We start from the raw sequence: 55,795 nt of genomic DNA, 5'->3' as shown, positions 1-55,795 counted from the left end.
GGCGTTCTTGCCATCCATCACGGCGACGCACGAATTCGTGGTGCCGAGGTCGATCCCAATGACCTTTCCCATGGTCCTGATATCCTTCTTTTTGCGGCAGGTTGGCTGGGCCCAAGAGGCACCCGAACCGAAACCCCCTAAGATCAAACATCCGCGATATTGCGATGATTGAGGCTCATATAGGAGGGGGGGAGGGGCCCGCAAGGACCGAAGCTACGTTTCTGCCGCTAAAACATTGGGTTTTGGAAGGTGATATCCGGGCTCAACCGCCCTTGCGGGTGAGGAAATATTAACAGGTCCGGGCCTCGGCAAGCCCCTGCACCCGCGGGCCCGGGTCGCCCTGTTACCGCAAGCCCAAACCCGGTAAAAGGCGGACCGGCCGGGCAGCCGCGAGCGCTGCTTCGCGCGACAAAGCGGCCCGGTGGCCAACCATCGAACGGCCTCAATGTGAACCAATCAGAGTGCTCATGAAGCTGATCCGCCCCCTCGCCGCGCTCGCCCTCCTCGCCGCTTCCGCGCTTCCGGCCTGCGCCGCCGACGCCGTGTTTCCGCCCGGCTTGCGTCTCGGCATGGTGCCGCTGATCGGCCTCAGCACGGCCAAGACCTTTCCGGGCTTCGAGAGCGAGGACGGCAGCGTCAAGGTGCTGGTCACCGAGCTGCCGCCGGCGGCCTATGGCGAGGTCGTGAGCGCCTTCAATTCCAATCCCGGCGGGACGGGCGGCGTCAAGCAGGACAAGGTCGAGACCCCCGCGGGTCTAGCCTATTTCACCACCGAAAGCGGCAAGGCCGGCGATACGCCGGTGAAGCGCTATTCGATGATCGTGCCCGGCGCCGGCTTCTCCGGCTATGTCGCGGTGCAGATCCCGGAGAATGCGACCAAGATCTACACGGACGAGGCGGTGCGACAGATGTTCGCGAGCGCCACCACGCGCAGGCAGGTGTCGGCCGAAGAGCAGCTCGCACTGCTGCCGTTCAAGATCACCGATCTCGCCGACTTCAAGGACGTCCGGACGCTGGCACCGGGCTCCAGCATCATCCTGGCCGACGGTGACGAGAGCGCCGGCTACGAGTCAAAGCCGTTCATCATCCTCGGCCTGATCGGCGCCACCCCGCAAGCCGCAGACGACCGCGCCCGCTTCGCCCAGGAGGCAGCGCGCCAGATTCCCGGCGTGCGCGAGTCGCGCATCACCATGTCCGAGCCGATCCGCATCAACGGCCAGCAGGGTTTCGAGACCCGGATCGACGGCGTCAGCGGCAAGGACAAGACCCCTGTTACCGTGGTGCAGTGGATCCGTTTCTCCACCGGCGGCACCTCGCTGCGCATCATCGCCAGCGCCCCGCGCGACCAGTGGCAAGCCGCCTTCACCCGCTTCCGCGCCGTGCGCGACGGGATTCAGCCGAAGGGGTGAGGCTCGGGGCTTCAGCACATTCAGTGCCATCCCCGCCTAGTGCGCAATTGCGCACGGGGGCGGGGATCCATACCGCGTGACCTCACGGTTGCAGTCGGATAACAGTACCAACGAAGAGTTTTCGCCACACGTCTCCCTGTGGTTATGGATCCCGGGCTCGCGCTTTGCGCGCCCCGGGATGACGATGATGTTGGGGCGATCAGCCCAACCGCTCATCAAAGCCGGCTGCATTTTCGGGCTTCTGTTCGTACACGAACGGAACTAGGCTTCCTCCCGTTGGATCATCCTGGAGGGAGGCATACATGCTGGTTCGGCGACAAGTCTTGGCAATGCTTGGAACGACGGCGCTGGCGACGCTGGCGCCAACCGCGCTGCTCGCGGCCGCATCGATCAAGCCGGACGATGCATCCGCGCTGCTCGTGATCGACGTGCAGAACTGCTTCCTGCCCGGCGGTAGCCTCGCGGTGAAGGAAGGCGAGCAGGTGGTGCCGGTCATCAACAAGATCTCGAAGGCATTTGCGAACGTGGTGCTGACGCAGGACTGGCACACGCCGGGCCACGTTTCGTTTGCGTCGGTTCATGCCGGCAAGAAGCCGTTCGAAACGGTCGATCTTCCCTACGGCAAGCAGGTGCTGTGGCCGGACCATTGCGTGCAGGGCACCGACGGCGCGGCGCTGTCGAAGGACCTCTCGATCCCGCACGCCGAGCTCATCATCCGCAAGGGTTTTCACAAGGACGTCGACAGCTACTCGGCCTTCCTCGAAGCTGACGGCAAGACCTCGACGGGGCTCGCCGGCTACCTGAAGGGCCGGAAGATCAAGCGCGTCTTCGTCGCTGGCCTCGCGACAGACTTCTGCGTCGCCTGGACCGCGCTCGACGCACGCAAGGCGGGCTTCGAGGTCTATGTGGTGGAAGACGCCTGCCGCGGCATCGACACGCAGGGCTCGCTGGCAAAGGCCTGGGCCGATATGGCCAAGGCCGGCGTGAAGCGGATTCAGTCTGCGGATATCGCGGTGAGCGCGTAAGCAGCGCGCAACACTGGAAGACCCTCATCCTGAGGAGCGCGCTTCTTCGCGCGCGTCTCGAAGGATGAAGGCCGAGCTGCCAGAGCCGGGCCTGCATGGTTCGAGACGCCGCGCAAGGGCGCGGCTCCTCACCATGAGGGCCTGAGACTCAGTTCGCCGCGCCGCTCTGCTCGTTGTTGTTGTTCGCCGCAGACGCAGCCTTTGCGCCGCCCTTGGCGACGCCGACCAGCGCCGGGCGCAGCACGCGATCGCCGATGGTGTAGCCGGCCTGCATGATCTGCACCACGGTGCCCGACGGCACCGACGCATCGGGCACTTCGTACATCGCCTGGTGGAAGTTCGGGTCGAACTTCTGGCCCAAGGGATCGAGCTTCTTCACGCCGTGCTTTTCCAGCGCGTTGAGCAGCGAGCGTTCGGTGAGCTCGACGCCCTCGATCAGCGCGATCAGGCCGGGATCGGCCGCGGCACGCGCTTCGGCCGGAACGGCATCGAGCGCACGCTGAAGATTGTCGGCGATATCGAGCACGTCGCGGGCGAAGCCGGTGATGCCGTAGAGGCGGGCGTCGGCGACCTCCTTGCTGGTGCGCTTGCGCAAGTTCTCCATCTCGGCCAGCGTCCGCAGCATGCGGTCGCGCGCCTCGGCGGCTTCCTTCTGCAACGTCTCGACCGCGCCGGGCTCGGGATCGTCGGGCATGATGTAGGGTTTCGACACCACGGGCTCGCCGGTCGCTGCAGTCGTGTCTTCGGGTTGCCGGTCTTGCTCGGTCATCGGCTCTGGTCTCGAACTCGTTTCAGGGATGTTGGCCCGGATATCGTGCTTAAGCCCACGAAAATCAAGCGCCCGTGATCGGCGGAAAGGCCGGTCAGCCCCCCAACAGGCGGCTGACGATGCGGGCGGCGTAGTCCACGGTCGGGATCACGCGGGCATAATTCAGCCGCGTCGGGCCGATCACACCGAGAACGCCGACGATGTGGCCGGCGGCATCCCGATAGGGCGAGATGATGGTGGAGGAGCCCGACAGGGAAAACAGCTTGTTCTCCGAGCCGATGAAGATCCGCACACCCTCGGCGGTCTCGGCCCGGCCGAGCAGGTCGATCACGCCGCGCTTGGTCTCGAGATCGTCGAACAACAGCCGCACGCGCTCCAGATCCTCCAGCGCATGCAGGTCTTCGAGCAGATTGGCATGGCCGCGGACGATGAGCTGGCGGTCCTCATTCTCGCCGCCGGACCAGCTGGCGATGCCGGCCGAGATCACTTTCTGTGTCAGCTGATCGAGCTCGGCTCGGGCCTCGCCGAGTGCAGTCTCGAGCTCGAGCCGCGCCTCGGCCAGGGTGCGGCCGCGGATCCGCGCATTGAGGAAATTGCCGGCCTCGGTCAGCGCCGAGGAGGGAACTCCGGGCGGCAGCGTCAGCACGCGGTTTTCGACCTGGCCGTCCTCGCCGACCAGGATGACCAGCGCTTTTTCCGGTTCCAGGCGGACGAATTCGATGTGCTTCAGCCGGGCATTGGATTTTGGCGTCAGCACGACGGCGGCGGCCCGGGTCAGGCCGGAGAGGCGCATCAAGGCCTGGTCCAGCGCCGCCTCGACCGATTGCGCCTCGCCGACGGAGGAGAGCTGGCTCTGGATCGACTGCCGCTCGGCCTCATTGAGGTCGCCGACCTGCATCAGGGCGTCGACGAAGAAGCGCAGGCCCAGTTCCGTCGGCAGCCGGCCGGCGGAGGTGTGCGGGGCATAGATCAGGCCGAGCTGTTCCAAATCGGCCATGACGTTGCGGACCGAGGCCGGCGACAGCGGCATGGCGATCAGGCGGGAAATGTTGCGCGAGCCGACCGGCTCACCGGTCGCGAGATAGCTTTCGACAATTTGACGAAAGATGTCGCGGGAACGCTCGTTGAGCTGGGCAAGGCCTGCGCGCGGCGCGATCAGATGGATCGGATCGTGATGGGCCACAGACGGTAACTCCTCTCAGATACTTATAATTTGTCCATCCGGGCCGCTTCTGACAAGCGCGGCGTTTGCAGGCCGACGGCCAGGAGGTGAATAAGCCCTTGCCGCCCACCCCCGCCCCACCTACAAGCACCGCGAACAGCCTTTTCCCGTGAGTTTTGGAGATTTCCCATGCGGCCAAGCCGCCGTGCGCCCGACGAATTGCGCCCCGTGACGCTGGAGCGCGGCGTGGTCAAATATGCGGAAGGCTCGTGCCTGGTGAAATTCGGCGACACCCATGTGCTGGTCACCGCCACGCTGGAGGAGCGCCTGCCGCCGTGGCTGAAGGGCCAGGGCCGCGGCTGGGTCACCGCCGAATACGGCATGCTGCCGCGCGCGACCTCCGAACGCACCCGCCGCGAGGCCTCCGCCGGCAAGCAGAGCGGCCGAACGGTCGAGATCCAGCGGCTGATCGGCCGCTCGCTTCGCACCATCGTCGATCTCGAAGCGCTCGGCGAGCGCCAGATCACGGTCGATTGCGACGTGCTCCAGGCCGACGGCGGCACCCGCACGGCCTCGATCACCGGCGCCTGGGTCGCGCTTGCCGATTGCCTCAACTGGATGAAGGCGCGCAACATGGTGAAGACCAACGTGCTGCGTGACAACGTCGCCGCGATCTCCTGCGGCATCTACAACGGCACGCCGGTGCTCGATCTCGACTATGCCGAGGATTCGGAAGCCGAGACCGACGCGAATTTCGTCATGACCGGCGACGGCCGCATCATCGAGGTGCAGGGCACCGCGGAACGCGAGCCGTTTACGCAGGACGAGTTCCTGAAGCTGATCGCCCTGGCGCAGAAGGGCATCGCGCGCCTGGTGGACTTGCAGAAACTGGCCGTGGCGTAGTCAATAGGCCCATGCACCGCCGAATCACGGACAAGCTCGTCATCGCCACCCACAATCCCGGCAAGCTCGCCGAGATGAGGGAGCTGCTCGCGCCGTACGGGATCGAGGCGGTGTCGGCCGGCGAGCTCGGCTTGGACGAGCCCGAGGAAACCGGCAACGATTTCCGCAGCAACGCCGCGATCAAGGCGATCGCCGCGGCGCAGGCGACCAAGCTTCCCTCCTTCGCCGACGATTCCGGCATCGTCGTCGACGCGCTCGATGGCGCGCCGGGAATCTACAGCGCGCGCTGGGCCGGTCCATCCAAGGATTTCAACGCGGCGATGACGCAGATCGAGCGCCTGCTGCAGGAGCGCGGCGCCACCACGCCGGACAAGCGCAGGGCCCACTTCGTCTCCGCGCTTTGCGTGGCCTGGCCCGACGATCATCGCGAGGAAGTCGAGGCGCGCGTCGACGGCACGCTGATCTGGCCACCGCGCGGCACGGCCGGCTTCGGCTACGACCCGATGTTCCTGCCGGACGGGCACACGCGAACCTTCGGCGAGATGGAAAGCATCGAAAAACACGGCCTGCCGCCGCTTGGCCTAGGCCTGTCGCATCGCGCCCGCGCCTTCGTGAAACTGGCGGAGATCTGCCTTGAGCCGCGCTAGAGCGTTTTCGAGCGAAGTGGATACCGGTTCGCGCCAGGAAAACGCGTCAAAACAAGAATCCGAAGCCTTCGGCGTCTACGTGCACTGGCCGTTCTGCCTGTCGAAGTGTCCCTATTGCGACTTCAACAGCCACGTCCGCCACGCCGCGATCGACGAGGCGAGGTTTGCGTCCGCCTTCGCGCGCGAGATCGCAACGACTGCCGAGCGCGCGCCCGGCCGCGAGGTCACCTCGATCTTCCTCGGCGGCGGCACGCCCTCGCTGATGCAGCCCGCCACGGTTGGCGCGGTGTTAGATGCGATCGGCAAGCACTGGACCGTCGCAGGCGACGTCGAGGTGACGCTGGAAGCGAATCCGACCAGCGTCGAAGCCACGCGCTTTGCCGGCTATCGCAGCGCCGGCGTCAACCGCGTCTCGCTCGGCGTGCAGGCACTCGACGACGCCTCGCTGAAGGCGCTCGGCCGCATGCACAGCGCACGCGAGGCGCTCGATGCCGTCGCCATCGCGCGCCGCGCGTTCGACCGCTATTCGTTCGACCTGATCTACGCCCGGCCCGACCAGACGCCGGCGATGTGGGCCGACGAGCTCAGGCACGCGATCGATGAAGCGGCCGAGCATCTGTCGCTCTATCAATTGACGATCGAGGAAGGCACGCCGTTCTTCGGCCTGCACCAGGCCGGCAAGCTGAAGACGCCGGACGAAGCGGTCGCACGCGCGCTCTACGACGTCACGCAGGAGACCTGCGACAAGCTCGGCCTGCCCGCCTACGAGATCTCCAATCACGCCCGGCGCGGCGCCGAGTGCCGGCACAATCTGGTGTATTGGCGCGGCGAGGAATATGCCGGCATCGGCCCCGGCGCACATGGCCGCCTCGACATTGACGGGATCAGGCACGCCACCGCCACCGAGAAGCGTCCGGAGGCCTGGCTGATGCGGGTCGAGACCAACGGCGACGGCGTCGTCAGCGACGAGCTCCTCAACAGCGAGGAGCGCGCCGACGAATTCCTGCTGATGGGTTTGCGTCTCGCCGAAGGCATCGATCCCGAGCGCTACAGGGCCCTCGCCGGCCGCCCGCTCGACCCCCGCCGCATCGCGCTCTTGCGCGAGGAAGGCGCGATCACCGTGGATGGCACGGGACGCCTGCGCGTGACCAGCAGCGGATTTCCGGTGCTGGATGCGGTGGTCGCGGATCTGGCGGCGTAACGAACTCTCGTAGGGTGGGTTAGCGAAGCGTAACCCACCATGCTCCCATTCGCCGGACGAAGTTGGTGGGTTACGCTTCGCTAACCCACCCTACCCGTCGTCCTACTACGCCCCAAAGCTCTTCGGCGATCCCGCCACCGCAGCACCGCCGCCTTGCGTCACCTTCATCACGGCAAGCCCACGTTCATTCGTGCCATCCGCGCGGAAGCGGAACAGGCCGTCGATGCCGGCAAAGCCGGAGGGATTGGTGAGCACGTCGGAGGAGAAGCGCTGGCCGCCTTGGGTGCGCGCCAGCGCGGCGACGAGCGCGACCGCATCATAGGCGAGCGTTGCGGTGCGGATCGGCTCCGCGCCGTATTTGGTGCGGTAGCGACCGGAGAAGGCGCGGAAGCCGGCCGGGTCGGGCGCGGCGTAAAGGCCGCCCTGGAGCGCGGCGCTGGCATAGACGCGCGGATTGTCCCACAGGCCGGTACCGAGCAGCTGGATGTTGCGCAGGTTCGCGCCCGCGGCCGTCATCGCATCCGCCACTGACACGACCGCATCGCCGTCATCGGCAATGAACAGCGCGTCCGCGCTGCCGAGCTGCTGCGCCACGGTGCGCGCGGGGGTGGCACGATCGGCGCCATATTTCTCGAACGTGACGATGCGCCCGCCCCGCCGCGGCACCGCCGCCTTCACCGCGGCCTCGACGACATTGCCATAGGCGTTGTCGGGCACCAGCACGGCGAAGGAGCGCTTTCCGATGCCGGCGGAATATTCGACGATGCGGTTGACGTCGGACTCCGGCAGGAACGACAACAGATAGACGCCGCGGCCGGCGATGCTGGAATCCGTCGAGAACGCGATCACCGGGATGCCGCGCGTGCGCGCGACCTGCGCCACCGCCGGCACCGATTGCGCAAACAGCGGCCCGAGGATGATCTCGGCGCCCTCGTCGACCGCCTGCTGCGCGCCGGCTTGCGCGCCTTGCGGGCTGCCATTGTCGTCCTTGATCAGGAGCTGGATGTTCGGGTTCTGGAACTCGGCCAGCGCCATCTCGGAGGCATTGCGCATCGATTGCGCGGCGAGCCCGGCGTTACCGGCAGCGGAGAGCGGCAGGATCAGACCGACCTTCACGCCGCCGGTGCCGGCGGTCGTCGCCTGCTGCTGCGGGCCTGCCGGCTGGGCCGGCGGTGCGGAGCTCGAGAACGGGTTGGAGAACTGGCTGAGACTTTGCTGCACGCCGGCGCAGGCCGACAGCACGGGCGCGCCGAGCAACAGGCCGAGCGCAGTCCGCCGGGTCGCCCCTGGCGATCGGGACCCCGGAACGGGAGACTTTGGATGACGCGGGCCGACCATGGCAGCTTCTCTTCTGACCGGCCGTGCGCCAGCCGATCACGACATTGCTTTCCGCGACACAGGCCGCGGATTCAGACAGTGTGTCGGCAAATAGTTAACCAAAACAAAAGGATAACAACCGCTTAACGCGGCCGCCGTCCCGTCCCGGCAGCTCTTTGCCGTCACTCATTCACTCATCAAGGCGGCGTTTCCGTCGCGAATATGGCGCGAGGGCCCTCACTCCCTCCCGACGTTGATCTTCGACCGATCACATTCCCGTCCGTTCCTCGCCCCTCACCTCGGCACGATCTTTTTCGGCGAGCCGGTTCCCAGCCCCACCGATCGTGCCTAAGTTGACTTCATTATGCGCGCAAAGCCGGCCCCGATAAATACGCCTGAAGCTCAAGACGCCGCCTCGCGCGGTTTCTCCATCGATGCCCATCGGCTCGCGGCGCCGAAGGCGGCGCCAGGCCTCCATCTGGTCGCGACCCCGATCGGAAATCTCGGCGACATCACCGTGCGGGCGCTGCAGACGCTTGCCGGCGTCGACGTCATCGCCTGCGAGGACACCCGCATCACGCGCCGCCTGACCGAGCGCTATGCGATCACGGCACAGCTCAAGCCCTATCACGAGCACAATGCGGAGGCCGCGCGTCCAAAAATCCTCGAAGCCCTCGGACAGGGCGGCTCGGTCGCGCTGGTGTCGGACGCCGGCACGCCGCTGATCTCCGACCCCGGCTTCAAGCTGGTGCGCGAGGTCTGCGCCGCCGGCCATGCGGTGTATGCGCTGCCCGGCCCGTCCTCGGTACTGGCGGCGTTGTCGGTCGCAGCCCTGCCGACCGACCGGTTCTTCTTCGAAGGCTTTTTGCCGGCGAAATCCGCGGCGCGAAAGTCGCGCCTCGCCGAGCTCGCGCGGATCGACGCGACGCTGGTGATGTTCGAATCCGGCAACCGCGTGCAGGATACGCTCGCCGATCTCGCCGAGATCATGGGGGCGCGCGAGGCCGCGATCTGCCGCGAGCTGACCAAGCTGCACGAGGAGATTTCGCGCGCACCATTGAGCGAACTGGCGCGCGAGGCCGATACGCTGGAGACGCGCGGCGAATTCGTGCTGGTGATCGCGCCGCCCGCGGCCGACGCCGAGGTTCTGACATTGGACGCACTCGACGGTCTGTTGCGCGAGCAGCTTGCCGCGCACAGCGTCAAGGATGCCGTGGCGCATGCGGTCGCACTCTCGGGCCGGCCGCGCCGCGAGGTCTATGCCCGCGCGCTCGAGCTCGCAAAGGATTCGCGGGGCGGCGATGGCGAAGACTGAGACTCCTGCGGAGCCAAAGGTCGCCTCGCCGGAGCGCGTCGCGGCGTTCCAGACGGGGATTTCCGCGGAGAGCCGCGCCGCCGCCTACCTGATGGCCAAGGGCTACCGCATTCTCGCCAAACGTTACCGCACGCCGCATGGCGAGATCGACATCGTGGCGCGGCGCCGCAACCTGATCGCCTTCGTCGAGGTCAAGGCACGCGCCACGCTGGACGACGCCGCCTTTGCCGTGACGCCGCGCCAGCAGCAGCGCATCATCGACGCCGCCCAAGGCTGGCTCGCAGCGCATCCCGAGCATGCCGAATTCGAATTGCGATTCGACGCCATGCTGATTGCGCCGCGCTCGCTTCCGCGCCATGTGTTGGCGGCATTCGACGCCTCGACCTGAAAGGCAGCCCATGAAACTGAACGTCGCCGTCCAGATGGACCCCATCGCCCGCATCAACATCAAGGGCGATTCCACCTTCGCGCTGCTCTTGGAGGCGCAGAAGCGCGGCCATGGCCTGTCCTATTACACGCCCGACAAGCTCTCGATGGTCGGCGAGGAGCTGGTCGCGCCGGTTCAGCTCCTGACCGTGCGCGACGAGCCCGGCGACCATTTCACCCTCGGCGAGCCCAAGCGCGAAGCGCTGAACGGGTTCGACGTGGTGCTGCTCCGCCAGGATCCGCCGTTCGACCTCGCCTACATCACCTCGACGCATTTCCTGGAGCGCATCCATCCGAAGACGCTGGTCGTCAACGATCCCGCCTCGGTGCGCAACGCGCCGGAAAAACTGTTCGTGATGAATTTTCCGCAGCTGATGCCGCCGACGTTGATCTCGCGCGACCTCGATGAGATCAACGCGTTCCGCGACAAGCACGGCGCCGTCGTCATGAAGCCGCTGCACGGCCATGGCGGCGCGGCGGTGTTCCGCGTGATGCCGCAGGACATGAATTTCGGCTCGCTGTTCGACATGTTCTCGGTGACGTTCAGGGAGCCCTGGGTGATCCAGCAATTCATCCCCGAGGTGAAGCACGGCGACAAGCGCATCATCCTGGTCGACGGCGAGTTCGCCGGCGCGGTGAACCGTGTGCCGGCGGCCGACGACCTCCGCTCCAACATGGTGCGCGGCGGCGCGGCGCAGGAGACCGAGCTCACGCCGCGCGAGCGCGAGATCTGCGCCACCGTCGGCCCGGCGCTGCGCGAGCGCGGCCTGTTGTTCGTCGGCATCGACGTCATCAACGGCAATCTCACAGAGATCAACGTGACCTCACCGACCGGCATCCGCGCCATCGCACGGCTCGGCGGCCCTGATGTCGCGGCGAAGATCTGGGACGCGATCGAAGCGAAGCGGAAGAAGTAGAGCTCTGCGCGTAGCCCGGATAGAGCGTTAGCGAAATCCGGGACGCCCACCACTCGCACCGGCCCCGGATTACGCTTGCGCTCCATCCAGGCTACGGACGATGCTCGCGGCCACCTCGCGCGCTAACGACGTATTCACCATGACGCCCCCGCGCCTCGCGCAAGCGCGTGCTCCGACATGCGTGAAACTACGGGGCCGTTGGCCGGCTCAATAACGCCGCGTTCACCATCTGCCGAAAACCAGCATCGCGGCCAGCGATCACGTTCGGCCTCGCAACACCCCTTATACTTTTGCTGCCTACTCATCGACGCGGGGGAACACGCCAGGTGCGGTTCGAGTGCCCCGCGTAAGAGTAGAAGCGTATGAATACCGCACGCATTGTCGTTCTCGTCATCGCTCTCGGCGCCGGCGGCGTCGCTGCATATCTGGCGAGCGGCTACCAGAATCCGCCCGCGGCCACCCTTCCCGTCGCCGAGAAGCTGCCGACGGTCGAGGTCCTCATCGCCAAGAACGACATCCAGCTCGGCCAGGCCGTGAAGCCCGAGGACCTGCAATGGCAGGCCTGGCCCGCGGCGACCGCCAGCAGCGCCTTCATCCGCCGCGACAGCAGGCCGGAGGCCCGGACCCAGATCGCAGGCTCGATCGCGCGCGTGCCGCTGATGCAGGGCGAGCCGATCCGCGAGCAGAAGCTGGTCAAGGCCGAAGGCTCCGGCTTCATGGCCGCGATCCTGCCGTCCGGGATGCGCGCCGTCTCCACCGAGATTTCAGCCGAAACCGGCGCCGGCGGCTTCATCCTGCCGAATGACCGCGTCGACATCGTCCTGACCCGCCGGCTGAAGAATCCGGACGGCGGCAACAGCAACGGTCCGACCGGCGGCAACGACCTCATCCTGTCGGAGGTCATTCTCACCAACATCCGCGTGCTCGCGATCGACCAGGCCCCGAAGGAAAAGGAGGGCCAGAACGCGGTCGTCGGCAAGACGGTCACGCTCGAGCTCCGGCCCGACCAGATCGCCACGCTTTCAGCCGCACGGCAGGGCGGCACTCTGACACTCGCACTGCGCAGCATCGTCGATGCCAACGCAGTCGACGGCACGCCCGAGGACCAGGCGATCAAGCGCCCGGGCGGCGTGAACGTGATCCGTTACGGCGTCCAGGCACGGCAACTGACGTCGCAGAAGTGATGGGGACAGCATGAACTACGGGGGTGATCGGACGGGCCTGCGCATTCGGGGGAAGCGCGCGCGCTCGGTCCTGACGGGGACGATCTTGATGCTGGGGCTGCTCGCGGCTCACGGCGTCGTCAGTGCCGCGGAGGCGCCGGTCGGCGACCAGGCGCCGATGCAGGCGTCGGATCTCAGCGTATCGTCGGTCGGGACGAGCGCACCGGCGCGGTCGCGCTTTCTGTCGCTCGGCATCGGCAAGTCCGTCGTCATCGACCTGCCGCGCGAGGTCAAGGACGTGCTGGTGGCCGATCCCAAGATCGCCAATGCGGTGATCCGCTCGGCCCAGCGCGCCTATATCATCGGCGGCCAGGTCGGCCAGACCAACGTCGTGTTCTTCGCCGCCGACGGCCAGCAGGTCGCCTCCTATGACATCGCGGTGAAGCGCGACCTCAACGGCATGCGTGCGGCGCTGCGGCAGTCCCTGCCCGGCGTCCAGATCGAAGGCGTCGGCGACAGCGTGATGCTGACCGGCTCGGTGTCGAGCCCGGTCGAGGCCCAGCAGGCCGGCGACGTCGCCGCAAAGCTCGTCGGCGGTTCGGACAAGGTCGTCAACAACATCGTTGTGCGCGGCCGCGATCAGGTCATGCTCAAGGTCGTGGTCGGCGAAGTCCGCCGCGACATCGTCAAGCAGCTCGGTGTCGATCTCAGCGCCAGCCTGAACGCCGGCACCGCCGTGGTGAATTTCAACAATTCCAACCCGTTCTCGGTCTCCGGCGGGCCGATCGTCGGCAGCAATGGGCTCGGCGTCACCGGGCTCGCCAAGGGCGTCGCCACCGTCAACGCGACGATGCGGGCGATGGAGAGCGCCGGTGTCATGCGCACGCTGGCCGAGCCGAGCCTGACCGCGATCTCGGGCGAATCCGCCACTTTCGTCGCCGGCGGTGAATTTCCGATTCCCGGAGGCTATGCCTGCGATCCGGTCACACACGTCTGCACCACCCAGGTCACCTACAAGAAGTTCGGCATCTCCCTGAATTTCACCCCGGTCGTGCTCAGCGAAGGCCGCATCAGCCTGCGCGTGATGACCGAGGTCTCGGAGCTGTCGAACACCAACTCGATCACGTTGACGCAGGCCGTGTCCGGGAACTCGACCAACTCGATCACCATTCCTTCGGTGCAGACCCGCCGCGCCGAAACGACGCTGGAAATTCCGTCGGGCGGCTCGATGGCGATGGCCGGCCTGATCCAGCAGCAGACCAAGCAGGCGATCAACGGACTGCCTGGTGTCGACCAAGTGCCGATCATCGGCGCGCTGTTCCGCAGCCAGGACTTCGTCAACAACGAGACCGAGCTGATGGTGATCGTGACGCCCTATGTGGTGCGCGCGGTCGCCCAGAAGGAATTGTCGCGGCCCGACGACGGCTTCGCGCCGGCCTCGGACGCGCAGAGGGCGCTGCTCGGCCGGGTCAACCGCCTCTACGGCGTCGCGAGCCGCGTCGATCCGGTCGCCGGCACGCCCGGTGATTTCGGCTTCATCATCGACTGAGACGAACGGTTTGGGGACCGGGCAAGACACGGGGCAAGAGGGGATCAGGCGATGACGAAGACGAGAGCCGATCGACGTCGCAGCGTAAGCATCGCGCTGGCACTGACGGGGTTGTCCGTCATGCTGGGCGCCTGCAACGCCACCGAGATCGTCACCCAGACGGTGCCGACCGATTATCGCCAGCGCCACCCGATTGCGGTGCAGGAAGGCAAGAAGTCGATCGTGATCTTCGTCGGCAAGAGCAGAGGCGGCCTCTCGGCGGCGCAGCATGCGGACGTCGCGGGCATCGCACGGGACTGGGTGCGCGAAGGCACCGGCTCCGTCGTCGTCGACGTGCCCGTCGACACCGCCAATTCGCGCGCGGCGTCCGCGACCTATCACGAGATCCGCTCGGTGCTCACGTCCGGCGGCGTGCCGACGCGCGCCATCGTCCAGCGTCCCTATCGTCCTGATGATCCCGGGCTGCTGCCCACCATCCGCCTCAGCTATTCGAAGATCACCGCGGTCGCCGGCCCCTGCGGGCTGTGGCCGGAAGACGTCGGGCCCAACATCCTCGATCCCGGCTACAACGAGAATCGGCCCTATTTCAATCTGGGCTGCGCCAGCCAGCGCAATCTCGCGGCGATGATCGACAACCCGGCCGATCTCGAGCAGCCTCGCGCCGAGACGCCCGCCTATACCGCACGGCGCGACATCGCGTTCGAGCGCTATCGCAAGGGCACGACGACGACCACCACCTATCCCGAATCCGACAAGGCCAAACTCAGCGACACCGGCAGATGACAGCCATCCACGACGAAGACGCGGACGATCCGCAGCATCCCGAGGAACATATCGCGCCGGTTCCTCGCATTTCGGTGCAAGCCTTTTGCGAGACCGAGCAGACGCTCAACGCGGTGACGGCGGCTGGCCAGGATCGCCGGCTCGCCAAGGCCCACCTCAGCGCCAAGGACGGCGGCCTTGCCGCGGCGATCGAAGCCTATGAATCGATGCCGACGCCGAACGTGATCGTCATCGAGTCCGACGGCACGCGCGACATCCTCGAGGGACTGGACGATCTCGCCGGCGTCTGCGATCCCGGCACCCGCGTGGTCGTGATCGGCAGCCCCAGCGACACCGCGCCCTATCGCGAGCTGGTGCGCCGCGGCGTCAACGACTACGTGGTCGGACCGGTCGAGACGCTCGACGTGGTCCGCTCGATCTGCAGCCTGTTCTCGGCCTCCGAGGCCATCATCACCGGCCGCGTCATCGCGGTGGTCGGCGCCAAGGGCGGCGTCGGCGCGTCCACGGTCGCGCATAATCTGGCCTGGACCATCGCCCGCGACCTCTCGCTCGATTCCGTCGTGATCGATCTCGACCTCGCCTTCGGCACCGCGGGCCTCGACTACAACCAGGATCCGGTGCAGGGCATCGCCAATGCGGTGCTGTCGCAGGACCGGCCGGACACGGCGCTGATGGAACGCCTGCTCGCCAAATGCACCGATCGCCTCAGCCTGTTGGCGGCGCCCGCCACGCTCGACCGCGTCTACGATTTCGGAGCCGAAGCCTTTGACGCGGTGTTCGACACGCTGCGCATGACGACGCCCTGCATCGTGCTCGACGTTCCCCATCAATGGTCCGGCTGGACCCGCCGCGCGCTGGTGAACGCCGACGACATCGTGATCGTGACCGAGCCCGATCTCGCCAACCTGCGCAACACCAAGAACATGCTGAGCGTGCTGAAGGCGGCGCGACCGAACGACCGGCCGCCGCTGTATTGCATCAATCAAGTCGGCATGCCCAAGCGCGCGGAGATCGAGGTCAAGGCCTTCGCCAAGACCATGGAGAGCCAGCCGATCGCGGTGATCCCATTCGATTCGAAACTGTTCTCGACCGCGGCCAATAATGGCCAGATGATCGCGGAGGTCTCCAGGAGCCACCGCACCACCGTTCTGTTCCAGAACATGGCGAACCGCCTCGCCGGCCGCGGCGAGGTGAAGAAGCCGAAGCGCTCGCTGCTCGAGCCGCTGCTGAAGAAGCTGAAGGGCAAGTCGGGACGGAGCTCGGCCCCGCATCGCAAGGCGTCGTAGGCGTCACAGCAGAAGGGGCGGACTACCTGTCCGCCCGCTGCTGCTTCTTCGCCAGCAGCTGCTTGAGCGCCGCGACCTTGGCCGCGGCCTGGTCCGGCGGCAAATCTGCCTTCACGAGGATTTCGGCCTCGGCCTCGCGACCCTGCAATCCCAGCACGAGCGCCAGATTGGCGCGGACCCGCGCATAGTTCTGATTGCGCTGATAGGCGCGGCCGAGCACCTGTTCGGCCTTCGACAGGTTGTTTTGCAACATATAGGACAGGCCGAGATTGGACAGCACGGTCGGCTCGTTCGGCACGATCTTCAACGCCGCGGCGTAATATTGCTGCGCTTCCTCGTTGCGGCCGAGCTGATCGAGCACTGCGCCCTGCGCCGACAGGATGCGCCAATCGGGATCCTCAGGGCTATGCGCCCGGCCGAGGACGTCGAAGGCCTGCTGGAAATTGCCGTTGTCGGCGAGCGCACGTCCATAGCCGGCGAGCAGCGACTTGTTGCCGGGATGGGCGAGCACGGCCTGCTCGAGCACCGCGACCGCCTGCGCACGCTGGCCGCTGTCGCGCAGCGCCTTGCCGTATTCGATGGCAATTGCGGGATCGCCGGGCTTGGCGCGATAGCGCTCGCGAAGTGCGTCCATCTCCGGCCTGGCGTCGGCCCTGGTGTCAGACTTGGCGCCGTCCTTGGCGGCGGACTCCTTCTTGCCGCCGAGCGCGCCGGTGACGTCCTCGATGCCGGTGGTCTGACAGCCGCCGAGGGCAAGGATCAGGACGGCAGAACACAGATATCTCGCCGGGGGAAAAGCGAGGGACGAACGCTTGGACATACTCTGATCACTCGGCAACTGATCAGAGATGCTTACCGATTAACGCTAAAGTCCCGTTAAGGAGGCAGGCCCGTCGAAGTTCAGTCGACGAATTCGGCACCGAATTCGCAGCCGATGCGCCAGCGCAGGCGGCATTGGCGGGAATAATCGGGCGCGAAGATGATGGTGAATTGCGGCGGCACTTCCAAAAATTCCGCCACCACTTTCACGCCGCCATCCGAAATGTCCGTGATCGTGCAATCCCGCGGCAGCGAGCCCGCGCCAAAATGGATTTTGGCGAGACGGCTGCACACCCGACGTTCGCTTCTCCGGCGATTTGCAAGCATTTGAACTCTTCACCCGTTAGACCACGGCCCATCCCGCAGGCCTAGCAGTAGCGGACATTCGTTGGAATGTGCTGAGGAGAGCCGACCGCATTCGAGACGTAGTTTCCGCGGCGCGTTTACGCCCGGTTAGGATTTGACCGCGGGCCAGAGGATTGTTCCCGTATTGTTCTTGCGGAGACGGCCGCGCTCTGCTACCCCTAATTGCAGGACAGGGCAGGCTGGTTCGGCATGGTTCAGCGGGTTTCCACCGTCGCCTTTGAGGGGATCGAGGCCCGCGCGGTCGACGTGCAGGTGCAGGTCGCGCCTGGCCTGCCGGCCTTCGCCATCGTCGGCCTGCCGGACAAGGCGGTGTCGGAGGCGCGCGAGCGGGTGCGCTCGGCGCTGATCGCCTCGGGGCTGGCGCTGCCGGCACGGCGGATCATCGTCAATCTGGCCCCGGCCGACCTGCCCAAGGAGGGCAGCCATTACGACCTCCCGATCGCGCTCGGGCTGATGGCGGCGATCGGTGCGATCCCGCCGGATGCGCTGACCGGATTCACCGTGCTCGGCGAGCTCGGCCTCGACGGCTCGATCGCACCCGTGGCCGGCGTCCTCCCCGCCGCGATCGGCGCCAATATGCGCGAGGAAGGGCTGATCTGCCCGGCGTCCTGCGGCTCCGAAGCGGCGTGGGCGAGCCCGGACATTCAGATCATTGCGGCGAGTTCGCTGATCCAGATCGCCAACCATTTCAAAGGCACGCAGGTGCTGTCGCGGCCGACGCCGAAGGTGCACGAGCCCGCCGCCTCGACGCTCGACCTGCGCGACATCAAGGGCCAGGAAAGCGCCAAGCGCGCGCTGGAGATCGCGGCCGCCGGCGGACATCATCTGCTCATGATCGGCGCGCCGGGCGCGGGCAAATCGATGCTGGCGGCGCGCCTGCCCTCGATCCTGCCGCCGCTGTCGCCAAGCGAGCTGCTCGAGGTCTCGATGATCGCCTCCGTCGCCGGCGAGATCGAAGGCGGCGCGCTGACGGCACGGCGCCCGTTCCGCTCGCCGCATCATTCCGCCAGCATGGCCGCCCTCACCGGCGGCGGCGCGCGCGCCAAGCCCGGCGAGATCTCGCTGGCGCATCAAGGCGTGCTGTTCCTCGACGAATTGCCCGAGTTCGATCCGCGCGTGCTGGATTCGCTGCGCCAGCCGCTGGAAAACGGAGAGGTCGCGGTGTCGCGCGCCAATCACCGCGTCACCTACCCTGCCCGCTTCATGCTGGTCGCGGCGATGAATCCCTGCCGCTGCGGCAATGCGTTCGAGCCCGGCTATGCCTGCAAGCGCGGCCGCATCGACCGCTGCTCCGCCGATTACCAGGCGCGCATCTCCGGTCCCCTGATGGACCGCATCGATCTGCGCATCGAAGTGCCGGCGGTGACCGCCGCCGACCTGATCCTGCCGCCGCCGGCGGAAGGATCGGCCGAGGTCGCTGCCCGCGTGGCGGCGGCGCGCGACATCCAGCTGGCGCGCTATGCGAACGCAGGCCTGCCCCATGTCCGCACCAATGCCGAGGCCCCCGCCTCCGTGCTGGAGGAGATCGCAAAGCCCGATGCACAGGGTCAGAAGCTGCTGCGCGACGCCGCCGAGACGATGCGCCTGTCGGCGCGCGGCTATCACCGCGTGCTGCGCGTGGCGCGCACGCTGGCCGACCTCGATCATGCCGACAAGATCGGCCGGCTGCACCTTGCCGAAGCGCTGTCCTACCGCGCACTCGCGGAGGATGTGCGCCAATTGGCGTAAGCGCCCTCGCATCAACCCGGCGGTAACGACTTTCCTTTACGCTCTGCAAACCATAAGGCCCGACGCGTTTCGGTTGTGAGTTTCCCTGGGCCCGGCGAGTAGAGCGTCATGTTGCGTTTCAAGTTCCTGGCCTCGGCTGTTCCCCTGCTCGCGGCTGCGGTCTTCGCCCGCGCCGAGATCGGTTCGGTGTCGCACCCCTGCATCGCGCTGGGCGACACATCGGTCGAGCTCACCTCGCTGTTCTGGACCGCCGGCGTGCATGTCGCCTTCACCGACGATCCCGCGCGGGCCACGGTGCGGGTGCAGATCACCGACGATGCCGACGCGGCGGATTTTGCCGTGGTCGACGACGGCCTCGGCTCCGAGCCGGACTCCTGCCAGGCTAGTCCCTCGACGCGCCTCGTCTCGATCGCAGCGCAGCCGGTCGACGGCGGCCAGGTGGTCTATCTCTCCAGCGAAGGACCGGCGGATTACCGCATCTTTGTGCGCTCGAAGACGTTCTCGCCGCGCGAGGCGGCAGCGCTGATCGTCGGCGCGCGCGGCGGCCATGGCCGCTTCCAGGCGGCTTCGCTTTAAATTTTCTGAGCATGATCTCCGCGCAAACGCGTTCCGCGTTTGTCGCGAGGGAAAACCGCTACACACTTTTCGCTAACGCGGCCCTTCGGGTCCGGATCATGCTCTGACCCGTTAACACCTCGTCAACCCTGTTCGGAGGCATCGCCACAGCCGCAAGCTGTTCGCAAGGTCGGCGGGCCATCGTCGCATGCGGCGGCGGGGTTTCAGGCAAGGGTCGGTTGCCAAGGGTCGGTTGTGATGGGTCGGACGTTCCGGATCAAGGTGCGCATGCGTCGCTTCAGGCGGCAGCATCCGAGGCTCGCCTTCGCGATCCGTTCCTTCATGATCTTCTCGGCGACGTTCGGCGGCGCCTATGGTTTCGTCTCCGGCAGCCGGTCCGAGAATTCCGGCTACGATCCCCACACCTTTGCGATCGGCGCCAGCTTCCTGTTCGCGCTCGCCTGTCTCGGCCTTGCAACGCTGAGCATGCGCCTGCGCTTCGTCAATAAGCGGCTGCGGACGCTCGCCGCCCACAACGAAGCGTTGATCGACCGCAATTGGGAGCTGAAGGAGGCGGAAGAGCGCGCCCGCAGCCTGTTCGAGCAGCAGGGCGACCTCATCGTGCTGCGCGCTACCGATGGCCGCATCACCTTCGCCAACGAGGCCTATTGCACGCTCGCAGGACAAGCGCGCAGCGCGCTGGTCGGCACGCGCTTCGATTTCGACGTGCTGGAGCAGGGCGACAGCGCCCGCGAGAGCAACGGCACGCGCATCCACGACCAGAAGATCGCAACGCCCCTCGGTGCGCGCTGGATCGCCTGGCGCGAGGGCTATGTCCGCCTCGATGCCGGCCAGCCCGCCGAATTGCAGAGCGTCGGACGTGACGTCACCGACCGCACCGAGACCGAGCGTGCATTGTCCGATGCGCGCGACCAGGCCGACGCCGCCAACCGCGCCAAGTCGCGCTTCCTGGCGATGGCCTCGCACGAAATCCGCACGCCTCTGAACGGCATCATCGGCATGGGCGGCCTGTTGCTCGACACAAATCTGACGCCGGAGCAGGTGACTTATGCCAGGGCGGTGAAGACCTCGGGCGAAGCCTTGATGGCGCTGATCGAGGAGCTGCTCGACTATTCCAAGATCGAGGCCGGCAAGCTCGACCTCGATCAACGTCCCTTCGCGCTCTCGACCCTGGTCGAGGAGATCACCGAGCTGCTCGCGCCGCGCGCGCAGGCCAAGTCGCTCGAGATCGCCGCCTATGTCGACGAGCGCCTGCCGCTGGAAGTGGTCGGCGACGCCGCGCGGCTGCGCCAGGTGCTGCTGAACCTCGCCGGCAACGCCATCAAGTTCACGAGCAGCGGCGGTGTGGCGCTGATCGTCGAGCCCGGCATCTGGCCGAACGAGATCAGCTTCCTGGTCCGCGACACCGGCATCGGCATCGCAGCCGAAGCCCAGCAGCGCATCTTCCGCGAATTCGAGCAGGCCGACGAGCGCGTCGCCCGCACCTATGGCGGCACCGGACTTGGCCTTGCCATCAGCGAGCGCATCGTCAAGCGCATGGGCGGCCGGATCACGCTCACGAGCGAGCCGGGCAAGGGCTCGACCTTCGAGGTCGCAGCGCCGCTTCCGCCCTCGCAAGGCGGCGCGGGACAGACCGCATTTCCGAGCCCCGACCTCACCGGCAAGTCGATGCTGCTCGTCGCCGACGGCATCGAAGCTTCGCTCATCGCGCGGCGCCTCGAGCGCTGGGGCGGCCAGACCTGCCTGGTTGCGGATGCGGCGGTCGCCGAAGCGCTGCTGCCGGAACGTTTCTGGCACGCGGTGCTGATCGATCGTGCGCTCGGTCCTGCCGTGGCCGACCACCTCGGTGAAGCCGCCCGCGCGCATGCCTTGCAGCGCCTCGTGCTGCTGACGTCGAGCTCGCGGCACGAGAAGCTGTCGCCGGCCTTCACCGGCTTTCTGGTGAAGCCGCTGCGCGCAGCCTCGCTCGCCGCGCGTCTAGCTCTGACCCCGGAGGTCGCCTCGCCGGATCTCGCGCCGGAGCCGCCGGCGGCAACCGCCGGCCCCGCGCCGGCGAAAGGCCTGTCGATCCTCGTCGCCGAAGACAACGAGATCAACGCCTTGCTGATGCGCTCGCTGCTGGCCAAGCTCGGCCACCGCGTCGTCATCGCCGTCCATGGCGAGGCCGCGCTGGAATCCTGGCTCGCGGCCTCATCCGCCGGCACTCCCTACGATCTCGTGCTGATGGACATCCAGATGCCGCAGCTCGACGGCATCGAGGCGACAAAGCGCATCCGCGCGCACGAGGCCGCTCTTGGCGCTCAGCACACGCCGATCCTGGCGCTCACCGCCAACACGCTGGTGGAGGATCGTTATGCCTGCTTCGAGGCGGGCATGAACGGATTTCTGATCAAGCCGCTCGACCGCGAGAAGCTCGAGGAGGCGCTCGCGGGCCTCGCCGCGTCCCGGCACCTGACAGTTCCGGATCTCACGGGAACCTGATCTCGTCCGGCGATCGTAATTGAAATCGCGCGCGTTGCGCGTCACGATCCTCAAGGGGGCATTTTGCAACTGAGGATTTTGCGCATGAACGTGCTTTGCCGCCTCGCCCTCATTGTCCTCCTCGCCGGAAGCGTTCAGCACGCTGCCGCCGATACACCGGATGTCATCTCGTCGCTCAAGCAGGGCGGTTACGTCCTGATCTTCCGGCACACCGCGACCGACGACAGCCAGAAGGACGTCTATCCCTTCAAGTTCGACGACATGAGTGCCCAACGTCAGCTCAGCGAGAAGGGCAGGGAGGCGGCGCGCCAGATCGGGATGGCGATCAGGGACCTCGCGATCCCGATCGGCGATATCTACACCAGCCGGCTGAACCGCGCGGTCGAGGCCGGCAAGCTGATCTCGGGCCGCGAGGTCAAGCCGGTCGATGCCCTGACCGACAGCAGCAACGCCAGCGCATCGGGAATGGCAAACCCGACCGGCGCCAATGCCAAGGCCGGGCAGGCCGTGCGTCAGCTCGTCGACGCGCCGCCGAAGGCGGGCACCAACACGGTCCTAATCACCCACAAGACCAACATCGCCGACGCCTTCGGCAAGGAGGCCGGCGACGTCCAGGAAGGCGAGGCCTTCGTCTACAAGGCCGGCAGCTCGGGCCCCGCCACCTTAGCCGGGCGCATCAAGCTTGCGGATTGGATCGCGAAAGCGGGCAGGTGAGGGACCGGGAAGCGGCCAGGACTGCCGCTCCACCACGATGTCGTGCTACGGACGTCGTGTGGCGAACGAGTGAAGAGCTGGCGAACACGTGAGAACATCGGAAGACCGTTCATTCCTCATCCTGCTCGGCGCGATCTCCGTTGCGTTCGCCTGGGTGCTCTGGCCGTTCTCCGGTGCCGTGTTGTGGGCCACGCTGCTGGCCATCATCTTCGCCCCGTTCTATCGACGGGTCCTGAAGTCCTTGCCCGGGAAGCACAGCCTTGCCGCACTCATCACCGTCGTCGTGGTGGTCGTCATGGTCCTCATCCCCGTAGCGATCGTCATCGCTTCGCTCATCGACCAGGGCGGAGAGCTGTATCAGCGCATTCAGAGCGGGGAGATCAGCCTCGCTCATCCCCTGCAGCAGCTGAAATCCGCGCTTCCCAACTGGGCTGCGTCCCTGTTGGATCGCCTGGCCGGCATCGATTTTTCATCCCTGAGGGAACGCCTGTCGGGTCTGGTCGTCCCTGCCGGGCAACAACTGGCCGGACATGCGATCAACATCGGTCAGGTGACGCTGGAGTTCGTCGCAAGCCTGCTCGTGATGCTGTACCTGCTGTTCTTCCTGCTGCGCGACGGTGACGAGCTCAATGCCCGCATTCGCGACGCGCTGCCGCTGCGCCCGAGCCATACCGCCGAAATCCTCGATGCCTTCACGCTGGCGGTTCGTGGAACCATCAAAGGAATCGTTCTTGTCGCTCTGATCCAGGGAGCACTTGGCGGGCTCATCTTCTGGCTGCTCGGCCTGACGGCGCCGCTGCTCGCCGGCGCGCTCATGGCGCTGGTCTCGCTGCTGCCCGTGCTCGGCTCCGCCCTGGTCTGGGTTCCGGTCGCGCTCTATCTGCTCGTGGCAGGCGCAGTCACGAAGGGGCTCATCCTGCTCGCTTTCGGCACCTTCGTGATCGGGCTTGCGGACAATTTTCTCCGCCCGATCCTGGTCGGCCAGTCGATCCAGATGCCAAGCTATGTCGTGCTGCTTGCCACCCTGGGCGGCCTTGCGACCTTCGGTGCGAACGGCTTCGTCATCGGCCCGCTCGTCGCCGCGATGTTTCTGACGACGTGGCACATCTTCGTCGTCGCGAAGGCGCAACAGGGAGCCCGGAAATGACCGTCATATCGGGCCTGGCGCGGGCGATCCGGCCAACGCGGAATGTCAAGCAGCCGAGGCAGTGAAGCGCGGCGCAGAGAGCTTGTCGGGCGTCGTCTGGCCTCCGTGGAAGACGGTATTTGCCTGCGCCGCGCGCTTGCAGTGCGGGCATACGAAGAGATGCGCGATAACCGGGGTCGGCTCGTCGGCGAGCAGTTCCGAGCGGAACCACTTCATCTCCAGATGGCAATCTGGGCAGATCGGAGCTTCCAGCTGCTCCGCAGCGCTCCTGAGACGATCAACCATGGTGTGCCCCCGCCGTTTTCCAAGGAATAGCGGAATACCCATTATTGGTCTGCAACAAAAGACACCATGCTCGAACGGGCATGGCAGCGCACCGGGGCGATTACAGACGCCTGAGCGCCACGCTCTCCACCGTGTGGTCGGCGCCCTTCTTGAGGATCAGCGTCGCACGCGGCCGGGTCGGCAGGATGTTGTCCTCGAGATTGGCGAGGTTGGTGCGCTCCCAGATCGCGATCGCGGTGGCAGTGGCTTCCTCGTCCGACAATAGCGCGTAGCGGTTGAAATAGGACTTGGGATTGGTGAATGCGGTATCGCGCAGCGCCAGGAAGCGCTTGATGTACCATTGCCGCAGGGCCGCTTCGTCGGCGTCGATATAGACCGAGAAATCGAAGAAGTCGGAGACGACGGGCACGGCCTTGCCGTCGCGCGGCAGCTTGCCGGTCTGCAGCACGTTGACGCCTTCGACGATCAGGATGTCGGGCTGGTCGATCTCGGCCCATTGGTTCGGCACGATGTCGTAGGTCAGATGCGAATAGACCGGCGCGCGGACGTGGCCGCGGCCGGACTTGATGTCGGAGAGGAAGCTGAGCAGCAGCGGCAGGTCGTAGCTCTCCGGGAAACCCTTCTTCTGCATGATGCCCTGACGCTCGAGCACCGCGTTGGGGTAGAGAAATCCGTCCGTCGTGATCAGCTCGACCTTCGGCCGCGGCGACCAGCGTGCCAAGAGCGCCTGGAGCACGCGTGCCGTGGTGGATTTGCCGACCGCCACCGAGCCGGCAACGCCGATGATGTAGGGCACCTTGCGATCCCGGATGTTGAGGAACTGGCGCTCGGCGTAATACAGGCGCTGCATCGCGTCGACGTAGATCGACAACAGGCGCGACAGCGGCAGATAAATGTCCTCGACCTCCTGCAGGTCGAGGCGGTCGTGCAGCGAGCGCAGCCGGTCGAACTCGCCCGGCTCCAGCGTCATCGGCGTATCGTCGCGCAGCCGCGCCCATTGCTCGCGCGTATAGACGCGGTAGGGATTGTACTGCTGTTCGGGTGCGCGGATATCCATGACGCCGCCTTTCCGTTGCGATCTATTCGCCTTGCCTAGCCGCCCTTGCGCGACGCCTTTTCTTCTAGCCCCGACATCGAAGTCCGCTTGTCCAGCGCCGCCTCGACCTCTTCCAGCTTTATGCCGCGTGCCTTCAGCAGCACAAGGAAATGATAGAGCAGGTCGGCACTTTCAGCGATCAGATGCGCGCGATCGTTTTCGACTGCAGCGATTACGGTTTCGACTGCTTCCTCGCCGAACTTCTTGGCGCAATGCTCGGGACCTTTGTCGAGCAGCTTGCGGGTATAGGACGCTTCGCCGCCGGACGCCGCGCGGGCGTCGATGGTTTCGGCCAGATCATGGATCGTGAAACGCGGCATCGGACTCACTCAAAAACACGCTTGGCAACAGATCTGGCCACCGCGGCCATCGCCATCCGCCAATGTAGCATCGTTACGAACCGGAGTCGTCAGGCATCCAGGCGCATCGGCAGCCCACGCCGCGCCATGTGCTCCTTGGCTTCGCGAACGGTGAATTCCCCGAAATGGAAGATCGAGGCGGCCAGCACGGCCGTGGCGTGCCCGTCGCGGATACCGTCGACGAGATGGTCGAGATTGCCGACGCCGCCCGAGGCGATCACGGGAACGGGAACGCTGTCGGCGATCGCGCGGGTCAGCGGAATGTCGAATCCCTGCCGGGTGCCGTCGCGGTCCATCGAGGTGAGCAGGATTTCACCGGCGCCGAGCGAAACCACTTCCTGGGCATATTCGATGGCGTCGATGCCGGTCGAGTTGCGTCCGCCATGGGTGAAGATCTCCCAGCGGTCGCCGCCCGGACGCTTGACGCGCTTGGCGTCGATCGCGACAACCACGCACTGCTCGCCGAATTTCTCGGCAGCTTCCTTGACGAATTCGCGCCGCGACACCGCGGCGCTGTTGATCGAGACCTTGTCGGCGCCGGCGCGCAGCAGCGTCTTGATGTCGTTGACCTCGCGCACGCCCCCGCCGACGGTGACAGGCATGAAGCAGGCCTCCGCCGTGCGCCGGACCACGTCCAGCATGATGCCGCGGTTCTCGTGGGTCGCGGTGATGTCGAGGAAAGTGAGCTCGTCGGCGCCGGCGGCGTCATAGGCGATCGCGGCTTCGACGGGATCGCCGGCATCGCGCAGATCGACGAAGTTGACGCCCTTGACGACGCGGCCGTCCTTGACGTCGAGGCAGGGAATCACGCGCACCTTGAACATGGGTCAGCTCCTGCGCGCGTCGCGGATCAAGGTGAGGGCCGCAGCCGGATCGAGCCGGCCGTCGTAGAGCGCACGGCCCGCGATCGCGCCCGCGAGCTTTTTCGCGCGCGGCGTCAGCATCGCCTTCACGTCCTCGATCGAGGCGAGGCCGCCGGAGGCGATCACGGGAATCGAGATGGCGCCGGCGAGCGCGATGGTCGCGTCGAGGTTCAAACCCTTGAGCAGGCCGTCGCGCGCGATGTCGGTGAAGATGATGGCGGCAACGCCGGCATCCTCGAAACGCTTGGCGATCTCAAGCACGGTGACCTGCGACGTCTCGGCCCAGCCTTCGACTGCGACCTTGCCGTCGCGGGCGTCGAGCCCGACCGCGACGCGGCCGGGGAACTTCTTCGCCGCAGACTTCACCAGCTCCGGATCGCGCACCGCGGCGGTGCCGATGATGACGCGGGTGATGCCCTTGTCGAGCCAGGCTTCGACGGTCTTGAGATCGCGAATGCCGCCGCCGAGCTGCACCGGAATCTTGATCGTCTTCAGCATCGCCTCGACCGCCCCAGCATTCACCGGCTTGCCGGCGAAGGCACCGTCGAGGTCGACGACGTGGAGATATTCAAAGCCCTGCGCGGCAAAGCTCTGCGCCTGCGCGGCGGGATTGAGGTTGAACACGGTCGCGCGCGCCATGTCGCCTTGCTCGAGGCGCACGCACTGGCCGTTTTTGAGGTCGATCGCGGGAAAGAGAATCATATCGTACCTGCTCTCGTCCCCGTCATGGGACGGACTTGTCTGCTAAGCACTCCGTCATTGCGAGCGCAGCGAAGCAATCCAGACTGCCGCCGCGGAAAGACGCTGGATTGCTTCGCTGCGCTCGCAATGACGAGGTCAGAACGGTGGAAACCATCACGGTTTCCATCGCAAAAAGTTCGAGATCAGGGCCAAACCGAAGCGCTGGCTCTTCTCGGGGTGAAACTGCGTGCCGATGGCGGTGTCCTTCGCGACGATCGCGGTGACGGGCCCGCCGTAATCGGCGCGCGCGAGCACGTCCGCCTCGCTGGCGGGATTGAGGTGGTAGGAGTGCACGAAATAAGCGTGCTGGCCCTTCGGGCCGAGCGGCAGCTTGTCCAGCACCGGATGTTCCCTGAGCACCTCGAGCGTATTCCAGCCCATGTGCGGGATCTTCAGGTTTTCATCGCGCGGCGTGATCTTCTCGACGTCGCCTCCGATCCAGTTCAGGCCTTCGGTGATGACGTGTTCCTTGCCGCGGCTCGCCATTAACTGCATGCCGACACAGATGCCGAAGAACGGCCGCGCCTTGACGCGCACCGCTTCGGTGATCGCCTCGACCATGCCGTTGACGGCGTCGAGCCCACGCCGGCAATCGGCGAAGGCGCCGACGCCGGGCAGCACCAGGCGGTCAGCTTCGTAAGCCTGGTCGGGATCGCTGGTGACGAAGACCTTTTGCGGGCTCTCCAGGCTGCGCGCGGCGCGCTCGAAGGCTTTCGCGGCGGAGTGCAGATTGCCGGAACCGTAATCGATGATGGCGACGCTCATCTTGACCCTCCCGGTTCTGGAAACAACCCAATGATGCCGCCGGCCGGAATCGGCGGCGGGTTCGAGAATGGCTGACCCGGCACATTCCGGGTCGGCGGCGGGCCGCCGCGATCGATGGTCCATTGATCGCCAGCGATGCCGTTCTTCTCGCTCCAGCGCTCGAAGAAGCGGCGCTCCGCGGTATCGCCGTCGTCGCCGACCACGATGTCGAGCTGCCGCCACTTGCCGCGCGACAAGGTCCAGCGGCGCAGGCTCGAGGCCTCAAAGCCCATCAGTACCGCGACGATGAGATCGGCGAAGAAGATCGAAGAGCGCCCGACGCCGAGGCTCGACAGCCCCGCGTTGAACGCGGCCACGAAGATCAGATAGCCGATCAGCGCCAACCACAGCCGATTCCACAACAGCCAGAACGGACCGAAGATCATCGCCCAGAAATGGAAGCCGTCGCGCACGAACACGAACCTGTCGGTCGCGCGCAGATCGGCTCCGGCGGGTGAGGGAGCGTGAACTGTGTAGACAGGCATGGTGATGCCCCGTTCTCGAAATTCAGTGATGCCGCCAGCAGCGTTCGCCGCAAGACGGAGATGTCAGCCGCCGAGCGAGCCCTTGGTGGAGGGGATTTCGCCCGCCGCCTTCGGATCGATCGCCACGGCGGTGCGCAGCGCCCGCGCCAGACCCTTGAAGCAGGACTCGGCGATATGATGGCTGTTATCGCCATATAGGGTTTCGACGTGGAGAGTCACGCCGGCGTTGATGGCAAAAGCCTGGAACCACTCGCGCACCAGCTCGGTGTCGAACTCGCCGATCTTGGCGCGGGGGAAGTCGGCCTTGAACACCAGGAACGGGCGGCCCGAGATGTCGATGACCACGCGCGTCAGCGTCTCGTCCATGGGCATGTGCACGCCGGCATAGCGGGTGATGCCCGCCATGTTGCCGAGCGCCTGCTTGACCGCCTGGCCAAGCGCGATGCCGGTGTCTTCGGTGGTATGGTGATAATCAATGTGCAGATCGCCCACCGCCTTGACCGTGAGGTCGATGCGGGAATGGCGGGCGAGGAGATCGAGCATATGGTCGAAAAAGCCGATGCCGGTCGCGATATTGGCCACGCCGGTGCCATCGAGGTTCACGGAGACCTCGATGTCGGTTTCCTTGGTCTTGCGCTTGATCGTCGCGGTGCGCATTGAAAGCTGGCTTTCATCCTAGCTTGGAGCCGAAAACGCCAGTCTCTTAACAGCCAAATGACGCCTTCGCTACTGCGGGAACGCTCAAGCATGGCACCACTTCCGCCTATGGTGAGCGGAATCTAGGGCCGGAACGGCCCGTTGTGCCCCAGCCCCGGACCGCCTAAATCAGGCCGGACAACGAGGTATTTCATGCAGGACTCCCAGAACAGCTCGCCGGGCTGGCACGGCACCACGATTCTAACGGTCCGCAAGGGCGGCACGGTGGTGGTCGGCGGCGACGGCCAGGTCTCGATCGGCCAGACCGTGATCAAGTCCAACGCCAAGAAGGTCCGCAAGCTCGGCAAGGGCGACGTGATCGGCGGCTTTGCCGGTGCCACGGCCGACGCCTTCACCCTGTTCGAGCGGCTGGAATCCAAGCTCGAGCAATATCCGGGGCAGCTGACCCGGGCGGCCGTGGAGCTCGCCAAGGACTGGCGCACCGACCGCTATTTGCGGCGGCTGGAAGCGATGATGATCGTGGCCGACAAGGACGTCTCCCTGGTGCTGACAGGCACCGGCGACGTGCTCGAACCCGAGGCCGGCGTGATGGCGATCGGCTCCGGCGGCAATTACGCGCTGGCGGCCGCCCGGGCCCTGCTCGACACCGACAAGGACGCCGAGACCATCGTCCGCCGCTCGCTCGACATCGCCGCGGACATCTGTGTCTACACCAACCGGAATCTGACCATTGAGAGCCTGGCAAGCGGCTAGGCGATGGCGTCCACCTACGCCTTCCGCCCGATGACCGTGGCCGACCTGCCCCTGATCCGGCGATGGCTGGGCGAGGCGCATGTGAGGGAGTGGTGGGGCGATCCGGACGAGCAGTTTTCGCTCGTCAGCGGCGATCTCGATGAGCCGGCAATGGACCAGTTCATCGTATTGGCCGGCGACAGGCCCTTCGGCTATCTTCAATGCTACCGCCTGACCGCCTGGAATACGGGCTTCGGGCCGCAACCGGAGGGCACGCGTGGCATCGACCAGTTCATCGGCGAAAGCGACATGATCGCGCGCGGCCATGGTTCGGCGTTGACGCGCCAATTCGTCGACGAACGGTTTCGGCAGGGGCTGCCGCGCATGGTCACCGATCCGGACCCGCTCAACGCGCGCGCGATACGCGCTTACGAGAAAGCGGGATTCGTCCGCGATCGCATGGTCGAGACGCCGGACGGTCCGGCATTGCTGATGGTGCGCGAACCGTGACGCTGGTGCAGGCCCGCGAGAGCAAGGTCGCTGTCCCGCCGCTCGCCTGGGTCGGCATCGCGCTGTTGCTGCTCGCGCTGCAGGCCGCGATCCTGCTTGCGATGGGCCGCGTGCCGATCTGTACCTGCGGCACCATCAAGCTGTGGCACGGCGTGGTGAACAGCTCGGAGAATTCCCAGCAGATCGCGGACTGGTACACGTTCTCACACGTCCTGCACGGCTTCCTGTTCTACGGCCTGACCTGGCTGCTGTTGGCACGATTGCCGTTTCTGCGTCTCTCCTGGCCGGCACGGCTGATCATCGCGATACTGATCGAAGGCGCCTGGGAGATCGTCGAGAACTCGCCCTTCATCATCGAGCGATACCGCGCCGGCACCATCTCGCTGGATTATTACGGCGACAGCATGCTCAATTCGGTCTCGGACAATCTGGCCATGATCCTCGGGTTCCTGGCCGCGCGCGCGCTGCCTGTCACCGCGACCGTGCTGCTGGGGCTGGCCTTCGAGATCGTGCTGGCGCTCCACATTCGCGACAATCTGACGCTCAATATCCTGATGCTGATCCATCCGATCGAGGCCGTGAAGCAATGGCAATCCGGCCCGCCGATCATCTGACCCAAAATGCGGCTTGTCCTTGGCCGCCTCCCGCCCTAGCTAATCAGACATGACAGACTTCTCCCCCCGCGAAATCGTTTCCGAACTCGACCGTTTCATCGTCGGCCAGGGCGACGCCAAGCGCGCCGTCTCGATCGCGCTGCGCAATCGCTGGCGCCGGCAACAGCTGACCGGCTCCCTGCGCGAGGAGGTGCTGCCGAAGAACATCTTGATGATCGGCCCCACCGGCGTCGGCAAGACGGAAATCGCGCGGCGCCTCGCCAAGCTCGCGAATGCGCCGTTCCTGAAGGTGGAAGCGACCAAGTTCACTGAGGTCGGCTATGTCGGCCGCGACGTCGAGCAGATCATCCGCGATCTCGTCGAGGTCGCCATCGCGCAGGTGCGCGAGAGGAAGCGCAAGGACGTGCAGGCGCGGGCCCAGCTCGCCGCCGAGGAGCGTGTGCTCGACGCGCTGGTCGGCGCCAATGCGAGCTCGGCGACGAGGGAATCCTTCCGCAAGAAGCTGCGCGCCGGCGAATTGAACGACAAGGAAATCGAGATCGAGACGCAGTCGTCCGGCGGCGGCATGCCGATGTTCGAGATCCCGGGCATGCCGGGCGCCCAGATGGGCGCGATCTCGATCGGCGACATCTTCGGCAAGCTGGGCGGCCGCAGCAAGACGCGGCGGCTCACGGTGGAAGGCTCGCACGAAATTCTCGTCAACGAGGAATCCGACAAGCTGCTGGACACCGAGCAGCTGACGCTGGAGGCGATCAGCGCGGTCGAGAACAACGGCATCGTGTTCCTCGACGAGATCGACAAGATCTGCGCCCGCGATGGCCGCGTCGGCGGCGACGTCTCCCGCGAGGGCGTGCAGCGCGACTTGCTGCCGCTGATCGAAGGCACCACGGTCTCGACCAAGCATGGCGCGGTCAAGACCGACCACATCCTGTTCATCGCCTCCGGCGCCTTCCACGTCGCCAAGCCGTCCGACCTGTTGCCGGAATTGCAGGGCCGCCTGCCGATCCGCGTCGAATTGCAGGCGCTGACCCGCGACGACATGCGCCGCATCCTGACCGAGCCCGAGGCCTCGCTGATCAAGCAATATGTCGCCCTGATGCAGACGGAGGGCGTGACGCTCGACATCGCCGACAGCGCCATCGATGCGCTGGCCGACATTGCGGTTGCCGTCAATTCAACGGTCGAGAACATCGGCGCCCGGCGGCTGCAGACCGTGATGGAGCGGGTGCTGGACGAGATCTCCTTCACCGCCCCCGACCGCAACGGCGAGACCGTCCGGCTCGACGCGGATTACGTGCAAAAGCACATCGGCGATCTCGCCAAGAACGCGGATCTGAGCCGGTTCATTTTGTAATTTGGAGCGGTCACGCTATTGATGCGGCGTGACCGTACCCATCCTGCAAAATCCCTGGCGGCTCCTGCTCGCGATCAACGCGGCAATCATCGTTGGCGTGCTCATTCACAAGATCCAGCTGCCGCCTTATGTCCCCTACATCCATCTCCTGGTCGATTATCATTTCGGCTTCATCAAGCGCGCGCTGATCGGGGCGATCGTCGCGCTGTTCACGGCGAAAGTGCCGGTGTGGCTGGTGTTCGCGCTCGGCGGGACGACGTGGCTTGCAACGCTGGGCCTCTATGCCAGGCTCTTCCAGAACACGTTCGGCTTCTCCGCGAAAACACTGCCGCTGTTCGTCTTCACCGCGGGCTCGCCGTTCTTCCTGAAGAACTTCATGCACACGCTCGGCCATTTCGACATCTATGGCTGCGCGCTGGCGATCATCCTGCTGCTGATGCCGGCGGGCTCGCTGCTCTTCGTGGCGACGGCTGCTTTGTTCTCGATCATTCTCGTGCTGATCCATCACATTCATCTCTTGATGTATGTGCCGACGATCATCACCATCGTCGTGATCCGGCACTACCTCGCTTGCGGCTGTAGTCGCAGCAATGTCTTGTTCGGCGTGATCGCCCTTGCCGCCGTCTCGGCGCTGTTCTTCGCCGCGCAGTTTATGGGAACGATGCCGATCCCCGAAGCGGACTTCATCGCCTATCTGAAGAGCCGGATGGCCGATCCGGCGCGCACCGACCTCTTGCAATTCGCCTACATCTGGTACCAGCCGCTGGCCAAAGAGGTTGCGGACACCTGGGGCCGCCTGCCGCACAACATCCTCGGCGTGCCCGTGTTCGCGCTTCTGATCTGGCTGCACACGCCGCTATGGCGTTTCTTCGCGAGCCTGATCAGTGCGCTCGAGAGCGAGCGGCACAAGCGGCTCGTCATCGCAGCACTGGCCGGCATCAGCGTCGCCTATCTCGTGATGTTCGCGATGGTGTTCGACTATTCGCGCTGGATCTCGAACTGGGCGGTCTGCATGTTCCTGATCCTGCATGCCGTGAAGATGCTGCCGACCAAGCAGGAGGCTGCGCTGATTCCGACCGAGGATCGGAAGACCAACATCTTCGGTCTGATCGTCACCTTGATCCCGCGCGTCGGAATCGTGCGGCCGTTCTAGGACCGCGCCCGCCTGATCCGCACATACAGCGCGCCCTCGCCGCCATGGCCGATCGCGGCTTCCTCGAAGCCGACGACGAAGGCGCGGAATTCGGGCAGGCTGAGCCATTCCGGTACCTGGCGGCGGAGCACACCGCTTTCGCCGCCGCTGCGTCCCTTGCCGGTGATGACGAGCACGAAAGTGAGGCCGTCCTGATGCGCGCGGTGCAGGAAGCCGGCCAGCGCGCGATGGGCACGCATCTGGGTCATGCCGTGCAGGTCGAGCCGCGCGTCGATCTCGCTGCGGCCGCGCGACAGCTTTATCCGCTCGCGCTTGCCGAGCGGCGCAAGCGGCGGAATCGACGGCTTTGCGGCGCGCGGCGCCGGTGCAGCGGCAACCGGCCTTGCCGGTAGCGAAGTCCTGGTCACCTGGGTCCCGGGCGAAGGCTCGGCGCGCGGGGCATGCGCCTTGGCGGCGCGATGCTTCCGCAGCGGCTTGACATGCTTTGCAACGAGATCCCACAGCTCGCGCTCTTCCTCGCTCAGCGCGCGACGGCGCGGCAAGGGGCGAGGCTCCAGCACGGGCGGACGGGACGGTCGTTTCATTGCGGGCGATGAGGACGATTCTTCGCCGGACGACGCGGCTCAGGGGCAGGCTCGATCGCGGGACGCGGCACCGGCAGCGGAACGGGGCCGGCGACGGCGACAGTTTCGCTCTTGCCTTGCGCCGCCGCGGCGACAGGCGTGCCGGTCTTTGCCGGATCGGTCTGCGGAAACAGCTTTGCGATCTTCTCCGAGGGCCTGGGGTCCGGGATCGGCAGCTTCGCGGCGCGCGGGGCGGGATCGAGACTCTTCGGCACCAGCATCACGAAATGCATGGGGTGGCGCAGCCGGCCGGAGACGCGGCCGGCATCCGCGCCGGCGCCGAAAAACAGATCGGCACGTGCGGGACCGATGATGGCCGAGCCGGTGTCCTGCGCAATCATCAGCCGGTGGAACGGCGTCTTGGCGCGCTCGGACTCGATCGGCAGGTCGCCCTCGATGAAGAACGGCGTGCCGTAGACATGAAGCGATTTGTCGACCGCGATCGAACGTCCCGCCGTCAAGGGAATGCCTTGCGCGCCGACGGCCTCCTCCTTGTCGGAGAGGTTGACCTCGCGGAAGAAGATGTAGGCGCGGTTCGCGCGGCGCAGCTCCTTGGCGCCTTCAGGATTCTGCGTCATCCATTCCCTGATCTTCTGCATCGACATCTCTTCCCTCGGAATGATGCCGCGCTCGATCAGGATGCGACCGACCGCCGTGTAAGGATAGCCGTTATAGGCGTCGTAATTGAGCCGAACCGAGCTACCGTCCTCGAACTTGATCCGCGCCGAGCCCTGGATCTGCGCGAACAACAGATCGGTCGGATCCTTCAGCCAGGCGATCTCGAGCCCGCGGCCGGCGATCTTGCCATCCTCGATCTCGCCGCGGTCGTAATAGGGCACCAGCTTGCGGCGGCCGATCTTGCGATAGACCGGGCCCTTGTTGGGCAGGCTGACCGAATCCTGCTTGTAGCCGCGCACGAACAGGTTCGAGGGACGGCGATAGACCGGCACGTTGTAGACATCGGTCTGTGTCCGCGATCCCTCCAGCACCGGCTCGTAATAGCCGGTCACGAAGCCGTCGGGCTCGCCGAGCCGCGAGATCCGCAGCGGCGTGAAATTCTCCTCGAAGAAGGTCTTCGCTTTGCCGTCGTCGGTGAGATCGAGCGTCTTGGCGGCCCGGCAGGGCTCACCCAGCGAAGCACCCAAAGCCTTCGGTTCAGCCTTGGGCTCGGCCGCGCCGTTCTGCGCATTGATCGGTTTGCAGCTGGCGCGGAAGGTCTTGTACGCCGCGAGATGATTGTCGTCGCCCCACCCCTTCACGTCCGCCCAGGCCAGCGGCAGATATTGCGCGCCGGGAATTTCGAACGGCAGGGAGAGCTGCGGATAGGGCAAGGCCCGCGGCGGAGCGGCAGGCGTTCGCGGCAGATGATGGTAGTGACTACGGTGGTGACGCCGCGCCGCCTCGGCACCGAGCGAAAACGACGACAGCACGACGGCGCCGGCGCAAAGCGCCGTCGCGCTGTTCTTCAGGAAAGTCTTAATTCGCGCTTCCGGTGCCAACCAGCTTCCAGTTCGGATCGCGAGAGGAGGTGTCGCGGGCGAAGGTCCAGATATCGGTGATGTCGGCGACCGTCTCGGCGCTGCCATCGACGATGTTGCCGGTCTTGTCGCGGGTGACCGAGATCATCTGCGAGACGAAGCGCACGGTCAGCTGCGCGTTGCGGTCGCGCAGCTCGGCGCCGACGAGCTCGGCCTTGTCGATTGAGACGAAGCGCGTCTCGGTCTTCTGCTCGTTCCTCTCGCGTTCCTTGATCGCGGCGTCGAAGCTGTCATAGACGTCCGACGACAACAGATCGCGCAGCGCGCGGCGGTCGCCATTGGCGAAAGCCAGCACGATCATCTCGTAGGCGCCGCGCGCGCCCGAGAGGAAATGGCGCGGGTCGAAGCTGGAGTCTTTCTCGACGATGGAATCGAGACCCTGCGCCAGCGCAGTGCCCGGCTCGGCCAGCCCCTTCCAGCGATCGGCCGGTGCGGTCGGCTCGGCCGTCGGCGCCAGCGGCGCCTGGTCGATCACCTTGCCCGGCACGGTCACGACGTTGTTGTCCTGGGCACCTCCCAGCGCATTGCGGGCGGCGGTGCGATCGAACGGAGGCCGCTCATTGCCCGTGCGCTGCCCCAGCACGCTACGCAGCCGCAAGAAGATGAAGACGGCCAGCGCCAGGAATATGATGGTGTAGATGTCCACGTCGTATCCGCTTTCTGGTCTTTTCAGGGCTCGTTGCCGGGAAAATCAATCCGGCCAGTAGACCGTTCCTTTCGGAAACGGCAAGTCTACATCACCATATTAGGTCCGCGTCAGGTCCGTGGGATGTAGGCACGAAATCTTGCCCGGCCAATGGCGCCTTTTGGCACAGCGCCAAGTGTAGCGCGTTTTATGCTTAAGGGGAAACCCGATCCTGGCCGGAAATCGCGCATCTTCAATCGTTTAAGGCGAAATTTCGCGGAAAAGGCAGGATGAGCGTCCAAGGCGCGAGCGCGGGCCGAATTCCCGTCCGGGACCGTTCGTCCTTGTGGAACGAGCCGGCCCTATGTTAGCCAACCGCCGCGAAATTCAGCCCCAATCGGGTAAGGAGACACTTTCATGACCAACGGTAACGGCACCCCTCCCGAGGCGGCCCAGGCTCCCCAGCTCAACGTGCTGGCGCAATATACCAAGGACCTCTCGTTCGAAAATCCCAACGCGCCCGGCTCGCTCCAGCAGCAGAGCCAGCCGCCGCAGATCAACATCCAGATCAACGTCAGCGCCAACAATCTCAGCGAACAGGAATTCGAGGTGACGTTGTCGGTCGAGGGCAAGGCCGAGACCGCAGGTAAAGTGATGTTCTCGTTCGAGCTCGCCTATGCCGGCGTATTCCGGATCGTCAACGTGCCCAAGGAGAACCTGCATCCGCTGGTCATGATCGAGTGCCCGCGCCTCTTGTTCCCGTTCGCACGCGAGATCATCGCGACCGCGGTGCGCGACGGCGGGTTCCCACCGCTGATGCTGGATCCGGTCGACTTCGTCGGTCTGTATCGCCAGAACATGGAGCGACAAATGGCCGCTCAGGGTCAAGCCGGTCAGGCCTGAGCGGCGACCGCCACGGCTGGAGCGGGCAGGTACTCGTTCCAGATCGCCTTGTCACCCATGGTCGCGATGAAGGCCCGATGGGCCTCGCGCTCGGCTTCAGAAATCCGCGGCGCGAGCGGCACCAGACGTTGCCGCCGCGGCGCATCGCCGGCGCTGTTGACCCTGATCTCCTCGGTGTCGGAGGCCAGCAGCAGCTGCGACTGCCGCGCTCCAACCAGATCGACATAGACCTCGGCGAGCAGCTCGGCGTCCAGCAGCGCGCCGTGCTTGGTGCGGTGTGAATTGTCGATCGAATAGCGCGAGCAGAGATCGTCGAGCCGGTTGGACACGCCGGGATGCTTGCGACGCGCGAGCAGCAGCGTATCGACCAGGCGCTCGCGCGGGATCGCAGCGCGCTTGATGCGGTCGAGCTCGGCGTTGATGAAGCCGATATCGAACGAAGCGTTGTGGATCACCAGCGGGGCGTCGCCAATGAACGCGAGAAAGTCGTCGGCGACCTCGTGGAACAACGGCTTCGTCGTCAGGAATTCGGACGACAATCCGTGCACCGCAAACGCTTCCGCCGGCATGTCCCGCTCAGGGTTGATATAGACGTGGTACGTCTGTCCGGTCGGCATGCGGTTGAAAATCTCGACGCAGCCGATCTCGACCAGTCGATCGCCGCGCAGCGGATCGAGGCCGGTGGTTTCAGTGTCGAGGACGATTTCGCGCATGTCTTTAAGAAGCCGTGTGAGGTGGCGAATCAGATCCGCCGCTGCGGCATCTTAACGACCTCGGCCAGGATGTGCGCGATTTGGGCGCGCACCGGGTCAAGGCCGTGTGAGGTATCCACCACGAAATCGGCCCGCTTGCGCTTCTCGGCATCCGGCATCTGCTTGGCGATGATGGCATCGAGCTTGGCCTCGTCCATCGTGCCGCGCGCCAGCACCCGCTGGCGCTGAAGTTCCGGCGAGGTCGAGACCACGACCACGGCATCGACCCGCTTCTCGCCGCCGGTCTCGAACAGCAGCGGGATGTCCAGCACGACGACCGGCACCTTGGCTGCCTCGGCATCGGCAAAGAATTTCTGCCGGGAAGCGCCGAGCATGGGATGAACGATCTGCTCGAGCTGCTTGATGGCGGCGGGATCGTGCACGACGCGCGCCGACAGCTTTTGCCGGTCGACCTTGCCGTTCGCGGTGGTGCCGGGGAAGGCGGCCTCGATTGCGGGGGCAGCTTCGCCCTCATAGAGCTGATGCACGGCGGCATCGGCGTCGTAGACGGGAACCCCGGCCTCCGCGAACAATTTCGCGGTAGTGGATTTGCCCATCCCGATCGAGCCGGTCAGTCCGAGAATCCGCATCAGCACCCAGCCTTCTGTCGCATCTACACCGCAATTAGCTGCTCGCTCCGCAGATACGCAAGCAGCGGCAGCAGCGGTAGGCCGAGAATGGTGAAATGGTCGCCCTCGATGCGCTCGAACAGATGGATGCCCAGGCCCTCGAGCTGATAGGCACCGACGCTTCTGGTCACGGCCTCGCCGGCGGCGTCGAGATAGGCCGAAAGCTCGGCTTCGCTCATGGGCCGCATGGTCATGCGCGCCACGGAAACGTCCTCGAAGACGATCCTGCCATCCTGCGCCACGGCGACGGCTGAATTCAGCTCGTGCGTCTGACCGGCGAGATCGCGCAATTGCGCCAGCGCCTGGGCGCGGCCGGCCGGTTTGTTGAAGAGACGGTTCCCGAGGGCCAGCGTCTGGTCGGCGCCGATCGCAAAGTGTCCGGGATAACCGGCAGAGACCGCTCTGGCTTTCTCGCGCGCCAGCAACAGGCCGATCTCGCGCGGATCCGAAAGTTTTGACGCGGCCTGAATGCCGCGCTCGTCGATATCAGCGGTGACAGCTACGAATTCGAGCCCGGCATTGGCCAGCAGCATTTTGCGCGCGCTGCTTTGCGAGGCCAGGATCAACGGACTTTTGCCGCGCCACAAACTCATCGGCGACACTTACTCGGACGGCCGGTTGCGCTGGCGGTCGCTATACAGCTTCATGATCGCCGCCGCGGTTTCCTCGATGGAGCGGCGCGTGACGTCCAGCAGCGGCCAGTCGTGCTTGGCGCTCAGCTTGCGCGCGAACGCGACCTCCTCGGTGACCGATTGCTTGTCGGTGTAGGTATCGCTGCCGGACTCGGCGCCCATGGAAAGCAGGCGATTCTGACGGATCTGAATCAGGCGTTCCGGCGTCGCGTGCAGGCTGACGACCAGCGGCCGCGTCAGCGTCTCCAATTGCGAGGGCACGGGGATGCCCGGCACCAGCGGCACGTTGGCGGTGCGGATACCGCGATTGGCGAGATAGATCGAGGTCGGTGTCTTCGAGGTCCGGGACACGCCGACCAGGACCACATCGGCCTCGTCGAGACCTTCGACATGCTGACCGTCGTCATGGATCATCGTGTAGTTCAGTGCGTCGATGCGCTTGAAATATTCCGCGTTGAGCACGTGCTGGGCGCCGACACGGCCGGTGGTCGCTGCTCCCAGATAGGCTTCGAACAGCTGCATCACCGGGCCGATGATCGACAGGCTCGGAACATTGATCTGCTTGCACTTGTCCTCGAGTCTGGCGACCAGGTCCTTCTCGAGCAGCGTGAACAGCACGATCCCCGGCGCCTCCTCGATCTCGTCGAGCACGCGGTCGAGCTGCTTCTGGCTGCGCACCAGCGGATAGACGTGCTCGACCGGCGTCACGTTGGCGTATTGGGCCGCGACCGCGCGCGCCACGGTGATGAGCGTCTCACCCGTGGAGTCCGAGACCAGGTGGAGATGGAAATAATTGTTCGAGGTCGGCACAAAAACCCTTTGAATTTCGTTGGGGCGGTTTGTGGATTTCTGTGGAGCTTAACCTCTCGGAAAGGGATGCGCGACACCAGGGGCGGGACAAGCGGCGATTTTCTTCACACCGCTGCCGGTCAGGACAAGTCCGGCGCCCCGCCGAGAGGGAAGCGGGATTGCGCAAACAAGTCTCTTGATAAGCTGCCGATACAAACGCGCAAGCCTTTGAAGCCGACTGACTTATCGGAAGTCGACAAAGGCTGTCCGGAATATGTGGATGGATGTGAACAAGCGCGCGCGAACGCGCGGACGGAATTGCATGAGTCCAATCCACGGTCACATAGACTCAAACCTTAAGAATCTAAGATTCTAGATTTGAGGAAGGCGCTACGGACGGATATGTGTGCGGGGTAAGACCTTAACGAGTTCTTACTATCCCCAGCGCTCCCGAGCTGGACAGCAACCCGGACCGTCGAAAATGTTCGAAGACGTCTATCTCTGGATCAAGGCGCTGCACGTGATCGCCGTCATCTCCTGGATGGCCGGCATGCTCTATTTGCCGCGGCTGTTCGTCTATCACTGCGAGGCCGAAATCGGCTCGAAGCAGTCCGAGACGTTCAAGGTCATGGAACGCCGGCTGCTCAAGGCGATCATCAACCCCGCGATGATGGTCACCTGGCTCGCCGGGCTCTACCTCGCCTGGTCCGGACATTGGTTCTCGTTCGGCTGGCTGCACGTAAAACTGGCACTGGTCCTGGTGCTATCGGCGGTCCACGGCTTTTTTTCCCGCTGGGTCAAGGATTTTGCCGCTGATAAGCGTCCACGAAGCCAGAAATTCTATCGGATTATCAATGAGGTGCCGACCGTCCTGATGATTTTCATCGTCGTCATGGTGATCGTGAAGCCGTTCTAGGCAAACCCCGCGGCGATTAGCTCAGCGCTTCGGCTTGCGGAGCGTTGAGCGATTTTCTATATTAGCGATATCCCACCCAACGCAGGCGGATGTGGTTGTGTCCGAGCCTTCCAGAGGCCGGACACCGCATCAGGTTTGAAGCCTCACCGGCGCTTAACCTTGCCAGACCTGCGGACCTTACCTGCACCTGCTCGCGTCCGCATTTCAGAGCCACCTCGCACCCCCCTCTTTTTCAGGTTACCCCACAGGACCACCCCAATGCGGGAAATCAAACTCCAGGACCTCAAGTCGAAAACCCCGGCCGAGCTCGTCTCGTTCGCGGAAGAGAACGGGGTCGAAAACGCCAGCACCATGCGCAAGCAGGAGCTGCTGTTCGCCATCCTCAAGCAGCTCTCGCTGGCCGAGACCGATATCGTCGGCGAGGGCGTCGTCGAGGTGCTCTCCGACGGCTTCGGCTTCCTCCGCTCGCCCGATGCGAATTATCTGCCGGGTCCGGACGATATCTACGTTTCGCCCTCGCAGATCCGCCGTTTCGGCCTGCGCACCGGCGACACCATCGAAGGTCATATCCGCAGCCCGAAAGAGGGCGAGCGCTACTTCGCGCTGCTGAAGGTCAACACGCTCAATTTCGAGGACCCGGAAAAGGCCAAGCACAAGGTCAATTTCGATAACCTCACGCCGCTGTTTCCGAATCAGCGTTTCCGCATGGAGATCGACGATCCGACGCGGAAAGACCTGTCTGCACGCGTGATCGACATCGTTGCGCCCATCGGCAAGGGCCAGCGCGCGTTGATCGTGGCGCCGCCGCGGACCGGTAAGACCGTGCTGATGCAGAACATCGCGCACTCGATCACCCACAACCATCCCGAATGCTATCTGATCGTGCTCTTGATCGACGAGCGTCCGGAAGAAGTCACGGACATGCAACGCTCGGTGAAGGGCGAGGTGGTGTCCTCGACCTTCGACGAGCCGGCGGTGCGCCACGTTCAGGTCGCCGAGATGGTGATCGAGAAGGCAAAACGCCTGGTCGAGCACGGCCGCGATGTCGTGATCCTGCTTGATTCGATCACGCGCCTCGGCCGCGCCTACAACACCGTGGTGCCGTCATCCGGCAAGGTGCTGACCGGCGGTGTCGACGCCAACGCGCTGCAGCGTCCGAAGCGCTTCTTCGGCGCGGCCCGCAACATCGAGGAGGGCGGCTCGCTGACCATCATCGCGACGGCGCTGGTCGATACCGGCAGCCGCATGGACGAAGTCATCTTCGAAGAGTTCAAGGGCACCGGTAACTCCGAGCTGATCCTGGACCGCAAGGTGTCGGACAAGCGCACCTTCCCGGCGATCGATATCTCGCGCTCCGGCACCCGCAAGGAGGAGCTCATCACCGACCCGCAGGTGCTCAAGAAGATGTACGTGCTCCGCCGCATCCTCAATCCGATGGGCACGATGGACGCGATCGACTTCCTGCTCGACAAGCTGCGCTCGACCAAGAGCAATTCGGAGTTCTTCGACTCCATGAACACCTGAGGACACTGCAGCAAAGACTTCGAGGGCGCCTTCGGGCGCCTTTTTGTTGCGGCTTTGCTGCAGCATAGTGCAGCATGAATGGTATCAGCCACCGGAGCTCGGGCATCTTTTAATCTATTGATATCTTACAATAATACTTGAATTTCCGCCGGCCTGTCTCCTGCGCGGGGACGTATTCTTGCAGCAAAAATGCTGCGAGACTATTGCGATGCAGCATAAGTTGTTGCGAGATCTGGTGCGGCAAAATCCAGCCGCTGGCCAGGCTGAAAACGGATATTTGCCTTTTCACCGGCAGCCGCACAAATAGGCCATGCATCCGCGAGACCAGACCATCTTTGCGCTGTCATCCGGCCGGACGCCCAGCGCGATCGCGGTGGTGCGCGTCTCCGGCTCGCAAGCAGGCCTAGTGCTGACGACGCTTGCGGGCCGGTTGCCGGCGCCGCGACAGGCGAGCCGGCGGCTGCTCCGGGACGGCGCAGGCCAGCCGATCGACGATGCGGTCGTGCTCTGGTTTCCGGGACCGGCCAGCGCGACGGGCGAGGACATTGCCGAATTTCACGTCCATGGCGGCCGGGCGGTGCTGGCGGCGCTCTTCGCAACGATTTCCGATATCCCGAATACGCGCACGGCGGAGCCCGGTGAGTTCACCCGGCGCGCCTTCGAGAATGGCAAGCTCGACCTGACCGAGGCCGAGGGCCTCGACGACCTCATTCACGCCGACACCGACCGCCAGCGCCGCCAGGCGCTGCGCCAGCTGCAGGGCCTGCTCGGCGACCGCGCGCGCGACTGGCGCGAGCGCATCATCGAGGCCTCCGCGCTGATCGAGGCCGGCATCGATTTTTCCGATGAAGGCGACGTGCCCGCGGAGCTGAGGGCGCCGGCAGTGAAAGCGATCAAGGCGCTTCACGACGAAATCGCAAAAGTGCTTGCGGCACAGGGACATTCCGAACGGCTGCGCGATGGCCTGGTGGTTGCGATCGCGGGCGAGCCGAATGTCGGCAAGTCGACGCTGATCAACCAGCTGGCGCGCCGCGAGGTCGCGATCGTCTCGCCGCATGCCGGCACCACGCGCGACGTGATCGAGGTGCAGCTCGATCTCGATGGTTATCCCGTCACGGTCATCGACACCGCCGGCATCCGCGAGACCGACGATCCCGTGGAGCAGGAAGGCGTGCGCCGGGCCCGCGCGCGAGCCGAGGACGCCGATCTGGTGCTGTGGCTGGTGGAGGGCGAGCAGGCCGTCGATCTCGACACAATGCGCTCGCGCTGGACATCCGCGGACGGTGGTGCTTCGTCCAGCGGCTCGGTCTGGATCGTACGCAACAAGATCGATCTCGGCGGGGGCGGTGGAGCGGGGCCAAGCGCCGAGTTCGGGATCTCGGCAAGCCGGGGCGACGGCATCCCCGAGCTGGTCGACGCGCTGGTGAGATTCGCTTCCGAGTTCTTCGGGACCACCGAGGGCGCCATGGTGACCCGGGCCCGCCAGCGAGACTTGTTGAGCCGGGCCTCAGACAGCTTGCGCCGGAGTCTGGGCCTTTTAGAAGACGGCGAGGAGCTCGCGGCCGAAGAGCTGCGAGCGGCGGCCTATGCCTTGGGCCGGCTCTTGGGCCGCGTGGACGTCGAGGACGTCCTTGGCGCCATCTTCCAGAAATTCTGTATCGGAAAGTAACGCTAGTACTTGATTGTAGAACTAGCCCTTGTTCCATTTCTTCTGTTTCACGTGAAACATGGGCGGGTCCTCGCTTTGTTTACTTGAAACGCCGCTCTCTCCCCGTCATTGCGAGGAGCCCTTGCGACGAAGCAATCCAGAGTCCCGCAATGGAGCGATTCTGGATTGCTTCGCTGCGTTCGAATGAGGGATTATGACGCGGTACGTGGCGCCCCCCCGACTAGAAGCTACGGCGGCGCGGTGAGGGCACGTGACAGGATGTCTGGTCGAGCATCGCTCGGCCAGGAGCCCGTATTTGTTTCACGTGAAACACCAGATGGATCAATGCACCTCCTACTGTGCATGGGGTTGTTTTCGCGAAAATGGTTCCGACTCGGGGCTTGCGCCTGTTTCACGTGAAACGCCGCTCCCGAGTTTCCACTTCCGGCTTTCCCAGCTCTGAGCTAGAAGTCCGTCCATGCGAACAGAGCGAGAGAGTTTCGACGTCATCGTCATTGGCGGCGGCCACGCCGGCTGTGAAGCCGCGGCTGCCGCTGCCCGGATGGGTGCGGTGACCGCTCTGGTGACGCACCGTTTCTCCACGGTTGGCGCAATGTCCTGCAATCCCGCCATCGGTGGGCTCGGCAAGGGCCATCTGGTCCGCGAGGTCGATGCGCTCGACGGTTTGATGGGCCGTGTCGGCGATGCCGGCGGCATCCAGTTTCGCGTTCTCAATCGCCGTAAGGGCCCCGCCGTGCGTGGCCCCCGGGCTCAGGCAGACCGAAAGCTCTACGCGGCGGCGATGCAGGCGGCGATCCGGGAGACCGAACGCCTCACCGTCATCGAGGGCGAAGCCGACGAGCTGATCGTGGTCGACGGGCGGGTCACCGGCCTGCGTCTGGCCGATGGCCGGGAGCTTCGGGCAGGGGCGGTTGTCGTCACCACCGGTACCTTTCTCCGTGGGCTGATTCATCTCGGTGAGAAGAACTGGCCCGCCGGCCGGGTCGGCGAGGCGCCTGCGTTGGGCCTTTCCAGCTCTTTCGAGCGCGCCGGCTTTACCCTCGGACGTCTCAAGACCGGCACTCCGCCGCGTCTGGACGGCACCACGATCGACTGGTCGGCGGTCGAGATGCAGCCCGGCGACGAGCCGCCGGAGCCGTTTTCGGTGATGACCGAGCGGATTACGACGCCGCAGATCCAGTGCGGGATCACCCGGACCACGCCGGCGACCCATGAGGTGATCCGGGCCAATGTCCATCGCTCCCCGATGTACTCCGGCCAGATCAAGAGCTCCGGGCCGCGTTATTGCCCCTCGATCGAGGACAAGATCGTCCGCTTCGGCGATCGCGACGGCCACCAGATCTTCCTGGAGCCGGAAGGGCTCGATGATAGCACCGTCTATCCCAACGGCATCTCGACCTCGCTGCCCGAAGAGGTCCAGCTTGCGATCCTTGCCAGCATTCCCGGCCTGGAGCGGGTGAAGATGGTCCGCCCCGGCTATGCCATCGAATACGACCACATCGATCCCCGCGAGCTCGATCCGACCCTGCAGACCAAGCGTCTGCGCGGGCTGTTCCTGGCCGGGCAGATCAACGGCACCACCGGATATGAGGAAGCCGCCGGGCAGGGCATTGTTGCCGGCCTGAATGCGGCGCTTTCCGCCAGCGGTGCCGCGCTCACCGTGTTCGATCGTGCCGACGGCTATCTCGGCGTGATGATCGACGACCTCGTCACCCGCGGGATCAGCGAGCCGTATCGGATGTTCACCTCGAGGGCCGAGTACCGGCTGACCCTGCGGGCCGACAATGCCGACCAGCGTCTGACCGAGAAGGGCATCGCGCTGGGGTGCGTCGGCAGCGCCAGAACCCGGCGTCATCGCGCCAAGATGGACGCGTTGAACGCCGCCAGGACGCTCTCGAAGTCCCTGACCATCACCCCGAACGAGGCGATCAAGCACGGGCTGTCGCTGAACCGGGATGGCCAGCGCCGTTCGGCTTTCGAGCTGATGGCCTATCCGGAGATCGGCTGGAGCCAGGTCCGCGCGATCTGGTCGGAGCTGTCGGCCATCGATCCCGTCATCGCCACCCATCTCGAGATCGACGCCAAGTACGACGTCTATCTGGAGCGCCAGAGCGCCGACGTCGAAGCCTTCCGCCGCGACGAGGGCATGGTGCTGGAGGACGTCGATTACCAGCTCGTTCCCGGTCTCTCCAATGAAGTGCGTGCCAAGCTAGAGAAGGCACGACCCTTCACCGTCGGCCAAGCCGGCCGCATGGACGGTATGACGCCGGCGGCGCTCGGCATTCTCGCGGCCTATCTGCGCCGCGAGGCACGAAAGACTTCCAAAGCAATCGCATAAAGCCAATCGCATAGGCGTTTCACGTGAAACAGCGCGGACCGGGCGGGGATCGACCGCCAACGCGACGACCCCAAGCGGGCGAGGGCACTGGGCGCCGAATTGAAGGGGCGTCGCCCAGCCCGAAGATCAGCAAGGCCGCGGCCAACGGCAAAGCGCTCGATTCCATCATCGCCGCCGACAAGACCGCGGCCCTCAAGCTCGCGCCCGTTTCACGTGAAACCGAGGAGCGACTTGATCGCTACATCGCGCTGCTGCGGGAGTGGCAGGCCAAGACCAATCTGGTCGCGCCCTCGACCTTGCCGCAGCTCTGGACCCGGCACATCGCCGATTCGCTCCAGCTGGTCGATCTCGCACCGGCCGCAAAACGCTGGGCCGATCTGGGTAGTGGCGGCGGATTTCCCGGAATCGTGCTCGCCTGCGCCATGACCGGCACACCTGGCGCGAGCGTCCATCTCGTCGAGCGAATTGCCAAGAAAGCCGCCTTTTTGCGCGAAGCGATCCGCGTCACCACGTCTCCGGGAGTCGTACATCTCGCTGAGATCGGGGATAATGTGGATAGAATCACCGGCCCCGTCGATTGCGTCACCGCGCGTGCACTGGCTCCGCTACATCAACTCATCGGCTTTGCGGAGCCGCTGATGCGTCAAGGCGCAAAGGCGTTATTTCTCAAGGGTCAAGATGTAGAGGCTGAATTGACCGAAGCCGCTAAATATTGGAATATTCGGCCGCAGCTCCACCAAAGCCGCACGGGCGACGGGTGGATCGTGGAGCTCAATGCCGCCGAACGGCGCGGCTGAGGGGTGAGTGGGGAATCGCGATGAGCGTGATTGACGAACCGCAGCAAGAACAGACGGCCCAAAAGACCGATGAGGTCCCCCATGGCCATCCGCGCATTCTCGCGCTGGCGAATCAAAAAGGCGGTGTGGGAAAAACAACCACAGCGATCAACCTCGGCACGGCGCTCGCTGCGATTGGCGAGCGCGTCCTGATCGTCGATCTCGATCCGCAGGGCAACGCCTCGACCGGCCTCGGCATCGATCGCCGCAACCGCTCCTGCTCGACCTATGACGTGCTGATCGGTGAAGCGCCTCTGCGCGAAGCCGTGGTCTCGACCGCGGTGCCCCGGCTGCACATCGCACCCTCGACCATGGACCTCTCCGGCCTCGAGCTCGAGCTCGGCACCACGCCCGGTCGCGCCTTCAAGTTGCGCGACGCGATCGGCGCGCTCAACAACAACGTCTCGCCTGACGCCGACTACACCTACGTGCTGATCGACTGCCCCCCCTCGCTCAACCTGCTCACGGTCAACGCGATGGCGGCGTCGGATGCGATCCTGGTGCCGCTGCAGTGCGAGTTCTTCGCGCTCGAAGGTCTGTCGCAACTCTTGCAGACCGTCGAGCAGGTGCGCTCGACGCTCAATCCGAACCTGTCGATCCACGGCATCGTGCTGACCATGTTCGACTCGCGCAACAACCTGTCGAACCAGGTCGTCGCCGACGTCCGCCAGTTCATGGGCGAGAAGGTCTACAAGACCATGATCCCGCGCAACGTGCGCATCTCGGAAGCGCCGTCCTATGGCAAGCCGGTGCTGGTCTATGATCTCAAATGCGTCGGCAGCGAAGCCTATTTGCGGCTTGCCACCGAAGTGATCCAGCGCGAGCGCGAGCTGCGCACGACGCATTGACGCTCCCGTAGGGTGGGCAAAGGCGTTTTCCGTGCCCACCGTCTTCCGCACACAATCGGTGGGCACGCTTCGCTTTGCCCACCCTACGATAATTCAGTTCTGGAGTGCTGCACCGTGAATCCAAGGGAGCTGGCGATGGCCGATGAAGCGCGTTCGCGACTGGGCCGGGGTCTTGCAAGTCTGATCGGTGACGTCGGCGGCGAGGCCCAGCATGTCGATCGTCCGCGCGCACAGCGCAAGGTGCCGATCGAATTCATCAAGGCCAATCCGCGCAACCCGCGCCGCACGTTTTCGGACACCGAGCTGAAGGAGCTCTCCGACTCCATCAAGCAGCATGGCGTGATCCAGCCGATCGTGGTGCGGCCCGTGAAGGGCGCGCAGGATCGCTACGAGATCATCGCCGGCGAACGACGCTGGCGCGCCTCGCAGATGGCCGGCCTGCACGAAGTGCCGATCGTGCCGGTCGACATCAGCGACAGCGACGCGCTGGAATTCGCGATCGTCGAGAACGTCCAGCGCGAGGACCTCAACCCGATGGAGGAGGCGCAGGGCTATCACGCGCTCGCCAACGAGTTCAAACGCAGCCAGGACGACATTGCCAAGGTCGTCGGCAAGAGCCGAAGCCACGTCGCCAACATGATGCGGCTGACCAAGCTGCCGGCGGAGGTGCAGGCCTTCATCGCGACCGGCGAGCTGACGGCCGGCCACGCCCGCGCGTTGATCGGCGTGCCCGATCCGCTCGCCGCCGCCAAGCGCATCGTCGAGGAAGGTCTCAACGTCCGCCAGGCCGAGGCGCTCGCGCACGAAGAGGGCGTGCCGGAGCGCAAGCCGCAGAAGGCGCGCGCCAGCGGGGGCAAGGAAAAGGACCCCGACACGATCGATCTGGAGAAGCGCGTCAGCGACGCGCTCGGCCTCAAGGTCACCGTCAACCACCGCGATCCCGGCGGCTCCGTGCAGATCAACTACCGCAACCTCGATCAGCTCGACGAGGTGATGAAGCGGCTGGCCAAGGGCGCACTGTAGACCGAATTCTCGGCGTCGTTCCCGCGTTCGAGGACGTCAGGGCGTGGGTGGCGCGCAACTATTTCCACATCGTCATTGCGAGCGCAGCGAAGCAATCCAGAGTCCCGCTGCGGAACGATTCTGGATTGCTTCGCTGCGCTCGCAATGACGGGTGGAGACAGCTGCGCTCGCAATGACGTGGCGAGAGAGCGGGGGCCTATCCCCGCCGTTTCGCGTTCGCGGCGATCGCCATCAGCGCGCGCTGGGCGATGGCGGCGGCGAGGGTGGACTGCTTGCGGGTGTCGAGCGCGGCGGTCGCGAGCTGCTCGATCACAGCGGCGAGCCGCGCCGGGCTGAAATTGCGCAGCGCGGTTTCGACTGCAGGCTTTCGAGAAAAATGCAGGCGCGGATAGCCGCCCTCGAGCACCGCGGAGGCAGGCTGGCCGTCGGCGATGGCGAGCGCGGATTTGTGCAGCCACGCGGCCTGGCGCTGGGCGGCCGAGATGATCACGCCGGGGTAGGTCCCGGCGATCATCGCCTTGGCAAACTCGGTCTCGACGATGTCGGGCCGCCCGGCGAAGGCGCCGTCGACGATCGGATCGAGCTTCAGCTCGGAGGCATCGGCGACCACGGCCATGACGTCATCCAGCGTGACCTCGCCCTTGCCGTGGGCGTAGAGCGTCAGTTTGCGCAGCTCGTTGCGCGAGGCCTGGCGGTCGCCGCCGAGGAACGACATCAGCGCCGCGCGCGCGTCCTGCGCGATCCGCAAATTCGCGATGCGCAGCTCGTCGTCCATCAGCCTGGCAAGATCGCGCTCGGTGTCGGGATAGCAGCCGATCGCGACCGCCGTTTTGGCTTTCTCGCAGGTCTTGCGCAGCGGCGATTCCGGGCGGAGCTCGCCGGCCTCGATCACGATGCGGCAATCCTTCACGTTCATCTCGGCCAGCGTCTCGATGCCACTGGCAAAGCTGCGCGAGCCGGCGCGAACGCGGATGGCGCGGCGGCCGCCGAACAGCGGCACCGTCATCGCCTCGTCGACCAGGCGCGACGGCTCGGCGGAGAGCTCGTCGCCGTCGAGCTTGACCAGCGAGAACGGGTCGTTGGGATCGTCGACGCTGGACGCGATCAGCGCATCGGCGCGCTCGCGCACCAGACCGGCATCGGGACCGTAGAGCAGGATGATCGGACGGCCCGCATCAGGGCGGGCGAGAAAGGCGTCGATCTCTTTTCCACGCAGTGCGACCATGGTCCAGATTGTCATTCCGGGGCGCGCGAAGCGCGAACTACGGTGCGCATTGCGCACCAGAGAATCCAGGGGTTTGGGATCGAGATTCCGGGCTCACGCTTCGCATGCCCCGGAACGACGGGAGTGAACTACGTGCCCGCGGTGAAGAACGAGGCGAGCCGGGTCGTGATGTTCTCGGCGATCTCGTTGGCGGCGCGATCTTCGGCATCGCGCACGGCGCGGGTGCGCGAGAAGCGCTGATAGGACCCCGGCATGTCATAGGACACGCGCGAGAACGTCGAGCCGTTCATCACCGACCGGCCAGTCGCGACGTCGATCAGATTGTACTGGGCGTCGATGCCGAGATTTTCGCTGGTCGGCAGTCCGGTCATGGAGCTGACGATCAGCGAGGAGCGGCTGGTGGTGAAGCGGATGTCGAGCCGGTGGGTCGGCGGCATGCCCGTCGCGGTGCCGTAAAGCTTGAAGGCCAGCGCGTTGCGGATCTCGACGCCGACGCGGGCCTCGCGGGAGGCATTGGACTTGTTGATCGGGGGCAGCTCGACCCCCATCAGCTTCTCGCGCAGGCCTGGGGTGCCGTCGCTGCGCTCGGCATACATCGGCTGGAAGCAGCCGGCCGTCAGCGCCGCCAGCGCGGCGACTGCCAGCAAGCGGGCTGCGATACGGATCCTAGCCGACAACATTCACGATCCTCTTGGGGACGATGATCACCTTGCGGACGGGCTTGCCATCCAGGGCCAGCTTTACCGCATCGAGGGCCAAAACGGCAGCCTCGATTTCCGGATTTTGGGCCGCTGTTGCAACTGTGACCTCACCCCGCTTCTTGCCGTTGACCTGGACCACCAGGGTCACGCTGTCTTCAACCAGCAAATCGCGTTCGATTTGGGGCCAATCGGCCTCCGAAACCAGCCCCTTTCGGCCAAGACCATTCTTGAAAAGCACCTGCCAGCACTCCTCGGCCAGATGCGGCATCATCGGCGAGAACAGCTGGACCAGGATCTGGCTGGCCTCCTGGATCGCCCAGGCGAGATCAGGGGCGGGCTGGCCGGGCCGCTGGAGCACCTCCGAGAATGCATTGGTGAATTCGCGGATATGGGCCAGGCAAACGTTGAAATGCAACCGCTCGATGCCGGTGGTGACCTTGTCCAGCGCGCCGTGGGCGGCCTTGCGCAAAGCGGTGGCGTCCGGGCCGAAGCTGGCCGGCCGGGCCGCGGGCGCAGCCTTGCCGAGTTCGACGGCATCGTTCACCAGCCGCCACAGCCGCTGCACGAAGCGCGAGGCGCCCTGGACGCGCTCGTCGCTCCAGATCACGTCGCGGTCGGGCGGGGAGTCCGACAGCATGAACCAGCGGGCGACGTCGGCGCCGTAGGTCTCGATGATGTCGTCGGGGTCGACCGTGTTCTTCTTCGACTTGGACATCTTCTCGATCGGGCCGATCGCGATGTCTTCGCCCGTCGTCAGCAGCGTGGCGCGCCGTCCGTTGCCGCCGACCTCGACCTTCACCTCGGCCGGCTGCACATAGGTGCCGTCGGCCTTCTGGTAGGTCTCGTGCACCACCATGCCTTGCGTGAACATGCCGGCGAACGGCTCGTCCAGCGCGATGTGCCCCGTCGCCTTCATCGCGCGGGTGAAGAAGCGGCTGTAGAGCAGATGCAGGATCGCGTGCTCGACGCCGCCGATATATTGGTCGACCGGCAGCATCCGGTTGGCGACATCAGGCGTCGTCGGCGAAGCCTCGTTCCAGGGATCGGTGAAGCGCGCGAAGTACCAGGACGAATCCACGAAGGTGTCCATGGTGTCGGTTTCGCGTTGGGCCTTGCCTCCGCATTGCGGGCAGGTGACGTGCTTCCAGGTCGGATGATGATCGAGCGCGTTGCCCGGTCTGTCGAAGGTCGCATCGTCGGGCAGCTTCACGGGCAGGTCGGCATCCGGCACCGGCACCACGTCGCACTTCGGACAGTGAATGATCGGAATCGGGCAGCCCCAATAGCGCTGGCGTGAAATGCCCCAGTCGCGCAGGCGGAAATTGACCTGACGCTCGCCGACCGGCGCGTTGCCGCGCAGCTCCGTCTCGAGCCGCTTCGCCACCTCTTCCTTCGCCTGCTCGATGGTCATGCCGTCGAGGAAGCGCGAATTGATCATGCGGCCGTCACCGTCATAGGCGGTGTCGGTGATGACGAAGCTCTTCGGGTCCTGACCTTCCGGGCATACGACGGGCGTGTTGCCGAGATTGTACTTGTTGACGAAGTCGAGGTCGCGCTGGTCGTGCGCGGGGCAGCCGAAGATGGCGCCGGTGCCGTATTCCATCAGCACGAAGTTGGCGACATAGACCGGCAGCTTCCAGGAGGGATCGAACGGGTGCACCGCGCGGATGCCGGTATCAAAACCCTGCTTCTCCGCGGTGTCGATGATCTCCTGCGCGGTGCCGATCTTCTTGATCTCGGCGATGAACTCGGCAAGCTTCGGGTTCTTGGCCGCTGCTGCCTGCGCCAGCGGATGATCCGCCGAGATCGCCATGAACTTGGCGCCGAACAGCGTGTCCGGGCGCGTCGTGAAGATCTTCAGCTCGCTCTCGCCCGCTGGCGTCGTTGCCGCATCCAGCGCGAAGCGGATCAACAGGCCCTCGGAGCGGCCGATCCAGTTGCGCTGCATCAGCCGCACCTTGTCGGGCCAGCGGTCAAGCCCGTCGAGCGCCGACAGCAGCTCCTGCGAGTACTTCGTGATCTTGAAGACCCACTGGTTCATCTCGCGCTGCTCGACCACGGCGCCGGAACGCCAGCCGCGGCCGTCGATCACCTGCTCGTTGGCGAGCACGGTCATGTCGACGGGGTCCCAGTTCACCTTGCGCTTTTCGCGCTCGGCAAGGCCTGCGCGCAGGAAGTCCAGGAACATCTTCTGCTGGTGCTTGTAATAGGAGGGATCGCAGGTCGCGATCTCCCTGGACCAGTCCAGCGATAGCCCGATCGAGCGGAGCTGCTTCTTCATCGCGGCGATGTTGTCGTAGGTCCAGGCCTTCGGCGCCACCTTGCGCTCGATCGCGGCGTTCTCGGCCGGCAGGCCGAAAGCGTCCCAGCCCATCGGGTGCAGCACGTTGAACCCCTTGGCGCGCATGAAGCGGGCCAGCACGTCGCCGAGCGTGTAATTCCGGACATGGCCGATATGGATGCGCCCGGACGGGTAGGGGAACATCTCGAGGACGTAGTATTTCGGCCGCGGATCGTCGTTCTTGGAGACGAAGATCGCCTGCTCGTCCCAGAGGCGTTGCCAGCGCGGTTCGGCATCGCGGGCGTTATAGCGTTCGGAGGTCATGGAATCGTTGGGTTTTCGTGGGTTCGGCCGTCAAGACGGCGGACTAGGCCATAGAAGACCTCGGGGGGTCAATGGGTTGCCGCGTTTTGGAACTTTGACCCCGCCTCCGCATAACTACGAGGGCCGCGTTGGGGTGTGATTAAGGGGTCAATGCCAATTTGCGGCTCGACAAGGCCGCGTACCGCAAATGGATTCCAGCTTCGACGATCCCGATTACGACTATGCCGCGTCCATTGCTGGGCGGGCGATGCGGAGCATGGCCGAACAGCGGGTTGCGCCGACCCCGGCCAATTTTGCGGTCTGGTACCAATATTTCGCAGGCGGCCACGACGATCTGCGCAACGCAATCGATCTCCTGATCGATCACAATCGTCCGTTCGATGCCCAAACCAATCAGGATCTGTTCGAGACCTACGTCGCGCCCCAGGTGAGTGCCGTCGTGGTCGACACGTCCGAGCGGCTGCAGGCGCTGATGGGGACGGCGAAGGAGTTTCTGGCGACAGCGATCGCTGACAATCATTCGCAGATGCAGGTCATCAGCCAGGTGGCCGACCAGGGCAAGGCCGGCGTCGATCCAAAGCTGCTGGTCGCCCAGCTCATGAACGAGCTGGCGCGGGCCGCCACTCGGGCGACGCGGCTGGAGGCAGGCTTTGCGGAAAAGACCCGCGAGCTCGACGTGATCCGCGATTCGCTGTCGCGATCCGAGCAGCGCGCCCGGACCGACACGCTGACGGGGCTCGCGAACCGGCGGGCACTCGATGAATTCCTGCGCAAGGCGCAGACGACGGCGGAATGGGGCGAGCCGCTCAGCGTGCTGCTGCTCGACATCGATCACTTCAAGTCCTTCAACGACAATTTCGGCCACGGTGTCGGCGACCAGGTGCTGCGCCTGATGGCCAAGGTGCTGCGCGAGAAGGTTCGCGCGCAGGATCTGCCGGCCCGCTATGGCGGCGAGGAGCTGATCGCGGTGCTGCCGGACGCCGATCTGGCCGCCTGCGCCCAGATCGCCGAACGCATCAGGCGCGCAATCGCTGAAGCCACCATCACGCGTCGTTCGACCGGCGAGATCCTGCCCGGCATCAGCGTGTCGATCGGCGTGGCGCAATACCGGGTCGGCGAGACGATCGCGGATCTGATCGAGCGTTGCGACCGCGCGCTCTATCTCGCCAAGGGCGGCGGTCGTAATCGTGTGGTGACGGAGAGCGAGCTCGAGCGGGCCGGGGCTGCGGGGTAAAGCACGATCAGGACAAGTGCGAAGCGGTTTTCCGGAAGGATCATGCCCAGACAACAACCCAAGGCGCGATGAATCCCGTCGTGCTTTTTAGGCGCTCGCCACCATCATCATGTTGGCCGCGCTGGTCTCGATCGCCTGCACGCCGTGCTCGACGACGTTGTTGCGGCCGCGGTGCTTGGCGGCGTAGAGCGCGGCGTCGGCGGCTTCGATCAGGTCGCCTGGGCGCAGGGTCTCGTTCGGCTTGGTCGCAGCGACGCCGATCGAGACCGTGACGATCATGTGGTGCGAGGTGATGTGCGGCAGACAGAGCCTCAGCACGGCCGAACGCACCTGCTCGCCGATCTCCACGGCGCGCGTCACGTCGGTGTTCGGCAGCAGCAGGCAGAACTCCTCGCCGCCGTAACGTGCCGCGAAGCCCATCGTGTCGGCGGCGATGCCGGACAGCGATTCGCCGAGCCGCGTCAGGCAGGAATCGCCTTCGAGATGGCCATAGGTGTCGTTGAACAGCTTGAAATGGTCGACGTCGATCATCAGAAGCGCGAGCTCGCTGCCATACTGCTGCGCGCGCATCCATTCGAAATCCAGCCGGCTCTGGAAACCGCGGCGATTGGCGAGGCCGGACAGCATGTCGATCGAAGCCATCACCGTCAGGCGGTCGTTGCTTGCGATCAGCTCGCGCTCGCGCTGGCTCAGCTGCGCGGCCATCGCGTTGAACGCGCGGGCCAGCGGCACGAACTCGGCGGGCAGGCGATTGCGCGCGGCGCGGGCCGAGAGATCGCCCTCGCCGAGACGCTTGGCCATGTCGGCGAGCATCTCGATCGGCTTGATCACGAGCTTTTCGGCGGCGATCAGCGCGCCGAGCAGGACGAACATGAGCACGAAGGCGAGCTGCAGATAGGCGGTGCGGATGTCGCGGCTGACCGCTGCGGACACCTTGTCCTCGTCGATGCTGGCGATCAGACGGGCATTGGTGCCGGCGATGCGGATATAGCTGACGGCGCGGCGGGAGCCGTCGGCGGCGAGGAAGGA

The 55,795-nt window shown here is 65.3% G+C and carries 56 protein-coding genes (2 of these 56 running past the window's edge); 31 read left to right on the top strand and 25 right to left on the bottom strand.

Going from position 1 to position 55,795, the window contains the following annotated elements; genetic code table 11:
• Positions 1–72: the 5' portion of a molecular chaperone DnaK gene (gene dnaK / locus ACNJYA_RS01065; RefSeq protein ID WP_439401866.1), read on the bottom strand. Its footprint begins 1,830 nt before the window's first position; the window shows 72 of its 1,902 coding nt (coding positions 1–72); it begins with the start codon at positions 70–72; its stop codon lies beyond the left edge, outside the window.
• 395 nt (positions 73–467) lie between these two features.
• On the opposite strand from dnaK, the gene ACNJYA_RS01060 reads away from it, so the two are divergent.
• Positions 468–1,409: a hypothetical protein gene (locus ACNJYA_RS01060; protein ID WP_212257822.1), complete on the top strand. Its 942-nt coding sequence runs from the start codon at positions 468–470 to the stop codon at positions 1,407–1,409.
• 302 nt (positions 1,410–1,711) lie between these two features.
• Positions 1,712–2,434: a bifunctional nicotinamidase/pyrazinamidase gene (gene pncA, locus ACNJYA_RS01055; protein ID WP_172787789.1), complete on the top strand. Its 723-nt coding sequence runs from the start codon at positions 1,712–1,714 to the stop codon at positions 2,432–2,434.
• Positions 2,435–2,582: 148 nt separating this feature from the next.
• Here pncA and grpE read toward each other — a convergent pair whose 3' ends face one another.
• Entirely contained in the window at positions 2,583–3,203 is a 621-nt protein-coding gene (gene grpE / locus ACNJYA_RS01050) for a nucleotide exchange factor GrpE (protein WP_172787790.1), read from the bottom strand.
• 94 nt (positions 3,204–3,297) lie between these two features.
• Positions 3,298–4,386: a heat-inducible transcriptional repressor HrcA gene (gene hrcA, locus ACNJYA_RS01045; protein WP_091882505.1), complete on the bottom strand. Its 1,089-nt coding sequence runs from the start codon at positions 4,384–4,386 to the stop codon at positions 3,298–3,300.
• Between the two features lie 168 nt (positions 4,387–4,554).
• On the opposite strand from hrcA, the gene rph reads away from it, so the two are divergent.
• Genes rph through hemW form a run of 3 tightly spaced genes read left to right on the top strand, consistent with a single transcriptional unit; the run spans position 4,555 to position 7,116 of the window.
• Entirely contained in the window at positions 4,555–5,268 is a 714-nt protein-coding gene (gene rph, locus ACNJYA_RS01040; protein ID WP_172787791.1) for a ribonuclease PH, read from the top strand.
• Between the two features lie 11 nt (positions 5,269–5,279).
• On the top strand, positions 5,280–5,915 hold the full coding sequence (gene rdgB, locus ACNJYA_RS01035) for an RdgB/HAM1 family non-canonical purine NTP pyrophosphatase (protein WP_439401865.1): 636 nt from the start codon (positions 5,280–5,282) through the stop codon (positions 5,913–5,915).
• A 16-nt stretch (positions 5,916–5,931) separates the two neighbouring features.
• A complete protein-coding gene (hemW, locus tag ACNJYA_RS01030; RefSeq protein WP_439367562.1) occupies positions 5,932–7,116 on the top strand; it encodes a radical SAM family heme chaperone HemW in 1,185 nt (394 codons plus the stop codon).
• 105 nt (positions 7,117–7,221) lie between these two features.
• Here hemW and ACNJYA_RS01025 read toward each other — a convergent pair whose 3' ends face one another.
• Positions 7,222–8,454 carry a penicillin-binding protein activator gene (locus ACNJYA_RS01025; protein WP_439401864.1) on the bottom strand — a complete coding sequence of 411 codons (1,233 nt, stop codon included), beginning with the start codon at positions 8,452–8,454 and terminating at the stop codon, positions 7,222–7,224.
• Positions 8,455–8,797: 343 nt separating this feature from the next.
• Between ACNJYA_RS01025 and rsmI the strand changes: the two genes are divergently transcribed.
• The 7 genes from rsmI to ACNJYA_RS00990 all read left to right on the top strand — a co-directional run bounded on the left by rsmI (position 8,798) and on the right by ACNJYA_RS00990 (position 15,872).
• Complete coding sequence (rsmI, locus tag ACNJYA_RS01020; RefSeq protein WP_212257826.1) at positions 8,798–9,748, top strand: 16S rRNA (cytidine(1402)-2'-O)-methyltransferase; 951 nt, start codon at positions 8,798–8,800, stop codon at positions 9,746–9,748.
• Positions 9,735–10,136, top strand: a complete 402-nt coding sequence (locus ACNJYA_RS01015) for a YraN family protein (protein ID WP_172787796.1) — start codon at positions 9,735–9,737, stop codon at positions 10,134–10,136. Before rsmI ends, ACNJYA_RS01015 begins: the two co-directional genes overlap by 14 nt.
• Before the next feature lie 10 nt (positions 10,137–10,146).
• Complete coding sequence (gshB, locus tag ACNJYA_RS01010; RefSeq protein ID WP_260381487.1) at positions 10,147–11,091, top strand: glutathione synthase; 945 nt, start codon at positions 10,147–10,149, stop codon at positions 11,089–11,091.
• A gap of 362 nt (positions 11,092–11,453) precedes the next feature.
• A complete protein-coding gene (gene cpaB, locus ACNJYA_RS01005) occupies positions 11,454–12,275 on the top strand; it encodes a Flp pilus assembly protein CpaB (protein ID WP_172787798.1) in 822 nt (273 codons plus the stop codon).
• 10 nt (positions 12,276–12,285) lie between these two features.
• A complete protein-coding gene (locus tag ACNJYA_RS01000) occupies positions 12,286–13,803 on the top strand; it encodes a type II and III secretion system protein family protein (RefSeq protein WP_439401863.1) in 1,518 nt (505 codons plus the stop codon).
• Positions 13,804–13,854: 51 nt separating this feature from the next.
• On the top strand, positions 13,855–14,586 hold the full coding sequence (locus ACNJYA_RS00995) for a CpaD family pilus assembly protein (protein ID WP_439401862.1): 732 nt from the start codon (positions 13,855–13,857) through the stop codon (positions 14,584–14,586).
• Positions 14,583–15,872, top strand: coding sequence for an AAA family ATPase (locus tag ACNJYA_RS00990; RefSeq protein ID WP_439401861.1), 1,290 nt, complete (start codon positions 14,583–14,585; stop codon positions 15,870–15,872). The genes ACNJYA_RS00995 and ACNJYA_RS00990 overlap by 4 nt, the downstream gene beginning before the upstream one ends.
• A gap of 22 nt (positions 15,873–15,894) precedes the next feature.
• Here ACNJYA_RS00990 and ACNJYA_RS00985 read toward each other — a convergent pair whose 3' ends face one another.
• On the bottom strand, positions 15,895–16,692 hold the full coding sequence (locus ACNJYA_RS00985; protein WP_439401860.1) for a tetratricopeptide repeat protein: 798 nt from the start codon (positions 16,690–16,692) through the stop codon (positions 15,895–15,897).
• Between the two features lie 80 nt (positions 16,693–16,772).
• Positions 16,773–17,018 carry a PilZ domain-containing protein gene (locus tag ACNJYA_RS00980; protein ID WP_018644993.1) on the bottom strand — a complete coding sequence of 82 codons (246 nt, stop codon included), beginning with the start codon at positions 17,016–17,018 and terminating at the stop codon, positions 16,773–16,775.
• Positions 17,019–17,246: 228 nt separating this feature from the next.
• On the opposite strand from ACNJYA_RS00980, the gene ACNJYA_RS00975 reads away from it, so the two are divergent.
• From ACNJYA_RS00975 to ACNJYA_RS00955, 5 genes are all read left to right on the top strand, one after another.
• A complete protein-coding gene (locus ACNJYA_RS00975; RefSeq protein ID WP_172787803.1) occupies positions 17,247–18,785 on the top strand; it encodes a YifB family Mg chelatase-like AAA ATPase in 1,539 nt (512 codons plus the stop codon).
• 108 nt (positions 18,786–18,893) lie between these two features.
• The gene (locus ACNJYA_RS00970) at positions 18,894–19,361 is read left to right on the top strand and encodes a hypothetical protein (protein ID WP_212257832.1); all 468 of its coding nucleotides are present in this window, start codon (positions 18,894–18,896) and stop codon (positions 19,359–19,361) included.
• 237 nt (positions 19,362–19,598) lie between these two features.
• Positions 19,599–21,842, top strand: a complete 2,244-nt coding sequence (locus ACNJYA_RS00965) for an ATP-binding protein (protein WP_439401859.1) — start codon at positions 19,599–19,601, stop codon at positions 21,840–21,842.
• A gap of 84 nt (positions 21,843–21,926) precedes the next feature.
• Complete coding sequence (locus ACNJYA_RS00960; RefSeq protein ID WP_212257834.1) at positions 21,927–22,556, top strand: histidine phosphatase family protein; 630 nt, start codon at positions 21,927–21,929, stop codon at positions 22,554–22,556.
• A gap of 88 nt (positions 22,557–22,644) precedes the next feature.
• Entirely contained in the window at positions 22,645–23,703 is a 1,059-nt protein-coding gene (locus ACNJYA_RS00955; RefSeq protein ID WP_439401858.1) for an AI-2E family transporter, read from the top strand.
• A 45-nt stretch (positions 23,704–23,748) separates the two neighbouring features.
• Here the strand turns inward: ACNJYA_RS00955 and ACNJYA_RS00950 are convergent, their stop codons facing one another.
• The 8 genes from ACNJYA_RS00950 to hisB all read right to left on the bottom strand — a co-directional run bounded on the left by ACNJYA_RS00950 (position 23,749) and on the right by hisB (position 28,993).
• A complete protein-coding gene (locus tag ACNJYA_RS00950) occupies positions 23,749–23,988 on the bottom strand; it encodes a hypothetical protein (RefSeq protein ID WP_271510266.1) in 240 nt (79 codons plus the stop codon).
• Between the two features lie 100 nt (positions 23,989–24,088).
• Positions 24,089–25,045, bottom strand: a complete 957-nt coding sequence (gene coaA, locus ACNJYA_RS00945; RefSeq protein WP_172787809.1) for a type I pantothenate kinase — start codon at positions 25,043–25,045, stop codon at positions 24,089–24,091.
• A 35-nt stretch (positions 25,046–25,080) separates the two neighbouring features.
• Positions 25,081–25,404, bottom strand: coding sequence for a phosphoribosyl-ATP diphosphatase (locus ACNJYA_RS00940; RefSeq protein WP_036044993.1), 324 nt, complete (start codon positions 25,402–25,404; stop codon positions 25,081–25,083).
• Positions 25,405–25,493: 89 nt separating this feature from the next.
• Positions 25,494–26,267, bottom strand: a complete 774-nt coding sequence (gene hisF, locus ACNJYA_RS00935) for an imidazole glycerol phosphate synthase subunit HisF (RefSeq protein WP_439401857.1) — start codon at positions 26,265–26,267, stop codon at positions 25,494–25,496.
• A 3-nt stretch (positions 26,268–26,270) separates the two neighbouring features.
• Positions 26,271–27,008: a 1-(5-phosphoribosyl)-5-[(5-phosphoribosylamino)methylideneamino]imidazole-4-carboxamide isomerase gene (gene hisA, locus ACNJYA_RS00930; RefSeq protein WP_439401856.1), complete on the bottom strand. Its 738-nt coding sequence runs from the start codon at positions 27,006–27,008 to the stop codon at positions 26,271–26,273.
• 153 nt (positions 27,009–27,161) lie between these two features.
• Complete coding sequence (gene hisH / locus ACNJYA_RS00925; protein ID WP_212257839.1) at positions 27,162–27,812, bottom strand: imidazole glycerol phosphate synthase subunit HisH; 651 nt, start codon at positions 27,810–27,812, stop codon at positions 27,162–27,164.
• The gene (locus ACNJYA_RS00920) at positions 27,809–28,336 is read right to left on the bottom strand and encodes a DUF2628 domain-containing protein (RefSeq protein ID WP_212257840.1); all 528 of its coding nucleotides are present in this window, start codon (positions 28,334–28,336) and stop codon (positions 27,809–27,811) included. The genes hisH and ACNJYA_RS00920 overlap by 4 nt, the downstream gene beginning before the upstream one ends.
• Positions 28,337–28,399: 63 nt before the next feature.
• Positions 28,400–28,993 (bottom strand): imidazoleglycerol-phosphate dehydratase HisB, encoded by a 594-nt coding sequence (hisB, locus tag ACNJYA_RS00915; RefSeq protein WP_212257841.1) that lies wholly within the window; start codon positions 28,991–28,993, stop codon positions 28,400–28,402.
• 192 nt (positions 28,994–29,185) lie between these two features.
• On the opposite strand from hisB, the gene hslV reads away from it, so the two are divergent.
• Genes hslV through ACNJYA_RS00890 form a run of 5 tightly spaced genes read left to right on the top strand, consistent with a single transcriptional unit; the run spans position 29,186 to position 33,356 of the window.
• Positions 29,186–29,746 carry an ATP-dependent protease subunit HslV gene (hslV, locus tag ACNJYA_RS00910; protein ID WP_212257842.1) on the top strand — a complete coding sequence of 187 codons (561 nt, stop codon included), beginning with the start codon at positions 29,186–29,188 and terminating at the stop codon, positions 29,744–29,746.
• Positions 29,747–29,749: 3 nt separating this feature from the next.
• The gene (locus ACNJYA_RS00905; RefSeq protein WP_212257843.1) at positions 29,750–30,235 is read left to right on the top strand and encodes a GNAT family N-acetyltransferase; all 486 of its coding nucleotides are present in this window, start codon (positions 29,750–29,752) and stop codon (positions 30,233–30,235) included.
• A 2-nt stretch (positions 30,236–30,237) separates the two neighbouring features.
• Positions 30,238–30,849 (top strand): DUF2585 domain-containing protein, encoded by a 612-nt coding sequence (locus tag ACNJYA_RS00900; RefSeq protein WP_439403523.1) that lies wholly within the window; start codon positions 30,238–30,240, stop codon positions 30,847–30,849.
• A 49-nt stretch (positions 30,850–30,898) separates the two neighbouring features.
• A complete protein-coding gene (gene hslU, locus ACNJYA_RS00895; RefSeq protein ID WP_212257845.1) occupies positions 30,899–32,203 on the top strand; it encodes an ATP-dependent protease ATPase subunit HslU in 1,305 nt (434 codons plus the stop codon).
• Positions 32,204–32,231: 28 nt separating this feature from the next.
• Positions 32,232–33,356 (top strand): hypothetical protein, encoded by a 1,125-nt coding sequence (locus ACNJYA_RS00890; protein WP_212257846.1) that lies wholly within the window; start codon positions 32,232–32,234, stop codon positions 33,354–33,356.
• Here the strand turns inward: ACNJYA_RS00890 and ACNJYA_RS00885 are convergent.
• Genes ACNJYA_RS00885 through ACNJYA_RS00875 form a run of 3 tightly spaced genes read right to left on the bottom strand, consistent with a single transcriptional unit; the run spans position 33,353 to position 36,163 of the window.
• Positions 33,353–33,940: a Smr/MutS family protein gene (locus ACNJYA_RS00885; RefSeq protein WP_439401855.1), complete on the bottom strand. Its 588-nt coding sequence runs from the start codon at positions 33,938–33,940 to the stop codon at positions 33,353–33,355. The two genes, ACNJYA_RS00890 and ACNJYA_RS00885, sit on opposite strands and share 4 nt — an antisense overlap.
• The gene (locus tag ACNJYA_RS00880; RefSeq protein WP_439365081.1) at positions 33,937–35,478 is read right to left on the bottom strand and encodes an MltA domain-containing protein; all 1,542 of its coding nucleotides are present in this window, start codon (positions 35,476–35,478) and stop codon (positions 33,937–33,939) included. The genes ACNJYA_RS00885 and ACNJYA_RS00880 overlap by 4 nt, the downstream gene beginning before the upstream one ends.
• Complete coding sequence (locus tag ACNJYA_RS00875) at positions 35,456–36,163, bottom strand: Tim44/TimA family putative adaptor protein (RefSeq protein ID WP_212257849.1); 708 nt, start codon at positions 36,161–36,163, stop codon at positions 35,456–35,458. The genes ACNJYA_RS00880 and ACNJYA_RS00875 overlap by 23 nt, the downstream gene beginning before the upstream one ends.
• A 396-nt stretch (positions 36,164–36,559) precedes the next feature.
• Between ACNJYA_RS00875 and secB the strand changes: the two genes are divergently transcribed.
• Positions 36,560–37,045, top strand: coding sequence for a protein-export chaperone SecB (gene secB, locus ACNJYA_RS00870; protein ID WP_172787821.1), 486 nt, complete (start codon positions 36,560–36,562; stop codon positions 37,043–37,045).
• Here the strand turns inward: secB and dnaQ are convergent.
• Genes dnaQ through ACNJYA_RS00850 form a run of 4 tightly spaced genes read right to left on the bottom strand, consistent with a single transcriptional unit; the run spans position 37,036 to position 39,868 of the window.
• A complete protein-coding gene (gene dnaQ, locus ACNJYA_RS00865; protein ID WP_439401854.1) occupies positions 37,036–37,758 on the bottom strand; it encodes a DNA polymerase III subunit epsilon in 723 nt (240 codons plus the stop codon). The two genes, secB and dnaQ, sit on opposite strands and share 10 nt — an antisense overlap.
• Before the next feature lie 29 nt (positions 37,759–37,787).
• Positions 37,788–38,387, bottom strand: coding sequence for a dephospho-CoA kinase (coaE, locus tag ACNJYA_RS00860; RefSeq protein WP_172787823.1), 600 nt, complete (start codon positions 38,385–38,387; stop codon positions 37,788–37,790).
• Between the two features lie 23 nt (positions 38,388–38,410).
• Positions 38,411–39,019 carry a Maf family protein gene (locus ACNJYA_RS00855; RefSeq protein WP_439401853.1) on the bottom strand — a complete coding sequence of 203 codons (609 nt, stop codon included), beginning with the start codon at positions 39,017–39,019 and terminating at the stop codon, positions 38,411–38,413.
• 9 nt (positions 39,020–39,028) lie between these two features.
• Complete coding sequence (locus ACNJYA_RS00850; RefSeq protein WP_100233242.1) at positions 39,029–39,868, bottom strand: pyruvate, water dikinase regulatory protein; 840 nt, start codon at positions 39,866–39,868, stop codon at positions 39,029–39,031.
• Positions 39,869–40,328: 460 nt separating this feature from the next.
• Here ACNJYA_RS00850 and hemJ point away from each other — a divergent pair, with 460 nt between their 5' ends.
• From hemJ to ACNJYA_RS00815, 7 genes are all read left to right on the top strand, one after another.
• Entirely contained in the window at positions 40,329–40,763 is a 435-nt protein-coding gene (gene hemJ, locus ACNJYA_RS00845; RefSeq protein WP_172787825.1) for a protoporphyrinogen oxidase HemJ, read from the top strand.
• Between the two features lie 258 nt (positions 40,764–41,021).
• Complete coding sequence (rho, locus tag ACNJYA_RS00840) at positions 41,022–42,287, top strand: transcription termination factor Rho (protein WP_011083462.1); 1,266 nt, start codon at positions 41,022–41,024, stop codon at positions 42,285–42,287.
• A 310-nt stretch (positions 42,288–42,597) separates the two neighbouring features.
• Positions 42,598–43,956, top strand: a complete 1,359-nt coding sequence (gene mnmE, locus ACNJYA_RS00835; RefSeq protein WP_439401852.1) for a tRNA uridine-5-carboxymethylaminomethyl(34) synthesis GTPase MnmE — start codon at positions 42,598–42,600, stop codon at positions 43,954–43,956.
• A gap of 457 nt (positions 43,957–44,413) precedes the next feature.
• Positions 44,414–46,294: a tRNA uridine-5-carboxymethylaminomethyl(34) synthesis enzyme MnmG gene (gene mnmG, locus ACNJYA_RS00830; protein WP_439401851.1), complete on the top strand. Its 1,881-nt coding sequence runs from the start codon at positions 44,414–44,416 to the stop codon at positions 46,292–46,294.
• Between the two features lie 164 nt (positions 46,295–46,458).
• Positions 46,459–47,091 (top strand): 16S rRNA (guanine(527)-N(7))-methyltransferase RsmG, encoded by a 633-nt coding sequence (gene rsmG / locus ACNJYA_RS00825; protein ID WP_439403522.1) that lies wholly within the window; start codon positions 46,459–46,461, stop codon positions 47,089–47,091.
• A gap of 20 nt (positions 47,092–47,111) precedes the next feature.
• Complete coding sequence (locus ACNJYA_RS00820; RefSeq protein ID WP_260381464.1) at positions 47,112–47,978, top strand: ParA family protein; 867 nt, start codon at positions 47,112–47,114, stop codon at positions 47,976–47,978.
• Between the two features lie 135 nt (positions 47,979–48,113).
• Entirely contained in the window at positions 48,114–49,001 is an 888-nt protein-coding gene (locus ACNJYA_RS00815; RefSeq protein ID WP_212257855.1) for a ParB/RepB/Spo0J family partition protein, read from the top strand.
• A gap of 196 nt (positions 49,002–49,197) precedes the next feature.
• Here the strand turns inward: ACNJYA_RS00815 and holA are convergent, their stop codons facing one another.
• From holA to leuS, 3 genes are all read right to left on the bottom strand, one after another.
• Positions 49,198–50,226 carry a DNA polymerase III subunit delta gene (holA, locus tag ACNJYA_RS00810; protein ID WP_212257856.1) on the bottom strand — a complete coding sequence of 343 codons (1,029 nt, stop codon included), beginning with the start codon at positions 50,224–50,226 and terminating at the stop codon, positions 49,198–49,200.
• Between the two features lie 128 nt (positions 50,227–50,354).
• Positions 50,355–50,906: an LPS assembly lipoprotein LptE gene (gene lptE, locus ACNJYA_RS00805; protein ID WP_172787832.1), complete on the bottom strand. Its 552-nt coding sequence runs from the start codon at positions 50,904–50,906 to the stop codon at positions 50,355–50,357.
• Positions 50,893–53,532 (bottom strand): leucine--tRNA ligase, encoded by a 2,640-nt coding sequence (leuS, locus tag ACNJYA_RS00800; RefSeq protein WP_439365074.1) that lies wholly within the window; start codon positions 53,530–53,532, stop codon positions 50,893–50,895. The genes lptE and leuS overlap by 14 nt, the downstream gene beginning before the upstream one ends.
• Positions 53,533–53,719: 187 nt before the next feature.
• Between leuS and ACNJYA_RS00795 the strand changes: the two genes are divergently transcribed.
• A complete protein-coding gene (locus tag ACNJYA_RS00795) occupies positions 53,720–54,766 on the top strand; it encodes a GGDEF domain-containing protein (RefSeq protein ID WP_439401850.1) in 1,047 nt (348 codons plus the stop codon).
• A gap of 87 nt (positions 54,767–54,853) precedes the next feature.
• Here ACNJYA_RS00795 and ACNJYA_RS00790 read toward each other — a convergent pair whose 3' ends face one another.
• A protein-coding gene (locus ACNJYA_RS00790; protein WP_439401849.1) for a diguanylate cyclase domain-containing protein crosses the window boundary here: on the bottom strand, positions 54,854–55,795 show its 3' portion. It continues 762 nt past the right edge of the window; the window shows 942 of its 1,704 coding nt (coding positions 763–1,704); its start codon lies beyond the right edge, outside the window — the gene reads right to left on this strand; its stop codon occupies positions 54,854–54,856.

Origin of the sequence: Bradyrhizobium sp. BLXBL-01, assembly GCF_051853025.1 — a bacterium.
Taxonomy (GTDB): Bacteria; Pseudomonadota; Alphaproteobacteria; order Rhizobiales; family Xanthobacteraceae; genus Bradyrhizobium.
This window is presented reverse-complemented; position numbering and strand designations above follow the sequence as displayed.

Excerpts from the sequence above, each read along its gene's own strand:
- ACNJYA_RS01060 (WP_212257822.1), top strand. The coding sequence starts at position 468 with ATGAAGCTGATCCGCCCCCTCGCCGCGCTCGCCCTCCTCGCCGCTTCC.
- pncA (WP_172787789.1), top strand. The coding sequence starts at position 1,712 with ATGCTGGTTCGGCGACAAGTCTTGGCAATGCTTGGAACGACGGCGCTG.
- grpE (WP_172787790.1), bottom strand. The coding sequence starts at position 3,203 with ATGACCGAGCAAGACCGGCAACCCGAAGACACGACTGCAGCGACCGGC.
- rph (WP_172787791.1), top strand. The coding sequence starts at position 4,555 with ATGCGGCCAAGCCGCCGTGCGCCCGACGAATTGCGCCCCGTGACGCTG.
- rdgB (WP_439401865.1), top strand. The coding sequence starts at position 5,280 with ATGCACCGCCGAATCACGGACAAGCTCGTCATCGCCACCCACAATCCC.
- ACNJYA_RS01025 (WP_439401864.1), bottom strand. The coding sequence starts at position 8,454 with ATGGTCGGCCCGCGTCATCCAAAGTCTCCCGTTCCGGGGTCCCGATCG.
- rsmI (WP_212257826.1), top strand. The coding sequence starts at position 8,798 with ATGCGCGCAAAGCCGGCCCCGATAAATACGCCTGAAGCTCAAGACGCC.
- ACNJYA_RS01015 (WP_172787796.1), top strand. The coding sequence starts at position 9,735 with ATGGCGAAGACTGAGACTCCTGCGGAGCCAAAGGTCGCCTCGCCGGAG.
- gshB (WP_260381487.1), top strand. The coding sequence starts at position 10,147 with ATGAAACTGAACGTCGCCGTCCAGATGGACCCCATCGCCCGCATCAAC.
- cpaB (WP_172787798.1), top strand. The coding sequence starts at position 11,454 with ATGAATACCGCACGCATTGTCGTTCTCGTCATCGCTCTCGGCGCCGGC.
- ACNJYA_RS01000 (WP_439401863.1), top strand. The coding sequence starts at position 12,286 with ATGAACTACGGGGGTGATCGGACGGGCCTGCGCATTCGGGGGAAGCGC.
- ACNJYA_RS00995 (WP_439401862.1), top strand. The coding sequence starts at position 13,855 with ATGACGAAGACGAGAGCCGATCGACGTCGCAGCGTAAGCATCGCGCTG.
- ACNJYA_RS00990 (WP_439401861.1), top strand. The coding sequence starts at position 14,583 with ATGACAGCCATCCACGACGAAGACGCGGACGATCCGCAGCATCCCGAG.
- ACNJYA_RS00985 (WP_439401860.1), bottom strand. The coding sequence starts at position 16,692 with ATGTCCAAGCGTTCGTCCCTCGCTTTTCCCCCGGCGAGATATCTGTGT.
- ACNJYA_RS00980 (WP_018644993.1), bottom strand. The coding sequence starts at position 17,018 with ATGCTTGCAAATCGCCGGAGAAGCGAACGTCGGGTGTGCAGCCGTCTC.
- ACNJYA_RS00975 (WP_172787803.1), top strand. The coding sequence starts at position 17,247 with ATGGTTCAGCGGGTTTCCACCGTCGCCTTTGAGGGGATCGAGGCCCGC.
- ACNJYA_RS00970 (WP_212257832.1), top strand. The coding sequence starts at position 18,894 with ATGTTGCGTTTCAAGTTCCTGGCCTCGGCTGTTCCCCTGCTCGCGGCT.
- ACNJYA_RS00965 (WP_439401859.1), top strand. The coding sequence starts at position 19,599 with ATGGGTCGGACGTTCCGGATCAAGGTGCGCATGCGTCGCTTCAGGCGG.
- ACNJYA_RS00960 (WP_212257834.1), top strand. The coding sequence starts at position 21,927 with ATGAACGTGCTTTGCCGCCTCGCCCTCATTGTCCTCCTCGCCGGAAGC.
- ACNJYA_RS00950 (WP_271510266.1), bottom strand. The coding sequence starts at position 23,988 with ATGGTTGATCGTCTCAGGAGCGCTGCGGAGCAGCTGGAAGCTCCGATC.
- coaA (WP_172787809.1), bottom strand. The coding sequence starts at position 25,045 with ATGGATATCCGCGCACCCGAACAGCAGTACAATCCCTACCGCGTCTAT.
- ACNJYA_RS00940 (WP_036044993.1), bottom strand. The coding sequence starts at position 25,404 with ATGCCGCGTTTCACGATCCATGATCTGGCCGAAACCATCGACGCCCGC.
- hisF (WP_439401857.1), bottom strand. The coding sequence starts at position 26,267 with ATGTTCAAGGTGCGCGTGATTCCCTGCCTCGACGTCAAGGACGGCCGC.
- hisA (WP_439401856.1), bottom strand. The coding sequence starts at position 27,008 with ATGATTCTCTTTCCCGCGATCGACCTCAAAAACGGCCAGTGCGTGCGC.
- hisH (WP_212257839.1), bottom strand. The coding sequence starts at position 27,812 with ATGAGCGTCGCCATCATCGATTACGGTTCCGGCAATCTGCACTCCGCC.
- ACNJYA_RS00920 (WP_212257840.1), bottom strand. The coding sequence starts at position 28,336 with ATGCCTGTCTACACAGTTCACGCTCCCTCACCCGCCGGAGCCGATCTG.
- hisB (WP_212257841.1), bottom strand. The coding sequence starts at position 28,993 with ATGCGCACCGCGACGATCAAGCGCAAGACCAAGGAAACCGACATCGAG.
- hslV (WP_212257842.1), top strand. The coding sequence starts at position 29,186 with ATGCAGGACTCCCAGAACAGCTCGCCGGGCTGGCACGGCACCACGATT.
- ACNJYA_RS00905 (WP_212257843.1), top strand. The coding sequence starts at position 29,750 with ATGGCGTCCACCTACGCCTTCCGCCCGATGACCGTGGCCGACCTGCCC.
- hslU (WP_212257845.1), top strand. The coding sequence starts at position 30,899 with ATGACAGACTTCTCCCCCCGCGAAATCGTTTCCGAACTCGACCGTTTC.
- ACNJYA_RS00885 (WP_439401855.1), bottom strand. The coding sequence starts at position 33,940 with ATGAAACGACCGTCCCGTCCGCCCGTGCTGGAGCCTCGCCCCTTGCCG.
- secB (WP_172787821.1), top strand. The coding sequence starts at position 36,560 with ATGACCAACGGTAACGGCACCCCTCCCGAGGCGGCCCAGGCTCCCCAG.
- dnaQ (WP_439401854.1), bottom strand. The coding sequence starts at position 37,758 with ATGCGCGAAATCGTCCTCGACACTGAAACCACCGGCCTCGATCCGCTG.
- coaE (WP_172787823.1), bottom strand. The coding sequence starts at position 38,387 with ATGCGGATTCTCGGACTGACCGGCTCGATCGGGATGGGCAAATCCACT.
- ACNJYA_RS00855 (WP_439401853.1), bottom strand. The coding sequence starts at position 39,019 with ATGAGTTTGTGGCGCGGCAAAAGTCCGTTGATCCTGGCCTCGCAAAGC.
- hemJ (WP_172787825.1), top strand. The coding sequence starts at position 40,329 with ATGTTCGAAGACGTCTATCTCTGGATCAAGGCGCTGCACGTGATCGCC.
- rho (WP_011083462.1), top strand. The coding sequence starts at position 41,022 with ATGCGGGAAATCAAACTCCAGGACCTCAAGTCGAAAACCCCGGCCGAG.
- mnmE (WP_439401852.1), top strand. The coding sequence starts at position 42,598 with ATGCATCCGCGAGACCAGACCATCTTTGCGCTGTCATCCGGCCGGACG.
- mnmG (WP_439401851.1), top strand. The coding sequence starts at position 44,414 with ATGCGAACAGAGCGAGAGAGTTTCGACGTCATCGTCATTGGCGGCGGC.
- ACNJYA_RS00820 (WP_260381464.1), top strand. The coding sequence starts at position 47,112 with ATGAGCGTGATTGACGAACCGCAGCAAGAACAGACGGCCCAAAAGACC.
- ACNJYA_RS00815 (WP_212257855.1), top strand. The coding sequence starts at position 48,114 with ATGGCCGATGAAGCGCGTTCGCGACTGGGCCGGGGTCTTGCAAGTCTG.
- holA (WP_212257856.1), bottom strand. The coding sequence starts at position 50,226 with ATGGTCGCACTGCGTGGAAAAGAGATCGACGCCTTTCTCGCCCGCCCT.
- lptE (WP_172787832.1), bottom strand. The coding sequence starts at position 50,906 with ATGTTGTCGGCTAGGATCCGTATCGCAGCCCGCTTGCTGGCAGTCGCC.
- leuS (WP_439365074.1), bottom strand. The coding sequence starts at position 53,532 with ATGACCTCCGAACGCTATAACGCCCGCGATGCCGAACCGCGCTGGCAA.
- ACNJYA_RS00795 (WP_439401850.1), top strand. The coding sequence starts at position 53,720 with ATGGATTCCAGCTTCGACGATCCCGATTACGACTATGCCGCGTCCATT.